Source organism: Candidatus Vicinibacter proximus, assembly GCA_016713905.1.
Lineage (GTDB): Bacteria > Bacteroidota > Bacteroidia > Chitinophagales > Saprospiraceae > Vicinibacter > Vicinibacter proximus.
Genome location: JADJOE010000002.1, coordinates 115,343 through 173,013, shown reverse-complemented (window position 1 = coordinate 173,013; position 57,671 = coordinate 115,343). Strand labels below are relative to the sequence as shown.

36 protein-coding genes (2 of these 36 running past the window's edge) are annotated in these 57,671 nt (G+C 38.6%); 32 read left to right on the top strand and 4 right to left on the bottom strand.

Annotated features, from left to right (window positions below):
- The 9 genes from IPJ83_07135 to IPJ83_07095 all read left to right on the top strand — a co-directional run.
- On the top strand, positions 1–547 hold the end of the coding sequence (locus tag IPJ83_07135) for a hypothetical protein (protein MBK7880315.1). It extends 1,436 nt beyond the left edge of the window; the window shows 547 of its 1,983 coding nt (coding positions 1,437–1,983); the start codon falls outside the window, past its left edge; it ends in the stop codon at positions 545–547.
- A 200-nt stretch (positions 548–747) separates the two neighbouring features.
- Positions 748–7,152, top strand: coding sequence for a DUF11 domain-containing protein (locus IPJ83_07130; GenBank protein MBK7880314.1), 6,405 nt, complete (start codon positions 748–750; stop codon positions 7,150–7,152).
- A 19-nt stretch (positions 7,153–7,171) separates the two neighbouring features.
- Positions 7,172–8,719 (top strand): hypothetical protein, encoded by a 1,548-nt coding sequence (locus IPJ83_07125; GenBank protein ID MBK7880313.1) that lies wholly within the window; start codon positions 7,172–7,174, stop codon positions 8,717–8,719.
- On the top strand, positions 8,659–9,009 hold the full coding sequence (locus IPJ83_07120) for a T9SS type A sorting domain-containing protein (GenBank protein MBK7880312.1): 351 nt from the start codon (positions 8,659–8,661) through the stop codon (positions 9,007–9,009). Before IPJ83_07125 ends, IPJ83_07120 begins: the two co-directional genes overlap by 61 nt.
- A gap of 782 nt (positions 9,010–9,791) precedes the next feature.
- Positions 9,792–10,979 (top strand): hypothetical protein, encoded by a 1,188-nt coding sequence (locus tag IPJ83_07115; GenBank protein ID MBK7880311.1) that lies wholly within the window; start codon positions 9,792–9,794, stop codon positions 10,977–10,979.
- Positions 10,980–10,997: 18 nt separating this feature from the next.
- A complete protein-coding gene (locus IPJ83_07110; GenBank protein ID MBK7880310.1) occupies positions 10,998–11,648 on the top strand; it encodes a hypothetical protein in 651 nt (216 codons plus the stop codon).
- Positions 11,549–18,247, top strand: a complete 6,699-nt coding sequence (locus tag IPJ83_07105) for a DUF11 domain-containing protein (protein MBK7880309.1) — start codon at positions 11,549–11,551, stop codon at positions 18,245–18,247. The genes IPJ83_07110 and IPJ83_07105 overlap by 100 nt, the downstream gene beginning before the upstream one ends.
- Positions 18,192–27,485: a DUF11 domain-containing protein gene (locus tag IPJ83_07100; protein ID MBK7880308.1), complete on the top strand. Its 9,294-nt coding sequence runs from the start codon at positions 18,192–18,194 to the stop codon at positions 27,483–27,485. Before IPJ83_07105 ends, IPJ83_07100 begins: the two co-directional genes overlap by 56 nt.
- A gap of 334 nt (positions 27,486–27,819) precedes the next feature.
- On the top strand, positions 27,820–28,458 hold the full coding sequence (locus IPJ83_07095; GenBank protein MBK7880307.1) for a PorT family protein: 639 nt from the start codon (positions 27,820–27,822) through the stop codon (positions 28,456–28,458).
- A 64-nt stretch (positions 28,459–28,522) separates the two neighbouring features.
- Here the strand turns inward: IPJ83_07095 and mtaB are convergent, their stop codons facing one another.
- Positions 28,523–29,887, bottom strand: coding sequence for a tRNA (N(6)-L-threonylcarbamoyladenosine(37)-C(2))-methylthiotransferase MtaB (mtaB, locus tag IPJ83_07090; protein MBK7880306.1), 1,365 nt, complete (start codon positions 29,885–29,887; stop codon positions 28,523–28,525).
- 220 nt (positions 29,888–30,107) lie between these two features.
- On the opposite strand from mtaB, the gene IPJ83_07085 reads away from it, so the two are divergent.
- The 5 genes from IPJ83_07085 to IPJ83_07065 all read left to right on the top strand — a co-directional run bounded on the left by IPJ83_07085 (position 30,108) and on the right by IPJ83_07065 (position 34,674).
- On the top strand, positions 30,108–30,788 hold the full coding sequence (locus tag IPJ83_07085) for a glutaminyl-peptide cyclotransferase (protein ID MBK7880305.1): 681 nt from the start codon (positions 30,108–30,110) through the stop codon (positions 30,786–30,788).
- Positions 30,728–30,874: a glutaminyl-peptide cyclotransferase gene (locus IPJ83_07080; protein ID MBK7880304.1), complete on the top strand. Its 147-nt coding sequence runs from the start codon at positions 30,728–30,730 to the stop codon at positions 30,872–30,874. Before IPJ83_07085 ends, IPJ83_07080 begins: the two co-directional genes overlap by 61 nt.
- A 343-nt stretch (positions 30,875–31,217) precedes the next feature.
- On the top strand, positions 31,218–32,243 hold the full coding sequence (locus tag IPJ83_07075) for a hypothetical protein (protein ID MBK7880303.1): 1,026 nt from the start codon (positions 31,218–31,220) through the stop codon (positions 32,241–32,243).
- A 122-nt stretch (positions 32,244–32,365) separates the two neighbouring features.
- Complete coding sequence (locus IPJ83_07070; GenBank protein ID MBK7880302.1) at positions 32,366–33,847, top strand: HAMP domain-containing histidine kinase; 1,482 nt, start codon at positions 32,366–32,368, stop codon at positions 33,845–33,847.
- Positions 33,848–33,918: 71 nt separating this feature from the next.
- Positions 33,919–34,674, top strand: coding sequence for a response regulator transcription factor (locus IPJ83_07065; GenBank protein MBK7880301.1), 756 nt, complete (start codon positions 33,919–33,921; stop codon positions 34,672–34,674).
- A gap of 59 nt (positions 34,675–34,733) precedes the next feature.
- Here IPJ83_07065 and IPJ83_07060 read toward each other — a convergent pair whose 3' ends face one another.
- Complete coding sequence (locus IPJ83_07060) at positions 34,734–35,147, bottom strand: OsmC family protein (protein ID MBK7880300.1); 414 nt, start codon at positions 35,145–35,147, stop codon at positions 34,734–34,736.
- A gap of 215 nt (positions 35,148–35,362) precedes the next feature.
- Here IPJ83_07060 and IPJ83_07055 point away from each other — a divergent pair, with 215 nt between their 5' ends.
- From IPJ83_07055 to IPJ83_07025, 7 genes are all read left to right on the top strand, one after another.
- Positions 35,363–36,172, top strand: a complete 810-nt coding sequence (locus tag IPJ83_07055; protein ID MBK7880299.1) for an inositol monophosphatase — start codon at positions 35,363–35,365, stop codon at positions 36,170–36,172.
- A gap of 192 nt (positions 36,173–36,364) precedes the next feature.
- Positions 36,365–36,784 carry a hypothetical protein gene (locus tag IPJ83_07050; GenBank protein ID MBK7880298.1) on the top strand — a complete coding sequence of 140 codons (420 nt, stop codon included), beginning with the start codon at positions 36,365–36,367 and terminating at the stop codon, positions 36,782–36,784.
- A gap of 94 nt (positions 36,785–36,878) precedes the next feature.
- Entirely contained in the window at positions 36,879–38,153 is a 1,275-nt protein-coding gene (locus IPJ83_07045) for a HAMP domain-containing histidine kinase (protein MBK7880297.1), read from the top strand.
- Entirely contained in the window at positions 38,150–38,839 is a 690-nt protein-coding gene (locus IPJ83_07040) for a response regulator transcription factor (protein ID MBK7880296.1), read from the top strand. Before IPJ83_07045 ends, IPJ83_07040 begins: the two co-directional genes overlap by 4 nt.
- Position 38,840: 1 nt before the next feature.
- Complete coding sequence (locus tag IPJ83_07035) at positions 38,841–39,740, top strand: DUF4271 domain-containing protein (protein ID MBK7880295.1); 900 nt, start codon at positions 38,841–38,843, stop codon at positions 39,738–39,740.
- A 26-nt stretch (positions 39,741–39,766) separates the two neighbouring features.
- Positions 39,767–40,555 (top strand): uroporphyrinogen-III synthase, encoded by a 789-nt coding sequence (locus IPJ83_07030; GenBank protein MBK7880294.1) that lies wholly within the window; start codon positions 39,767–39,769, stop codon positions 40,553–40,555.
- Positions 40,556–40,644: 89 nt separating this feature from the next.
- Positions 40,645–41,196: a CoA pyrophosphatase gene (locus IPJ83_07025; protein ID MBK7880293.1), complete on the top strand. Its 552-nt coding sequence runs from the start codon at positions 40,645–40,647 to the stop codon at positions 41,194–41,196.
- A gap of 19 nt (positions 41,197–41,215) precedes the next feature.
- Here IPJ83_07025 and IPJ83_07020 read toward each other — a convergent pair whose 3' ends face one another.
- Positions 41,216–42,100 (bottom strand): inositol phosphorylceramide synthase, encoded by an 885-nt coding sequence (locus tag IPJ83_07020; GenBank protein ID MBK7880292.1) that lies wholly within the window; start codon positions 42,098–42,100, stop codon positions 41,216–41,218.
- A gap of 934 nt (positions 42,101–43,034) precedes the next feature.
- Between IPJ83_07020 and IPJ83_07015 the strand changes: the two genes are divergently transcribed.
- The 7 genes from IPJ83_07015 to IPJ83_06985 all read left to right on the top strand — a co-directional run bounded on the left by IPJ83_07015 (position 43,035) and on the right by IPJ83_06985 (position 51,494).
- A complete protein-coding gene (locus IPJ83_07015) occupies positions 43,035–44,201 on the top strand; it encodes an ATP-binding protein (GenBank protein MBK7880291.1) in 1,167 nt (388 codons plus the stop codon).
- Between the two features lie 71 nt (positions 44,202–44,272).
- The gene (locus IPJ83_07010; protein MBK7880290.1) at positions 44,273–44,905 is read left to right on the top strand and encodes a hypothetical protein; all 633 of its coding nucleotides are present in this window, start codon (positions 44,273–44,275) and stop codon (positions 44,903–44,905) included.
- Between the two features lie 466 nt (positions 44,906–45,371).
- Positions 45,372–46,955: a hypothetical protein gene (locus IPJ83_07005; protein MBK7880289.1), complete on the top strand. Its 1,584-nt coding sequence runs from the start codon at positions 45,372–45,374 to the stop codon at positions 46,953–46,955.
- Complete coding sequence (locus IPJ83_07000; protein MBK7880288.1) at positions 46,934–47,155, top strand: hypothetical protein; 222 nt, start codon at positions 46,934–46,936, stop codon at positions 47,153–47,155. Before IPJ83_07005 ends, IPJ83_07000 begins: the two co-directional genes overlap by 22 nt.
- A gap of 19 nt (positions 47,156–47,174) precedes the next feature.
- Positions 47,175–48,869 (top strand): hypothetical protein, encoded by a 1,695-nt coding sequence (locus tag IPJ83_06995; GenBank protein MBK7880287.1) that lies wholly within the window; start codon positions 47,175–47,177, stop codon positions 48,867–48,869.
- A gap of 113 nt (positions 48,870–48,982) precedes the next feature.
- On the top strand, positions 48,983–50,557 hold the full coding sequence (locus IPJ83_06990) for a hypothetical protein (protein MBK7880286.1): 1,575 nt from the start codon (positions 48,983–48,985) through the stop codon (positions 50,555–50,557).
- Between the two features lie 343 nt (positions 50,558–50,900).
- A complete protein-coding gene (locus tag IPJ83_06985) occupies positions 50,901–51,494 on the top strand; it encodes a DUF3109 family protein (GenBank protein ID MBK7880285.1) in 594 nt (197 codons plus the stop codon).
- Positions 51,495–51,506: 12 nt separating this feature from the next.
- Here the strand turns inward: IPJ83_06985 and IPJ83_06980 are convergent, their stop codons facing one another.
- A complete protein-coding gene (locus IPJ83_06980) occupies positions 51,507–51,908 on the bottom strand; it encodes a VOC family protein (GenBank protein MBK7880284.1) in 402 nt (133 codons plus the stop codon).
- Positions 51,909–52,230: 322 nt separating this feature from the next.
- Between IPJ83_06980 and IPJ83_06975 the strand changes: the two genes are divergently transcribed.
- From IPJ83_06975 to IPJ83_06960, 4 genes are all read left to right on the top strand, one after another.
- Positions 52,231–54,849, top strand: coding sequence for a hypothetical protein (locus IPJ83_06975; protein ID MBK7880283.1), 2,619 nt, complete (start codon positions 52,231–52,233; stop codon positions 54,847–54,849).
- 102 nt (positions 54,850–54,951) lie between these two features.
- Positions 54,952–55,329 carry a BlaI/MecI/CopY family transcriptional regulator gene (locus IPJ83_06970; GenBank protein MBK7880282.1) on the top strand — a complete coding sequence of 126 codons (378 nt, stop codon included), beginning with the start codon at positions 54,952–54,954 and terminating at the stop codon, positions 55,327–55,329.
- A gap of 109 nt (positions 55,330–55,438) precedes the next feature.
- Positions 55,439–56,932 (top strand): M56 family metallopeptidase, encoded by a 1,494-nt coding sequence (locus IPJ83_06965; protein ID MBK7880281.1) that lies wholly within the window; start codon positions 55,439–55,441, stop codon positions 56,930–56,932.
- Positions 56,933–56,957: 25 nt separating this feature from the next.
- Positions 56,958–57,671, top strand: partial view of a PDZ domain-containing protein gene (locus tag IPJ83_06960; protein MBK7880280.1) — the 5' portion only. 417 nt of this gene lie beyond the right edge of the window; the window shows 714 of its 1,131 coding nt (coding positions 1–714); its start codon is at positions 56,958–56,960; the stop codon falls past the right edge of the window.

Here is a 57,671-nt window from a genome sequence, read left to right as displayed (position 1 = left end):
CGGTTTATATAATTTATCCATACTCGATACACCTAATGATTTTAATGATGAAAGGGATGAAGCTTGTGGAGAATTGCCCATTATCAATCATGAAAAGTCTGGTCCGGTGGTCGTTAAACAAGGCCCGAATACTTATGATGTGACTTATACTATAAAGGTTACCAATAGTGGTTTTGCTACAGGTAAATATACTCTGAATGACATACCAGGATTAGAAAATGATTTTGAAGTATTGTCTGCTCAATATACCTCTACCGCACCAGGTAATCCGGCCAATCCAGGACCATTAGGCTTAACTTTATCTGGACCGTGGAATCTTGCAAATGACCAAAATATTATAAAGCAAACGACACACACATACCAAGTTAAATTACAGGTGAAAATTGATTTAGTTGCAACTGCAAGTGTTGGCGACGAGATGTATACGCCTTGTGGGACAAATAATCCAAACGTACCGCAAAGTGGAGAAGGATTATTTAATCGAACGACTCTTGATGTAAATGATGATGGAATTCTGATCAACGGGATACGGTTTGTGCCGATATAAAAATTATAGATTTAGCATTAAGGAAAGTTATACTGAATCCTGCTGGATCTTATAAATACGGTGATAATATCACATTTAGAATAACTGTTTTCAATCAAGGCAATACTGCTGTTGAGAATGTCAAGGTAGCTGATTACTTACCTGCCGGATTAAAATATGAAGGAGGAGATCCTAATTGGACGATAGTTTCCGCCAATGAATTGGAAGGAACATTACCAGGTGTTTTAAATCCTGGTGCATCTAAAACAATAGATTTGACCTTGCGCATCGTTGCAAGTTCGGGTGGAAGTTTTGACTGGATCAATTTTGCTGAAATTAAAAAAGCATTTATAGGTACAGATGAAGTTTCAGACGAGGATATCGACAGTGATCCATATTCTAATTCTACAAAAGAAAATGCGGTTAAACCTGGAAGTCCGGATGATAACGTCATCACAGAAGATGGAAAAAATAATCCAGAGGAAGATGAAGACGACCATGATCCTGCAGGTATTGAAGTATTTGACCTTGCTTTAAAGAAAACAACAACAGCCATTGGTCCATTCCAATACGGTAGCGTGGTACCATTTGTCATCACAGTTTATAATCAAGGTAGTATTCAAGCCCGTGATGTTGTTGTGGTGGATTATATTCCTTCTGGATTTGCATTTGGACCAGGAAACGCTATATGGACCAATGGAATTAGTATGGCGACAACAACCATTCCTAGTATTAATCCAGGATCAAGCGTCAATGTTACCATAAATTTAGTGGTTCAACCAGGCAGTAATCCTTTAGACAGAGCATGGTATAATGAGGCTGAAATAAAAACGGCTAAAGATGATAAAAATATTACCCAAACCGAAGACATTGACAGCAGATTCAACATGAATCCTGATGATGACAATGATGTGGTTATTGATGGTGCCGATGATAATGAAATAAATGAGGATGGAAAAAATGATCCACAACAAGATGAGGATGATAATGATCCAGCAGCTATTAAAATATGGGATCTAGCATTAAAGAAAGTTTTTGTGTCTGGTTCTATTAAATACAATAATCCATTAACTTTTAGAATATGGGTTTATAACCAAGGTAATGAAACAGCCAAGGATGTTAAAATTGCAGATTATATACCAACGGGTTACTCCTTTTCTGCAGGATTGAATCCGGGATGGGGCGGAGCATATCCAAATGTTAATTACACGATAGCTGGACCAATTGTTCCAGGTGACAGTGCCTTTGTAGATATCAAACTTACCTTAGAAAACACTTCAGGAGGGTATCGCAAATGGATTAATTATTCAGAGATAACTTCAAGTAAAGACCTGAGTAATGCAAATCGATCAAATGATGACATTGATAGCCAGGTTGGTAGTGACGGTGCTGGAGAAAGAGCAGTTTTGCCAGGACGTACCAATGATAATAACATTAGCAGTACCAATAAAGGTGGAGAAGAAGATGACCATGATCCTGCAGGACCGGGTATCGAATTTGGAGAATTATTTGACCTTGCTTTAAGGAAAACTGTTATTACACCGGCTCCATATGGATATGGACAAGACATTGATTTTAATATAAGAATATTTAATCAAGGAAACCTTACAGCACAAAATATTAATGTCGTAGATTATGTTCCAGCAGGATTTCAATTTATTGCAGGAGGAGTGAATGCTGCATGGAGCTATGCTGCAGGATTGTCACAGGCATCTAGAATTGTGTCGGGTCCATTAAAACCTGGTGACAGTTTGGACATAACCATTCGATTAAGAACTTTGCCTAATCCAGGTAACAGTAATGCTTACATCAATTTTAGTGAAATCAAATCTGCTCAAGATACCCTAGGAAGCCTTCAGGGAGACATTGACAGTAATCCTGATGATAATCCAATTAATGATATTGGAGGACAACCTGGAGGTCCTACTGATGATTTAGTAAATGACGATGGTACGATTGATGAAGACGATCATGATCCTGCCATGATTAATGTGTATGATCTTGCCCTGATAAAAGTGACAGCAACAGCTGGGCCATATAGTGTTGGTCAAGTAGTTGATTTTAAAATTACAGTATACAATCAGGGAACTCTACCGGTAAAAAATGTAGTAGTCAATGATTATATTCCTATTGGTTATACTTACAATGCAGGGGATAATGCAGGTATATGGAGCGGTTCATATCCATTGGTGACGCACACACATGCTCCTCAATTAAATCCGGGAGATAATTTTGAAGTAATCTTGAAACTAAGATTAGCAGGAACTTCAGGTGGGTACACCAATTGGATAAATTATAGTGAGATTAAAAGTATGCAATCAGTTAATGGAACTGATGTATCTTCTCAAGATGTCGATAGTGATCCAAATGGAAATACTCCTGGGGAGACAGCTGTTACACCAGGAAGTCCAAATGATAATAATATCACAGACATCACCAAAGCAGGTGATCAGGATGATCATGATCCGGCAGGTGTCAATATTTTTGACCTTGCACTACGTAAAACAGTAGTCACTGGTGGACCATATACATACGGACAAGATGTTGATTTTAAAATAACCGTTTTTAATCAAGGAAATTTAACCGCTAAGAATATTTCAGTGGTGGATTATGTCCCTGCAGGGTATCAGTTTATAGCAGGCGGTGTAAATGCAGGATGGACTTACTCAGCTGGAAATAGACAAGCAACCAGAACAATAGCGGGGCCTCTAACGCCTGGACAGAGTATAGATGTAACTATCCGTTTAAGATTAATAGCAAATGCATCTTCTTCTGATGCTTACACAAATTTTGCAGAAATTAAATCTGCCCAGGACTCTACAGGAGCACCTGGGAATGATTACGACAGTGACCCAGATGATGATCCAACCAACGATGATGGTGGAGAACCAGGTGGTCCGACTGACGATGAAGTTACGAAGGCACCTCCTGTAGATGAGGATGATCATGATCCTGCGATCATAAGTATTTTCGACCTTGCCTTGCGTAAGAAATTAGTAACTCCTGCTACAGGACCATACACGTATGGTCAGACACATACTTTTGAAATAACCGTGTACAATCAGGGTAATGTGACTGCTAAGGATATTCAGGTAAAAGATTACATTCCTGCAGGGTATAGTTTCACACCAAACAATGGTTGGAGCGGAGCATTCCCGACAGTCAGCAAGACCATAACAGATACCATCCAACCAGGTGGCAGCAGAACGATGACCTTGAATTTGACCTTTAATATGGTAGCAGTTCCATCGTTGAAATCATGGGCAAACTATGCAGAAATTGCAGGAGCAAATGATTTAAACGGAGTGCCTGGAGATGATGTGGACAGTGACCCTGGATCAAATACAACAAATGAACAAAATATTATCCCTGGTAAACCAGGAGATGATGATATAGCAAGTACATCTGATAGTGGACTTGGCTCACAGGACGATCACGATCCTGCAGGACCATGGGTTTTTGACCTTGCCACGATCATTGAAAACAGTGTAGATAATGTAAGCAGTTATGGCGAGTTGATCAATTTCCCAATCAAGGTTAAGAATCAGGGTAATATCAACAGTGCAGGATACACTTTAAGTGTTCTTGTGCCTACGGGATTTGCTTTTACAGCGGGACCAAACGCAGGATGGAGTTACAACAACATAACCAGAATAGCCACTTATGTAGTACCGGTAACGGATACGATTAAGCCTGGTGAAATGGATATGTACAATTTAGTACTTACCTCTCAGCCATCCAACGGAAAAGATGCTTGGACTGTGGAAATAGAGATCAGTGCCGACAATCCTATTGCAGATGAGGCTGGAATCAATGACATAGACTCCAATCCGGATGCAGTGTATAATAATGATCCGGGTGGATCGCCGATTCCGGACAGTGAAGGTGGAAATTTCCCAGGCAGTGACGATATTCTGAATGGAGCAGGAAATGGCACAGTAGGAGATACAAACGCAGCAGGTGATGAGGATGACAATGATCCGGAATACGTAAAAGTGTTTGACCTTGCGTTACGTAAAAAATTGGTTAATCCTGCAAGTCAGCCGTACACTTACGGTCAGACCCATACCTTTGAAATTACAGTATATAATCAGGGTAATGTGACTGCTAAGGATATTCAGGTAAAAGATTATATACCTGAAGGATATAGTTTCTCACCAAACAATGGCTGGACTGGAGCATTCCCGACAGTCAGCAAGACCATAACAGATACGATACAGCCAGGTGGCAGCAGGACTCTGACCTTGAATTTGACCTTTAATATGGTAGCAGTTCCATCGTTGAAATCATGGGCAAACTATGCAGAAATTGCAGGAGCAAATGATGAAAACGGAGTACCTGGAGATGATGTGGACAGTGATCCGGGATCAAATACAACAAATGAACAAAATGTTATCCCTGGTAAACCTGGAGATGATGATATATCAAGTATATCTGATAGTGGAATTGGCTCACAGGACGATCACGATCCTGCTGGACCATGGGTTTTTGACTTGGCAACTATCATAGAGAATAGTGTTGACAGAATCAGCAGTTATGGCGAGTTGATCAATTTCCCAATCAAGGTTAAGAATCAGGGTAATATCAACAGTGCTGGATACACATTAAGTGTTCTTGTGCCTGCGGGATTTGCTTTTACAGCGGGACCAAATGCAGGATGGAGTTACAACAACATCACCAGAATAGCTACTTATATTGTACCTGTAACGGATACGATAAAGCCTGGTGAAATGGATATGTACAATTTGGTACTTACCTCACAACCAGCAACTGGAAAACATGCATGGACCGTAGAAATAGAGATCAGTGCCGACAATCCTGTTGCAGATGAAGTGGGAATCAATGACATTGACTCTAATCCGGATGCAGTGTACAACAACGATCCGGGCGGATCACCTATTCCGGATAGTGAAGGTGGAAATTTCCCTGGCAGTGATGATATTCTGAATGGAGCAGGAAATGGTACAGTAGGAGATACAAACGCAGCAGGGGATGAGGACGACAATGATCCGGAATATGTTAAGTTGTATGATCTTGCATTAAAGAAAACTGTTGTTACCCCTCAACCATATAGTTATGGACAGAATTTAGTGTTCAGGTTGCGGGTTTACAATCAAGGAAATGAATCCGTAAAAAATGTGAGGATTCAGGATTATATTCCAATTGGATATTCATATGTTGCAAGTCCGGGATGGGCTGTAAATGGACAGGGTGCAGTCTATACTTATGGTGGCACTTTAAATCCTACAGATTCATTTGACATCAACATAACTTTAAAACTTGAACACTCTGTAGGTGGTTATAGAAACTGGATTAATTATGCTGAAATTACAGATGTACAAGATACATTGGGGAATAATGTAAATACATTTGATGTGGATAGTCGTCCGGGATCAAATGGTTCTGCTGAATTAGCAGTCAAACCAGGAGATGCAGCTGATGACAATATCACCAGTATCGATAAAGGAGGAGAAGAAGATGATCATGATCCTGCTGGTGTTTCAATTTTTGACGTTGCACTTAGGAAAAACTATATAGGACCATTGCCAATTAAATACAATCAGGTAATTCCATTTGAAGTTACTGTATTTAATCAGGGAAGTATCAGTGCTCAAAATTTTGAAATAGCAGATTACCTGGCTCCGGGGTATGATTTTGATGTGGCAAGCAATCCTACATGGACTTACAATCCAGTAACCAGAATTGCCACAACAATTTATACACCAAAGGTTATTCCTGGAGATAGTGCCAAGGTGGTTATTAAGCTCAAGGTTAGGCCTACTTTGTTCAACAGAGCTGCCTGGAAAAACTTTGCAGAAATAATTACAGTGACGGATACAACGAATACCCCAGGCGATGACATAGACAGTGATCCGGATGATGATCCAGATAATGACGGGCCTCCTGAAGATGGAGAAATCGATGAAAATCCGCCGATTGATGAAGATGACCATGATCCTGCTGATCCGCCTGTTGTGGATTTTGCCTTGAGAAAATGGATTCCTGGTAAAAAACCATATTATATTCCTGGGGACACAGTGGACTTTATTATTAGTCTCCACAATCAGGGAAATGTTGTTTCATCTTCTATCGGTGTGAATGATTACATTCCAGCAGGCTTCCAATTCCTACCAGCTATAAATGCAGGTTGGAGTGTAAACGGAACCAGATTGGAATATTCATATGGTACCAGATTGTATCCGGAAGACAGTGTACAATTGCATTTGAAATTGAAAGTGATAGTTTCTGCCAACCCTACTCTTTCAGATTGGGAAAACTATGCAGAGATCAGGACGATGAGAGATACATTTAACCTCATAAGAGATAATGATGATGCAGACAGTAAACCAAATACAGACGATGCCTGGGAAAGAGCAGTTCATGATGATGATCCATGGGATGATGTAATTGATGGAAATGGACAAGTAGAAAATGAGGATTCCGATGATCATGACCCAGAAAAGGTAGTCGTAACTGCGTGGATTGGAGATTTTGTGTGGAAGGATCTGGATGGTGATGGTGTTCAGGATGCAGGTGAGCCGGGAGTACCTGGTGTACATGTGTACCTGTACAAGTGTGCAGATGGCAGTATCGTAAAAGAAGGATACAACAGATGCAAATGGTAAGTATGAGTTTGACTTCTTATTGTCTGATAATTACTTCCTTAGATTTGATCCATTGCCTATCAATATGCCGAATTGTGCATTTACTTTTAAAGATAGGGGAGGCAATGATGCTAAAGACAGTGATGTGAGTCCAAGTGGTATTACTGCATGTACATTCTTGCAATGGGGAGAAAGAGACAGTACCTGGGATGCGGGATTGGTTGAGCTGGCAAAATATGGTGATTATGTATGGCATGACCGCGATGCAGATGGTGTGCAGGAAGTTGGCGAAGAAGGAATAAAGGATGTTGTCGTGACACTTTACGATTCGGATACTCGTTTGCCTGTAAAAACAACAACAACCGATGCAACCGGAAAATATCTCTTTGAATATTTGATGCCTGGCAATTACTATGCTAAGTTTGAATGGCATCCTATGTGGAATCAAACTACTTCAAATCAAGGTAGCGATACAAAGGATAGTGATGTAGATGGAAGCAATGGATCACAAACAACTGCAAGTACTTACCTCAGCCCTGGCGAAGATGACAGAACATGGGATCTTGGTTTGTATAAGTGTATCATGATCGGAGGTAGAGTATTCTTTGATAAAGACAAAGATGGAATTTTTGATCCGACAGAAAATGGTTTGAATGGATTAGATGTGTATTTAGTGGATGCAATGAGCGGAGCTGTTGTTTCTAAATTAAAGACTGCTGTCAATCCATCGACACCATCGGATGACGGATATTATAAATTCGCATGCATAAAACCTGGGATGTATCATGTTAAATTTGAAAGACCAGGACATTTAGCAGCATCAGAGCCATTTAAAGGAGGCAATACAGATAAAGACAGCGACATCAGCCATGAATTTGGTGTGAATACGACCAGGAAATTTACAGTATTGAGTGGTGATATGATCTTGAATGTAGGAGCAGGCTTCCAGGATAAAGCGACCTTAGGAGACCGAGTATGGTTGGATCGCAACTTTAATGGAATACAGGATGGAAATGAAGAACCTGTTCAGGGCGTAAAGGTTGCAGCGTATACACCTGGTGGGGTGATGGTAAGTGAGGCTACATCTGGATTTGATGGGACCTACATGTTGGATGGTGTTGCACAGGGAGACTATTATGTGAAATTCACCGCGCCGGTAAGTTTTGGGTTTACCATACCACATACAGGATCTGATAATGTGGACAATGATGTGGATGGAACGAACGGATATGGAACAACAAGAATGTACAGGGTTCAAACCGGAGATGCCTTCCCGACCATAGATGCAGGATTGGTATATCAGGTTCTTCCATTGGAGTGGCTAAGTTTTGAGGCAAATTACAATGGAGAATTTACTGAGCTTGATTGGGCAACCGGAGTGGAAATCAACAATGGCCACTTTGAGGTAGAAAGGCGACATGAAAGTGAAACAGAGTTTAAAGCAATTGGTCAGGTAGACGCATCGATTGAGACAGGAGCATCCAGGCATGATTATGAAATGGATGATTTGAATGTAAACCAATCAGAGTGTATTATTACAGAATCAAGCAAGTGGACAGAGATGGAAAATACAACTATAGCAAAGTGATATCTATCCGAGTTCAGCGAGGAAAAGATTTGAGTATAGAGATCTATCCAAATCCGGTAGACGACTTATTGAAAGTAGAAATAGGATTATCAGAAAATGGATTGCTGGAGTCAAGGGTATTTGACAACCATGGTAAGAGTGTTCTGGTAAATCCATTCGGAGGAAATTATATGAAAGCAGGCAAGTACAGTGAATTAATAAATACATCTGTACTCACCCCTGGTCAATATAATCTTCAAATCAAAACCAATAATGGATTGATCAATAAGAGATTTACTGTATCCAGATAGTTGGATCAATTGAAAACAATTTAATGTTAAAAACCCGGAGGAAATCTATTCCTCCGGGTTTTTAATTTTTAGCCAAATGGGATTTATCGACAAAATTATTGTTCGTTTTATTTTCTATAGCTGTAAAATTTCAGAAACAATTCAATGAGAATTTAAAACTTACTGACTTGATTTGGAAAAAATTTGCTTTTGAAATGTGTATGTAATTATGGATGTTTAATTAATTGCATTTACTTATATAGTTTCATCAATTCATTTAGTAAGTATGTAATTTTCATAATCAGTCTGGAGGTATTTTCAATAGGATCGATAAAATAGGGAGCTGTGCTGAATTGATTAAAAAATAGTTGCCCTTATGAATATCAAATTAGGCTGTGGTAGAGTTACCGAAAGTATTAATTGTTTAAAAATAATAAATTTAAAGTAGATAAATCTCAACAAATATAAATATTTAAAATATTAATAATCAATAAAATATAAATTATAAATAATAAATATATTAAAATATTATAATATATAAATAGAAATAGTTTAATTTTGCTTGCCCTTTTGGTATATCCCTTAAACACTTAGGAGGATTTGATCAAATCCTTTTCTTCTTATGCGATTTTCAGAGTTAAAATTTGTTGATTCAGAAATTGGATCTAAGGTTTGTCGCAGTACAAAATTCATTTTTTACTAAAAAAATGAAATAATAAGTCTGGTGAATTATTCAATGATTTTGATCAATCAAGTAAGCCTTAATAATTATTTAATTAGTCTACTTCCATTTAATATTTTTTATGTATCCGAAAATTTTATTCGATTTTAGAACCAACGAAAATAAATTTTTTCACTATCTTTTAAGATTAGTGAATTGCTTTGTTCTATGCTTTTTTACATTTGGTTTGATTGAATCAGTTGGGGCACAAAAAAATTCAGGGTCATCGGTAACGCTTGAATCCATTGTAAAGCAAACCCTAAAAAAGAATGCCGAGGTTCTTCGATTTATGCAGAATAAGGGTCAGTTAGAGAACGATGACATTTTGTATTACCTCGAAAGCAAACAGGGTACCGTCTTGATTGAAAAAAGCCGTATTCGTTTTGTAGCGAAGGAATATGTTCACCTGGAGGGAAGCACGAATAGTTCGGAGAATAGGCTTACAGGTACACATACATTTACTTTAAATTTCAACAATTACAATCCAAAAGTAAAGGCTGTTTTAGGAAGTACATTTGGAACAAAATACAACTATATTTTAGGTAACGATCCGAATCAATATACTTCCGGAGTTATTGCAGCTAAAGACGTAACATTAGAAGATGTTTTTACAGGGATCGATATCAGAATATACAGTAATGATGATGGGTCTTTAGAGTTTGACTGGATTTTAGATCCGGGAGCTGATTATCGAAATATTGATTTATTGTTTGAAGGACAAGATAAACTTTCTGTTGATAAAGATGGAAATCTGGATATTGGTTTGAGATTCACAAAAGTAAAATTTAATGTACCTGAATCCTATCAAATTACAGAAAATGGAAAGAAACCGGTTAAATTTTCATTTGATATAAAAGGCGGAAAATCTGTGGGTTTTAAAACCAATCATAAAGTTGATCCAAATCTTCCATTAATTATTGATCCGATATTAAGCTGGGGGACATTTATGGATGGAAACACAATCGATTTTGATCAATATCTATTTGCCATTCAGGTTGACCCTGCAGATGGCATGGTATATTGTGCCGGAGGAAGTAATCAAAGCATTGTAACCAATGCCGCACCCTATGACGCCAATGGTTATTTGAATACTGTTGGAGGGCTTAGTTCGACAGGAACTCCTCGTGTTGCCATATTATATAGAATCAATAGTTCAGGAACGGACTTAGTGGATTTGACCTTATATGGACCTAACACGGTTGGATTTTTGGATCAGGTCGTAGCCTATGGTTTAAGTCTGGCACCAAGTCGTGTATACATTTGCGGATAAACCAATGTCAATGTGCCCATGGCCGGTACCTCATTTGATGCCACACGGAATAGTGGAGATGGTTTTGTAGCAGCATTTTCCAGAGATTTGGGCACTTTGGATTATGCTACTTATATTGGTGGAACTGCGGATGAATTTCCAGCCGCCACTTCAATCAGAGCTCTGGATGATAATTCCTTTATTGTTGGATTTACTGCAGAAGCTGCCTTACCTGCTGCCTATATTTCTGCCGGATCCGCACAGACTACATTTGGTGGAGGAGCAGACATGTGGTTAGGAAAATTTACAAATTTAAATTCATTGAATTGGGGAACATATGTTGGAGGAAGTTCGGCGGAGACATTTAATGATCTGGAGGTTTTTTCAGATGGCAGAGTTGCATTTTGTGGTTTTGGAGTTGGATCATTAACTGAAGTGGCAAGTGCTGCAGGCAGATCTACTGGGACGGATGAAGATGGTATAATTGGTATTTTGAAAGCGGATGGATCAGCTTTTAATTATTTAGATGAAATAGGCGGTACAGGTGGGGACCGAATTAATGATTTTGAAATAGTAAATAATTTAGTTTATTGGACTGGTGTTGGGGCAAATGGATTTCCAGTATCCGGTTCCGGTGTTTACCAATCGACTTATTATGGCGGAATCTCAGACGTAGTGTTAGGAAAGTAGGAGATACAGGTGGAAGTGGAAATTACAGTGCAACATTTTATGGTACTGCCTTAAAAGACATAGGAAGTGGCATTCAATTGGTGTCACAAACTGATTGTGCCGGAAACAGTGAATCCATCATTTTAATATTCGGTTCAACGAATTCAAGTGGTTTACCTACTGTAAATATTAACGGAGAAAGTTTTTATAACTCAACTTTTAGTGCCGGAATTGATCTTTTTTTTGCTGGATTTAATGGAGTATTAGATAGCTTGATTTTCGGATCATACATTGGTGGAAGTCGGGATGATTATTTAGGGGATACCGGAGATCCAAGAGGAGCCAATCATCTAAATGTAAACGGTGCGGATGTTTATTGCGGGACGACAACGCATAGTTCATCGCATACGCCGACACTAGCTTCCGGAGGTTTTGATACCGGTAAGAGTAATACCACAGATGATGCGCATATTTTGTTTTCCATTCAGTTTACTTCTTTATTAAAAAGTGACTATGGGGATGCACCATCAACTTACGGAACCCCTTCTCATATTCTGGATTGTGCCAATCTCCGAATTGACGGATTGTTGGACGATGAAATGAGTACACAAAATTCAACCAATGCCGATGGTGATGATGCCAATGGTTCAGATGATGAAGATGGTGTTGTTTCTTTTCCAACTTTAACGACCGGTGGTCCCCAAAACATAAGCGTTCAAGTGGTGAATGTGATGAATACCACGGGAAAGGTTGCTAATCTTTATGCTTGGATTGATTTGGATGGAGATGGAAATTTTTCGTCTAGTGAAATTCAATCAACCACTGTTGCAAATGGATTTTCCGGAAATAAAACATTGACATGGACAGGTGCTATGGTGAGTGGTTCGGTGGATGCTCACTATCTTAGGTTGCGTTTGACGACTACTAATTTAAATGACAATGCAGGGACTTCATTAGTGGATGAAAGGTCCACAGCAAGTGCTGCTAATGGGGAGGTGGAAGATTATCGGTTGGTTACACTGAATTGTCCTGTTGCACAAGTAGAAGTAGCTTGCCAAACCCAGACCTCTATTAATTCTAAATTTGCAACCTGGTTAACAAGTGTAACAGCTGGAGGTGGATGTAATGGTACGCTTTCCAACAACAATTCCGGAAATCCTTCAGCATGTGGAGCAGCCAAGACTGTCACTTTTACCTGGACCAGTAGCTGTGCACCCACAAGGACTTCATGTTCTTCAACTTTTACAGTAACAGCTGCCTCACAGGTTGTACTGAATTGTGCCTCTAACATTACCGAAGCAGCCTGTCAAACACAAACTGACATCAATTCAAAATATGCAACATGGTTGGCTACTACCACAAAAAGTGGAGGATGCAATGCCGTGTTAACCAACAACAGTACTGGTGCGCCTTTGGCCTGCGGAGGAAGTAAGACAGTAACATTTACAGTGACCAGTGATTGTGAAGCAGTAAAAACCTGCACTGCAAGTTTTACTGTTACTACAGCCCCTGCTGTTGTGTTAAATTGTGCCTCAAACGTTACAGAAGCAGCCTGTCAAACACAAACTGACATCAATTCAAAATATGCCACATGGTTGGCAACTACCACAAAAAGTGGAGGATGCAATGCCGTGTTAACCAATAATAGTACCGGAGCACCATTGGCATGTGGAGGAAGTAAGACAGTAATATTTACAGTGACCAGTGATTGTGAAGCAGTAAAAACCTGCACTGCAAGTTTTACTGTTACTACAGCCCCTGCTGTTGTGTTAAATTGTGCCTCAAACGTTACAGAAGCAGCCTGTCAAACACAAACTGACATCAATTCAAAATATGCCACATGGTTGGCAACTACCACAAAAAGTGGAGGATGCAATGCAGTATTAACCAATAATAGTACCGGAGCACCATTAGCATGTGGAGGAAGTAAGACAGTAACATTTACTGTTACTAGTGATTGCGAAGCAGTAAAAACCTGCACAGCAAGTTTTACCGTTACAACCGCCCCTGCTGTTGTTTTAAATTGTGTCTCTAACGTTACCGAAGCAGCATGTCAAACACAAACTGACATCAATTCAAAATATGCCACATGGTTGGCAACTACCACAAAAACTGGACTATGCACTGCAGTATTAACCAATAATAGTACCGGAGCACCATTGGCATGTGGAGGAAGTAAGACAGTAACATTTACTGTTACTAGTGATTGCGAAGCAGTAAAAACCTGCACAGCAAGTTTTACCGTTACAACCGCCCCTGCTGTTGTTTTAAATTGTGTCTCTAACGTTACCGAAGCAGCATGTCAAACACAAACTGACATCAATTCAAAATATGCAACATGGTTGACGACTGTAACAAAAAGCGGAGGATGCAATGCAGTATTAACCAACAACAGTACAGGTGCACCATTGGCATGCGGAGGAAGTAAGACGGTAATATTTACAGTGACCAGTGATTGTGAAGCAGTAAAAACCTGTACAGCAAGTTTTACCGTTACAACCGCCCCTGCTATTGTTTTAAATTGTGCCTCTAACGTTACCGAAGCAGCCTGTCAAACACAAACCGAAATCAATTCAAAATACGCCACATGGTTGGCAACTACCACAAAAAGCGGAGGATGCAATGCCGTGTTAACCAATAATAGTACCGGAGCACCATTGGCGTGCGGAGGAAGTAAGACAGTAATATTTACAGTGACCAGTGATTGCGAAGCAGTAAAAACCTGTACAGCTACATTTTCTGTTACAAACCCAGATAATGTAGTATTAAATTGTCCAAATTCAATTGTTGAAGTGGCTTGTCAAGGGCAAACCATGATTGATTCAAAATTTGCAACCTGGCTGGCCACAGCAAATGCATCTGGAGGATGTAATGGAGTTTTAACTAACAATAATTCTGGCGCACCGGATCATTGTTTAGGTGGCACAGCAATGGTTACATTTAATTATTCAAATTCATGTAGTCCGAGTCAAACCTGTAGTTCGACTTTTACCGTAATACAGGGTGTTCCCAGTTGGACTTTGATAAAGTCTAGCACAACAATTCCAAATAGCTATAATGAAGTAGGCGATTCGCTGACATACTCAATAACATTAGACAATACAGGTAACTTGTCTATCAGTAGCATTTTGGTCTCTGATCCGCAGGCCGATCCTGGAAGTATAATTTATGTTTCAGGTGACTTAAATAATAATTCAATATTAGAATCAAACGAAACCTGGATGTATACCGCCTCACACACGGTTACTCAAGCAGACTTAGATGCAGGTTCAATAATTAATACCGCAACATCAAATGGAACACCACAAGGAGGAACTCTTGTTCCTGCAAAAGATACAGCCTATATTCCGGCAATACAAACAATTACCATTGGATTGGTTAAAACCGGAACTCTTAATGCTAATGTCGTTGCACCAAACGGAATAGCAAATCCAGGAGATAAAATCAACTATGCTTTCAAAGTTACCAATACAGGCAATGTGACACTTTCCAATGTAATTGTCACAGATCCAATTATTACAGTAACAGGTGGACCAATCACTTTGGCTCCGGGAGCCATGGACAATACAACATTTACAGGTTCCTATACTTTGACACAAGTTGATATTGACGCTGGAAAGAAGGACAATACTGCTACAACAACAGGTGAAGGTCCGCAGAATCAAATTGCAACCAATTCAGATGATGAAACCGTAAACCTACCAAAATCAGCGAGCATAGACATTGTAAAAACAGGTGTGTGGAATGATGTCAATACAGATGGTAATGCAGATGCAGGAGAGACTGTAAGCTATACATTTAAAGTAACGAATACAGGTAATGTTACCTTGACAAATATTGTAGTAACAGATCCATTGTTTACCGTTACCGGAGGTCCTATTAGTTTAGCTCCCGGACAAATGGATAACACAACATTCACCGGAACCTACACCTTGTTACAAAGTGATGTGGATGCAGGTGTGCGATTAAATACGGCAACTGTAAATGGAAAAGATCCGCAAGACATTACGATAACCGACAGTGATGATGAAACAGTGAATCTGCCAAAATCTGCGAGCATAGATATTGTAAAAACCGGTGTGTGGAATGATGTCAATGCAGATGGTAATGCAGATGCAGGAGAGACAGTAAGCTATACATTTAAAGTAACGAATACAGGTAATGTTACCTTGACAAATATTGTAGTAACAGATCCATTGTTTGCTGTAAGTGGAGGACCGATTACGCTTGCTCCCGGACAAATGGACAACACAACATTCAACGGAACATACACTTTGTTGCAAAGTGATGTGGATGCAGGTGTGCGATTAAATACGGCAACTGTAAATGGAAAAGATCCGCAAGACATTACGATAACCGACAGTGATGATGAAACAGTGAATCTGCCAAAATCAGCAAGTATAGACATTGTAAAAACAGGGGTGTGGAATGATGTCAATGCAGATGGTAATGCAGATGCAGGAGAGACGGTAAGCTATACATTTAAAGTAACGAATACAGGAAACGTTACCTTGAACAATATTGTGGTAACAGATCCATTGTTTGCTGTAAGTGGAGGACCGATTACGCTTGCTCCCGGACAAATGGACAACACAACATTCACCGGAACATACACCTTGTTACAAAGTGATGTAAACGCAGGAGTTAGATTAAATACGGCAACAGTAAATGGTAAAGATCCGCAAGACATTACGATAACCGACAGTGATGATGAAACTGTAAACTTGCCAAAATCTGCGAGCATAGATATTGTAAAAATCGGTGTGTGGAATGATGGAAATGCAGATGGTAATGCAGATGCAGGAGAGACGGTAAGCTATACATTTAAAGTAACGAATACAGGTAATGTTACCTTGACAAATATTTTGGTAACAGATCCATTGTTTGCTGTAAGTGGAGGACCAATTAGTTTAGCTCCCGGACAAATGGACAACACAACATTCACCGGAACATACACCTTGTTACAAAGTGATGTGGATGCCGGAGTTAGATTAAATACGGCAACTGTAAAAGGAAAAGATCCGCAAGACATTACGATAACCGATAATGATGATGAGACTGTTAACTTACCAAAAGCAGCGAGTATAGATATTGTAAAAACTGGTGTATGGAATGATGCAAATATGGATGGCAATGCAGATGCAGGAGAGACCGTAAGCTATACATTTAAAGTAACGAATACAGGTAATGTTACCTTGACAAATATTGTGGTAACAGATCCATTGTTTGCTGTAAGTGGAGGACCAATTACGCTTGCACCTGGACAAATGGACAACACGACTTTCACCGGAACTTATGTATTGTTACAATCGGATGTAGATGCAGGTGTGCGATTAAATACGGCAACCGTAAATGGAAAAGATCCGCAAGACATTACGATAACCGACAGTGATGATGAAACTGTAACCTTACCAAAATCTGCGAGCATAGATATTGTAAAAACAGGTGTGTGGAATGATGTCAATGCAGATGGTAATGCAGATGCAGGAGAGACAGTAAGCTATACATTTAAAGTAACGAATACGGGGAATGTTACCTTGACAAATATTGTAGTAACAGATCCATTGTTTGCTGTAAGTGGAGGACCAATTACGCTTGCACCCGGACAAATGGACAACACGACATTCACCGGAACATACACCTTGTTACAAAGTGATGTAGATGCTGGTGTGCGATTAAATACCGCAACCGTAAATGGAAAAGATCCGCAGGACATTACGATAACCGATAGTGATGATGAAACAGTCAATCTGCCAAAATCTGCGAGCATAGATATTGTAAAAACCGGTGTGTGGAATGATGTCAATGCAGATGGTAATGCAGATGCAGGAGAGACAGTAAGCTATACATTTAAAGTAACGAATACAGGTAATGTTACCTTGACAAATATTTTAGTAACAGATCCATTGTTTGCTGTAAGTGGAGGACCGTTTACGCTTGCTCCCGGACAAATGGATAACACAACATTCACCGGAACATACACCTTGTTACAAAGTGATGTGGATGCCGGTGTTCGATTAAATACGGCAACTGTAAATGGAAAAGATCCGCAAGACATTACGATAACCGATAATGATGATGAAACAGTGAACTTACCAAAATCAGCGAGCATAGATATTGTAAAAACCGGTGTGTGGAATGATGGAAATGCAGATGGTAATGCAGATGCAGGAGAGACAGTAAGCTATACATTTAAAGTAACGAATACAGGTAATGTTTCCTTGACAAATATTGTGGTAACAGATCCATTGTTTGCTGTAAGTGGAGGACCAATTACGCTTGCTCCCGGACAAATGGACAACACAACATTCACCGGAACCTACACCTTGTTACAAAGTGATGTAGATGCCGGTGTGCGATTAAATTCCGCAACGGTAAATGGAAAAGATCCGCAAGACATTACGATAACCGATAATGATGATGAAACAGTGAATCTGCCAAAATCTGCGAGCATAGATATTGTAAAAACAGGTGTGTGGAATGATGTGAACGCAGATGGTAATGCAGATGCAGGAGAGACAGTAAGCTATACATTTAAAGTAACGAATACAGGAAACGTAACGCTTGACCAATATTGTAGTAACAGATCCATTGTTTACCGTTACCGGAGGTCCTATTAGTTTAGCTCCCGGACAAATGGACAACACAACATTCACCGGAACCTACACTTTGTTACAAAGTGATGTGGATGCAGGTGTGCGATTAAATACGGCAACTGTAAATGGAAAAGATCCGCAAGACATTACGATAACCGATAATGATGATGAAACTGTAACCTTACCAAAATCTGGGAGCATAGATATTGTAAAAACCGGTGTGTGGAATGATGTCAATACAGATGGTAATGCAGATGCAGGAGAGACAGTAAGCTATACATTTAAAGTAACGAATACAGGTAATGTTACCTTGACAAATATTGTGGTAACAGATCCATTGTTCACTGTAAGTGGAGGACCAATTACGCTTGCTCCCGGACAAATGGACAACACAACATTCACCGGAACATACACCTTGTTACAAAGTGATGTAGATGCCGGTGTTCGATTAAATACGGCAACTGTAAATGGAAAAGATCCACAGAATGTAACCATAAGTGATACAGATGATGAAACCGTAAACCTACCAAAATCAGCAAGTATAGACATTGTAAAAACCGGTGTGTGGAATGATGTGAACGCAGATGGTAATGCAGATGCAGGAGAGACAGTAAGCTATACATTTAAAGTGACGAATACAGGAAATGTTACCTTGACAAATATTGTAGTAACAGATCCATTGTTTGCTGTAAGTGGAGGACCGATTACGCTTGCTCCAGGACAAATGGACAACACAACTTTCACCGGAACCTACACCTTGTTACAAAGTGATGTGGATGCAGGTGTGCGATTAAATACGGCAACAGTAAATGGAAAAGATCCGCAAGACATTACGATAACCGATAGTGATGATGAAACTGTAAACTTGCCAAAATCTGCGAGCATAGATATTGTAAAAACAGGTGTGTGGAATGATGTCAATGCAGATGGTAATGCAGATGCAGGAGAGACAGTAAGCTATACATTTAAAGTAACGAATACAGGTAATGTTACCTTGACAAATATTGTAGTAACAGATCCATTGTTTGCTGTAAGTGGAGGACCAATTACGCTTGCTCCCGGACAAATGGACAACACTACATTCACCGGAACATACACCTTGTTACAAAGTGATGTGGATGCAGGTGTGCGATTAAATACGGCAACTGTAAAAGGAAAAGATCCGCAAAATGTAAACGTCAGTGATACGGATGATGAAACTGTAAACTTGCCAAAATCTGCGAGCATAGATATTGTAAAAACCGGTGTGTGGAATGATGTCAATGCAGATGGTAATGCAGATGCAGGAGAGACAGTAAGCTATACATTTAAAGTAACGAATACAGGTAATGTTACCTTGACAAATATTGTAGTAACAGATCCATTGTTTGCTGTAAGTGGAGGACCAATTACGCTTGCACCCGGACAAATGGACAACACAACATTCACCGGAACCTACACCTTGTTACAAAGTGATGTAAACGCAGGAGTAAGATTAAATACAGCAACCGTAAATGGAAAAGATCCGCAAGACATTACGATAACCGACAGTGATGATGAAACTGTAAACTTGCCAAAATCTGCGAGCATAGATATTGTAAAAACAGGTGTGTGGAATGATGTCAATGCAGATGGTAATGCAGATGCAGGAGAGACGGTAAGCTATACATTTAAAGTGACGAATACGGGGAATGTTACCTTGACAAGTATTGTGGTAACAGATCCATTGTTTGCTGTAAGTGGAGGTCCTATTAGTTTAGCTCCCGGACAAATGGATAACACAACATTCACCGGAACATACACCTTGTTACAAAGTGATGTGGATGCAGGTGTGCGATTAAATACGGCAACTGTAAATGGAAAAGATCCGCAAGACATTACGATAACCGATAATGATGATGAAACAGTGAATCTGCCAAAATCAGCGAGCATAGATATTTTAAAAACAGGTGTATGGAATGATGGAAATGCAGATGGTAATGCCGATGCAGGAGAGACGGTAAGCTATACATTTAAAGTAACGAATACAGGTAATGTTACCTTGACAAATATTTTGGTAACAGATCCATTGTTCACTGTAAGTGGAGGACCAATTACGCTTGCTCCCGGACAAATGGACAACACTACATTCACCGGAACATACACCTGGTTACAAAGTGATGTGGATGCAGGTGTGCGATTAAATACGGCAACTGTAAAAGGAAAAGATCCGCAAAATGTAAACGTCAGTGATACGGATGATGAAACTGTAAACTTGCCAAAATCTGCGAGCATAGATATTGTAAAAACCGGTGTGTGGAATGATGTCAATGCAGATGGTAATGCAGATGCAGGAGAGACAGTAAGCTATACATTTAAAGTAACGAATACAGGTAATGTTACCTTGACAAATATTGTAGTAACAGATCCATTGTTTGCTGTAAGTGGAGGACCAATTACGCTTGCACCCGGACAAATGGACAACACAACATTCACCGGAACCTACACTTTGTTACAAAGTGATGTAAACGCAGGAGTAAGATTAAATACGGCAACCGTAAATGGAAAAGATCCGCAAGACATTACGATAACCGACAGTGATGATGAAACTGTAAACTTGCCAAAATCTGCGAGCATAGATATTGTAAAAACAGGTGTGTGGAATGATGTCAATGCAGATGGTAATGCAGATGCAGGAGAGACGGTAAGCTATACATTTAAAGTGACGAATACGGGGAATGTTACCTTGACAAGTATTGTGGTAACAGATCCATTGTTTGCTGTAAGTGGAGGTCCTATTAGTTTAGCTCCCGGACAAATGGATAACACAACATTCACCGGAACATACACCTTGTTACAAAGTGATGTGGATGCAGGTGTGCGATTAAATACGGCAACTGTAAATGGAAAAGATCCGCAAGACATTACGATAACCGATAATGATGATGAAACAGTGAATCTGCCAAAATCAGCGAGCATAGATATTTTAAAAACAGGTGTATGGAATGATGGAAATGCAGATGGTAATGCCGATGCAGGAGAGACGGTAAGCTATACATTTAAAGTAACGAATACAGGTAATGTTACCTTGACAAATATTGTGGTAACAGATCCATTGTTCACTGTAAGTGGAGGACCAATTACGCTTGCTCCCGGACAAATGGACAACACAACATTCACCGGAACATACACCTTGTTACAAAGTGATGTAGATGCTGGTGTTCGATTAAATACCGCAACCGTAAATGGAAAAGATCCGCAAGACATTACGATAACCGACAGTGATGATGAAACCATCAACTTACCAAAATCTGCAAGCATAGATATTGTAAAAACCGGTGTGTGGAATGATGGAAATGCAGATGGTAATGCAGATGCAGGAGAGACGGTAAGCTATACATTTAAAGTAACGAATACAGGTAATGTTACCTTGACAAATATTGTAGTAACAGATCCATTGTTCACTGTAAGTGGAGGACCAATTACGCTTGCTCCCGGACAAATGGACAACACAACATTCACAGGAACCTACACCTTGTTACAAAGTGATGTAGATGCCGGTGTTCGATTAAATACGGCAACTGTAAAAGGAAAAGATCCGCAAGACATTACGATAACCGACAGTGATGATGAAACAGTGAATTTGCCAAAATCAGCAAGTATAGACATTGTAAAAACCGGTGTGTGGAATGATGTCAATGCAGATGGTAATGCAGATGCAGGAGAGACAGTAAGCTATACATTTAAAGTAACGAATACAGGAAATGTTACCTTGACAAATATTGTAGTAACAGATCCATTGTTTGCTGTAAGTGGAGGACCAATTACCCTTGCTCCCGGACAAATGGACAACACAACATTCACAGGAACCTACACCTTGTTACAAAGTGATGTGGATGCCGGTGTGCGATTAAATACGGCAACTGTAAATGGAAAAGATCCGCAAGACATTACGATAACCGACAGTGATGATGAAACAGTGAATCTGCCAAAATCAGCAAGTATAGACATTGTAAAAACAGGTGTGTGGAATGATGGAAATGCAGATGGTAATGCCGATGCAGGAGAGACTGTAAGCTATACATTTAAAGTAACGAATACAGGTAATGTTACCTTGACAAATATTGTGGTAACAGATCCATTGTTTGCTGTAAGTGGAGGACCAATTACGCTTGCTCCCGGACAAATGGACAACACAACATTCACCGGAACATACACCTTGTTACAAAGTGATGTAGATGCAGGTGTTAGATTAAATACGGCAACTGTAAAAGGAAAAGATCCGCAAAATGTAAACGTCAGTGATACGGATGATGAAACAGTAAACTTGCCAAAATCAGCGAGCATAGATATTGTAAAAACCGGTGTGTGGAATGATGTCAATGCAGATGGTAATGCCGATGCAGGAGAGACTGTAAGCTATACATTTAAAGTAACGAATACAGGTAATGTTACCTTGACAAATATTGTGGTAACAGATCCATTGTTTGCTGTAAGTGGAGGACCGATTACGCTTGCTCCCGGACAAATGGACAACACTACATTCACCGGAACATACACCTTGTTACAAAGTGATGTAGATGCAGGTGTGCGATTAAATACGGCAACTGTAAATGGAAAAGATCCACAGAATGTAACCATAAGTGATACAGATGATGAAACCGTAAACCTACCAAAAGCAGCGAGCATAGACCTTATAAAAACAGGTGTATGGAATGATGTGAACGCAGATGGTAATGCAGATGCAGGAGAGACTGTAAGCTATACATTTAAAGTAACGAATACGGGGAATGTTACCTTGACAAATATTTTGGTAACAGATCCATTGTTTGCTGTAAGTGGAGGTCCTATTAGTTTAGCTCCCGGACAAATGGACAACACAACATTCACCGGAACATACACCTTGTTACAAAGTGATGTGGATGCAGGTGTTCGATTAAATACGGCAACTGTAAAAGGAAAAGATCCGCAAGACATTACGATAACCGACAGTGATGATGAAACTGTAAACTTGCCCAAATCTGCGAGTATAGACCTTATAAAAACCGGTGTGTGGAATGATGTCAATGCAGATGGTAATGCAGATGCAGGAGAGACAGTAAGCTATACATTTAAAGTGACGAATACAGGTAATGTTACCTTGACAAATATTGTGGTAACAGATCCATTGTTTGCTGTAAATGGAGGACCTATTACGCTTGCACCCGGACAAATGGTTAACACAACATTCACCGGAACATACACCTTGTTACAAAGTGATGTGGATGCAGGTGTTCGATTAAATACGGCAACCGTAAGAGGAAAAGATCCGCAAGACATTACGATAACCGACAGTGATGATGAAACAGTAAACTTGCCAAAATCAGCGAGCATAGATATTGTAAAAACCGGTGTGTGGAATGATGGAAATGCAGATGGCAATGCAGATGCAGGAGAGACAGTAAGCTATACATTTAAAGTAACAAATACGGGGAATGTTACCTTGACAAATATTGTAGTAACAGATCCATTGTTTGTTGTAAGTGGAGGACCAATTACGCTTACACCCGGACAAATGGACAACACAACATTTACCGGAACATACACCTTGTTACAAAGTGATGTAGATGCCGGTGTTCGATTAAATACGGCAACTGTAAATGGAAAAGATCCGCAAGACATTACGATAACCGATAATGATGATGAAACAGTGAATCTGCCAAAATCAGCGAGCATAGATATTTTAAAAACAGGTGTATGGAATGATGGAAATGCAGATGGTAATGCAGATGCAGGAGAGACAGTAAGCTATACATTTAAAGTAACGAATACAGGAAATGTTACCTTGACAAGTATTGTGGTAACAGATCCATTGTTTACTGTAAGTGGAGGACCAATTACGCTTGCACCCGGACAAATGGATAACACAACATTCACCGGAACATACACCTTGTTGCAAAGTGATGTGGATGCAGGTGTTCGATTAAATACGGCAACCGTAAATGGAAAAGATCCGCAAGACATTACGATAACCGATAGTGATGATGAAACTGTAACCTTACCAAAATCTGCGAGCATAGATATTGTAAAAACCGGTGTGTGGAATGATGTCAATGCAGATGGTAATGCAGATGCAGGAGAGACGGTAAGCTATACATTTAAAGTAACGAATACGGGGAATGTTACCTTGACAAATATTGTAGTAACAGATCCATTGTTTGCTGTTAGTGGAGGACCGATTACGCTTGCTCCCGGACAAATGGACAACACAACATTCACCGGAACATACACCTTGTTACAAAGTGATGTGGATGCCGGTGTTCGATTAAATACGGCAACTGTAAAAGGAAAAGATCCGCAAGACATTACGATAACCGACAGTGATGATGAAACAGTGAATCTGCCAAAATCTGCGAGCATAGATATTGTAAAAACCGGTGTGTGGAATGATGTCAATGCAGATGGCAATGCAGATGCAGGAGAGACATTAAGCTATACATTTAAAGTAACGAATACAGGAAATGTTACCTTGACAAATATTTTGGTAACAGATCCATTGTTTGCTGTAAGTGGAGGACCTATTACGCTTGCACCCGGACAAATGGTTAACACAACATTCACCGGAACATACACCTTGTTACAAAGTGATGTAGATGCCGGTGTGCGATTAAATACCGCAACCGTAAATGGAAAAGATCCGCAAGACATTACGATAACCGACAGTGATGATGAAACTGTGAATCTGCCACAATACCCAAAGATTGGATTATCAAAAAAGCTGATTTCTGCAGTGAACAATTTGGACGGAACATTTACGGCAAAATTTGAATTGAACATTTTGAATATTGGCAATGTCACTCTAGGAGACATTCAACTCACAGATAATATTACTTCGGAATTTGGGAATTATGTGAATCTATCTCCATCAATTCCTGGTCAATATACCATAAGTAATTTTGCAATTATTTCTAATTCTATAAACCCATTGACATTGAATTATGCATTTGATGGAATGACAAATCAAAATATTTTCAATACTGGTTTAGGTGGTACTTTAGTTGTGGGAGAAAACATGAAAGTAGGCTTAAGTATTTTATTCAGACCCAACAAGTACAAATACATTAATCAAGCAACGGTTTTTGGTGATAAGCCTTTCAATGACGATCCTATTGGAGTTCCTGATGATGATCCTGAAGATACCAGGGATGATTCTGACACCGGTGGTAACAGTACAAATGATCCAAGTCAGGGAGGAATAAATCCGGAAGAGCCGGGCGATATGGGAACAGTAGATGATCCTACCTTAATCAAAATTCCTGCAAGCCAATTAAGCGGACAAGCCTGGAATGATTTGAATGGGAATGGAATTCAAGAACCTGGAGAGCCTGGGTTAATTGGCATAGAAACGTGGTTGTACAAATGTGATGGTACATTGGTTAGAAAGGATACTACCGATAACTTAGGTAATTATTTATTTGATTTCATTCCATCTCCCGTGGATTATTATGTAGTTTTTAAACCGGGAATTTACCTACCAGACTATGGATTTACTACTCAGAATGTGGGTATGGATGACCAAATAGATAGTGATGTAAATCCAGGAGGAAAAGGCCCTTGCGTTACCCTGAATCTATTTGATATGGTAGATAACTACGACGCCGGATTAGTAAATCTTTCGACTTATGGTGATTTCGTTTGGCACGATAAGAATGGAAATGGAATTCAAGATATAGGAGAGAATGGAGTTTATGGGGTTAAAGTTACCTTGTTTGATGCTTCAACTAATCTTCCTTCCCGAACCACCACTACGGATGTCAACGGTATTTATTTATTCGATAAGTTGTTGCCAAAAAGTTATTATGCCCAATATGACCCACCTTCAGGATGGAACATAAGCCAAGCCAATGTTGGCAATGATGTCAGGGATAGTGACGTGGATAACAGCAACGGATTGAGAACAAACGCTACAACATATATCAGTCCTGGAGAAATAGACAGGACTTGGGATCTTGGATTATACAATTGTGCAATGATTAGTGGACGTACTTTCTTTGACGTTAACAAAAATGGTGTATTCGATATTCAGGAGAATGGTTTAAATGGGCTTAAAGTTCAGTTGATTGATGCGATGAATGGGAGTGTAATCGAGACTGTGACTACATCGTTTAATCCATCGACACCATCGGATGACGGATATTATAAATTCGCATGCATAAAACCTGGGATGTATCATGTTAAATTTGAAAGACCAGGACATTTAGCAGCATCAGAGCCATTTAAAGGAGGCAATACAGATAAAGACAGCGACATCAGCCATGAATTTGGTGTGAATACGACCAGGAAATTTACAGTATTGAGTGGTGATATGATCTTGAATGTAGGAGCAGGCTTTCAGGATAAAGCGACCTTAGGAGACCGAGTATGGTTGGATCGCAACTTTAATGGAATACAGGATGGAAATGAAGAACCTGTTCAGGGCGTAAAGGTTGCTGCGTATACACCTGGCGGGGTGATGGTAAGTGAGGCTACATCTGGATTTGATGGGACCTACATGTTGGATGGTGTTGCACAGGGAGACTATTATGTGAAATTTACCGCGCCGGTAAGTTTTGGGTTTACCATACCACATACAGGATCTGATAATGTGGACAATGATGTGGATGGAACCAACGGATATGGAACAACAAGAGTGTACAGGGTTCAAACAGGAGATGCATTTCCTACCATAGATGCGGGATTGGTGTATCAGGTTCTGCCATTGGAGTGGCTAAGTTTTGAGGCAAATTACAATGGAGAATTTACTGAGCTTGATTGGGCAACCGGAGTGGAAATCAACAATGGCCACTTTGAGGTAGAAAGGCGACATGAAAGTGAAACAGAGTTTAAAGCAATTGGTCAGGTAGACGCATCGATTGAGACGGGAGCATCCAGGCATGATTATGAAATGGATGATTTGAATGTAAACCAATCCGGATTGTATTATTACAGAATCAAGCAAGTGGACAGAGATGGAAAATACAACTATAGCAAAGTGATATCTATCCGAGTTCAGCGAGGAAAAGATTTGAGTATAGAGATCTATCCAAATCCGGTAGACGACTTATTGAAAGTAGAAATAGGATTATCAGAAAATGGATTGCTGGAGTCAAGGGTATTTGACAACCATGGTAAGAGTGTTCTGGTAAATCCATTCGGAGGAAATTATATAAAAGCAGGCAAGTACAGTGAATTAATAAATACATCTGTACTCACTCCTGGTCAATATAATCTTCAAATCAAAACCAATAATGGATTGATTAATAAGAGATTTACTGTTTCCAGATAACTTTTACAGGATAGTAACTAAAGTGAAAGCAATTTAACCCAGTGGAATTTTCTGCCGGGTTTTTTATTTTGTTTCTTAGGATTAAAAAAAGTTAAGTTGAATCATCCAGGATTGGATTATAATCTTTGCTTTCCATAATTCCAAAAATAGCTTATTAAATTTTCATTTAACCTTGGTTAAGAGACTACTGAATCTATTTCTCTAATTTTTTTAACACTTTCCTAATATTATTTTAACGCTACATTATTAATCCAAAGCGGAGAATTTTCGTCAAAGTAATAAATTCAAAAAATGAAAAAGAAGATTTTCTCTATGTTGGCTTTTGCTTTTTTTTATGCAAAGTTTGTTTGCTCAATTTCAAATGGGGATAGAAGTTGGACCATCAGTAAGTAATATGAGCATAAAAGGCACCGGTAGTTTGATCAATGACCCAGATCCCTTTTTGGGAATTAAAGCAGGTGTTTCTGCCAGTTTTGCACCGATAGACGCTTTTAGCATAAAATCCGGATTGTATTACCACAAAACCGGTTTTATCGCAAGTCAATCTTTGGGTTTTGAAATTTTTGATGTAGACATTCCGGCAAATCTTAAGGCAATTACACAATTACATTTTATAGAAATGCCGGTTCTTGATCAATGTAATTTTGGGAAAGGTGCAGTGCAAGGTTATATAGAAGCAGGTCCGCAGATGAGTCTTGCTGTGGATGGGGACATTCGGACCCGTGCAAGTTTATTGGTAGACTTCAATTTGGGTACTTATGACATCAATATGCGAAATTCAAATTTCAGACAATTTGAATGGGGCGGTGTAATAGGTGCTGGGATAAAATGGAAACTGAATGAATCTTTGGGAATGTCCTTAGGGACTCAATATTTGAAGGGATTCACCGATCTAACCAATGAGCCAATCCTGGACATCAGAACTTCAAGAAATGCATTGAGCGCACAACTTGGATTACAATATAAATTCTAGTACTACCTATCTTTTAAATGATCAAGACTTTCTGGTTAAACACAGGAAGTCTTTTTTTATTGTATCAAACCATTAATCTTGCAGGACAAGTAACAAGCTTACCTAATAGATCACCAGTAACATCAAATCCTTCTATAATAATTTCCTGCAAAGTGTTGATCATATCAATAGATGCATCCGGCAAATTTACCCTAAGATAATTGTCCGTAAATCCGGAAAGTCCTTCCATTTGCTCAACTTGTTTTTGCTCCAGTAAAACTGTTTGTCGGGTATTTAAAAATTGATGATAAAAATTATTTTTTTTCTTGATGGACAGATTTCTTAATTGCTGACTGCGCTGATGTCTTATGGATGGATCAATCTTTCCTTCCATCTCATTGGCTATTGTGTTGGGTCTTTCTGAATAAGTGAAAACATGAAGATAACTTACATCAATACCGTGGATAAAATCAAAGCTGTTTTGAAAATGATCATTGGTTTCACCGGGAAAACCAACAATTACATCCACACCAATACATGCATGTGGCATAACTTGTTTAATGTATTCCACCCGCTCTGCGTATAATTCTCTGCGATATCTGCGTTTCATCAGACTCAATATCTCGTTGTCACCAGATTGCAAAGGCATGTGAAAATGCGGCATAAATCTTTTCGATGCAGCAACAAAATCAATAACTTCTTTGGTGCACAAATTTGGCTCAATGGAGGATATCCTGAATCTGTCTATTTCATCCAACTCGTCCAGCGCTTTTATCAGATCGATAAACAAGGCTTCTTTTTTTGGTCGCTGACCTTCAATCACCTCCGTTCCATTTCCAAAGTCTCCAAGATTTACCCCAGTTAATACGATCTCTTTAACTCCCTTTTTTCCAATTTCACGGGCCATGGCAACAATGCTGTCCACTTCACCGGAACGTGATCTTCCCCGTGCCAAAGGAATGGTACAAAAGCTACATTTGTAATCACATCCATCCTGGACTTTCAGAAAAGTTCTGGTGCGATCTTCAATAGAATAGGATGGCATAAATTGGTTAACATCCCGGATATCTCCTGCGTAAATTTGACCAAGAGGATTCATCGGTTCCAGGTGTTGTAAATGCTCCAGGATATTAAATTTTTCAGCAGCACCCAAAACCATACTGACGCCCGGAATATTGGCTATTTCTGCCGGTTTTAGTTGGGCATAACAACCAATGACCAATACCTTTGCGGTGGAATTTTTTCTTAAAGCAGAACGAACAGCTTTACGACATTTTTTATCTGCCTGATCAGTAACTGAACAGGTATTGAGGATGTAAATGTCAGCCGCTTCTTCAAATGCTACTTCCTCATACCCCGCCTTACGGAATTGTTGGCTAATACCGGATGTTTCTGCAAAATTGAGTTTGCAGCCCAGGGTATGAAAGGAAACTGTGCGTCCTGTTGACAATTGTTGGATTTGAGCACAAAAATAGACTTATCTTGTTGAATCCACAAAAAGTAATCCGCAAAGAAGTAGGTATCACCTGATATTCTAATTATTTGGTTGGAATTCTATGTTTCAAGGATATCTTATTTTTAAAGTGTACCATTCCCCAAAGCTTGTTTATTTTTGCCTTCGAAACAATCATTATTTTCAACAATAAAATGTTTTTCCATAAAAATTACTTATGAATAAATATATTCTTTACTTACTGTTCATTTTTATTGTCATTGATCTATTTTCCTGCAAAAGCGATAAAAGAGTAGAAGTATTAAAATATTCTGTGTTGAATGAGTATCCTCATGATGGGAATAGCTTTACGCAAGGACTTGCATGGGAGAATGGTCAGTTATATGAAGGAACCGGACTTGAGGGAAAGTCAAAATTGCTAAGCGTAGAGTTAAGTTCAGGAAAGGTCATTAAATCCATTAGTCTTGCACCAGAATATTTTGGTGAAGGAATTTGTATTTTGAAAGATAAAATTTTTCAATTGACCTGGCAAAACAAAAAAGTTTTTGTTTACGACAAATCCACATTTAATTTGTTGCATACCTTTACCATTGCTACTGAAGGCTGGGGCATTTGTACAGATGGTCAAAATTTGATCGTCAGCGACGGAACCAATAAATTGAGTTTTTATGATCCGGACAAATTCCAATTGATCAAGGAATTATTCATCAAGGAAAAGAATGCGAACATTTACCATCTTAATGAATTGGAATATATTGACGGCAATGTATTTGCAAATAAATGGAACAGCGATCTGGTATATAGAATTGATCCTGTTTCCGGTACTGTAAACGGTAAATTAAATTTATCCGCTTTGACCAAAAAGCACAGGCAGCTCATCCTGATGCAGATGTACTGAATGGAATTGCTTTTAATCCACAAACCGGAAATATTTATGTTACAGGTAAAAGATGGTTGAGCCTTTTTGAAATTAGGCTGGATTAACTTTTTATATTTAGATGGAGTGCCTGTTAAAGGAAATTGTTTCTTAAAAATGGACAGATTAATTATTGTTGTGCGAAATCCCTGAATATAATTTAATGCGGCATAATGGGAAGAATGGTTACAATTTTTCATTTTAAATCAGAAAATGGAGATATTTCTCTTTCACAGTGCTAGAAATTATTTTAACGCTTACCATTGTGCATTAAGTTTTCAATAATTTATAGCCAAGACATCATAATAAACCAATGTAATTTATGAAATGGAAAAATTTCTTAATTTAGAGCTTGGTAAGTCAACTTAGATGTTTCTTAAAATATTTTTTTCAATACTGTTTATTTGTGCTGTGGCAATTCTATTTTGGAACTCTACTGTACAAGATAGCGCAAAGTTGAATCATGAAATTCGGGATAACCGGGTTTCTTCGGTATATCCAAGAATCAAGGGAATATCTTTAGTTGCTCCACCGAAACCATTTAAAGAAAATCCTGCACACAGCATAAGGAGCGTTAACGCAGAATGGATTGCCGTGATTCCTTATGCCTACACTCCCTTAAACAAACCCGAAGTTAAATATGGCGACAACAGCTGGCAATGGTGGGGGGAGACAGAGCAAGGTGCCAGAAAAACCATAGTGATTGCAAAAGAAAACAAACTTAAGGTAATGCTTAAACCCCAGGTTTATATCCATAAAGGTTGGACAGGATCTTTGGATTTTGCGAATCCATTAGATTGGGAGCAGTGGGAATCTCAGTACTCCGGTTACCTGCTCAGAATGGCATCGCTTGCAGAAGAACTTAAGGTTGAATTATTTTGTATTGGTACTGAATTTAATCTATCTGCACAGAAGAGACCTGCATTCTGGTTTGATTTGGTTGCTCAGGTGAAGAAGATATATAAAGGGAAGATTTGTTATTCTGCCAATTGGGATGATTATGCTCAGGTGCCATTTTGGGATGAATTGGATTATATTGGGATCAGTGCCTACTTTCCATTAAGCAACGAATCTGAACCGGACACTGCCACACTAAAATCAGCCTGGGCGCCTTATCTGGAAAGTTTGGCGCAATTTGCCGACAAGCACCACAAACAAATATTATTTACGGAATATGGATATCTGACTGTCAGTGGATGTGCAGGCAAGACCTGGGAACTGGAAAAAAATATAAGAACCTTATCCCTAAATGAGGAGGCACAGGCAGTGGCGTATCATGCATTATTCAGTAGTTGGTGGGATAAAGATTTTTGGGCAGGAGGTTTTGTCTGGAAATGGTTTCCGGATGGTGAAGGCCATGAGGGTTATCCTGAAAAGGACTATACACCTCAGGGAAAAAAAGCGGAAGAGGTACTCAGGACCTGGTACGCCAGGTAATTTTTACAGGTAAATTGATGCACCAATTTTCATCAGAAAGGATTGGTTAAACCTTGGTTAAAGAATTTTAATCTGGAATTGTTTGAACCAAAATATCTTTCGGTTGTCCCATCTTTGCTAGAATGAATAAAAAAGCAATTTGGCTGGTTATTGGATTGATGGGTGTTGCCCTTCTGGGTACCGTCATTCTGCAGTTTTATTGGATCAACTGGTCGGTTAAGCTCAATGAAAAACAATTTGATGACCACATCATCACAGCTTTAAAAAGAGTTGCCGACAAACTGGAAAAGGAAAAGGAAAATTGGGAGCTTTCGCAAATTGAAAAATGGATACAAGAAGGGAACAGGCCATTGGAAGATCAAAAACGTCTTTTGGAATATGCCACCTTGCTGATGAGCAATCAAATTTCAGCAATCATGGACTCCAGTAGTTTCAGTACACTGGATCCTGAATACAGCTGGGATAAGAAGAAAGAGATTGTGGAAATGATAGATCGTGAGTTGCGGATACATCCCGCTGGTTTGGAGCAACGCATCAATCCCCAAAAACTCTCAGCCTTACTAAAACACGAATTCGACGAACTCAATCTCAATTTAAAATATTCCTTTGGTGTCTATGACAATGCTCATAAGAGTTTAGTCATTTTGAATGAAAATTATGTGGTAGATCTGGCAACTAATACAAATGCTTCCCGCTCGGACATTGAGGATGATAAAGTATTGACAGAAACTTCCTACAGGGTGGCTTTGTTTTCTACAGCAAGCGGTTCCCCCGGTATTTTAAAAGTGGTTTTTCCAACCAAGCAGTCATGGTTGTGGAAATCCGTTTTGCCAATAGTTTTCTTATCCTTGTTGCTTACGGGTTTGATTTTGGGTTGTTTTATTTATGTGATTTATGTGATTTTTCGACAGAAAAAATTATCCGAAATCAAAAATGATTTTGTCAACAACATGACCCATGAATTTAAAACACCAATAGCTACTATATCCCTGGCTTCAGATTCTATTCTTTCTCCAATGATCATCCAGTCTCCGGACAAGATCAGGAGGTTCATGGATATCATCAAGCAAGAGAACCGCAGAATGTTAAGCCAGGTGGAAAAAGTTTTGCAAATGGCATTGCTCGATAAGCATGATTTCCAACTTAACCTCAAGTCATTGGACATTCATGAAATTATTCGGGAAGCGGTCAGGAACATCAGTTTGCAGGTGAACCAAAAGAACGGACAGATACATGAAGAACTGGGCGCTTCTAATGCCATTCTGAGAGCAGATCAAACGCACATGACCAACATAATCTACAATCTGCTGGACAATGCCAACAAATATTCCATGGAATCCCCATCTATCCGGATTATTACCGAAAATGCGAAGAAAGGAATTCAAATCAAAGTAATAGATACCGGAATAGGAATGACCAAAGATGCACAAAAAATGATCTTTGAAAAATTCTATCGGGTACCTACAGGCAATTTACATGATGTAAAGGGTTTTGGACTTGGCTTAAGCTATGTTAAAGCCATGGTGCAAGCCCACAATGGCACTATTGAGGTAAGCTCCGAACCCGGTAAGGGATCTACTTTTACACTTTATTTTCCCAATTAATCCAAATTTTTAATGGGACAGTATATATTTTTCAATTTTAAACGTTAGTAACTGAGTATAATTCTCACTTTATGATTGCAGCAAATACCGAAAACAAACCGAATACAAAAATTCTATTGGTTGAAGATGACCGTAATTTCGGTGATGTTCTTAAGTCTTATCTTGAAATGCATGGTTACGATGTAGACCTTGCTGTGGATGGTATAGATGGATTTGAACATTACAGAAGGGGTACCTATGACCTTTGTATTCTGGACGTCATGATGCCCAGGAAGGATGGTTTTACCCTTGCGAAAGACATCCGTACCAAAAGTGCAGAGGTCCCTATCATTTTTCTAACCGCAAGGACCCTCAAAGAGGATATTGTAGAAGGATTCCGAATTGGTGCTGACGATTATGTTACCAAGCCTTTTAACTCTGAGGAATTGCTTTACAGAGTACAGGCAATTCTTAAAAGGGCCCAAAAGAACAAGAACAATCCTTCAGAGGAAGTGAACGACTACCAAATAGGTAAGTATCATTTTAATTTTCCGCTTAGGGTTCTATACCTCAAGGAAAATGAAGAAATACACGATAAAGTAAAGCTAAGTCCTAAAGAAGCTCAGTTGTTAAAAATGTTCTGTGAGCACCGAAACAATATTCTTGCAAGATCGGAAGCCTTATCTAAGATTTGGGGTGAGGACAACTATTTCACTGCCAGAAGTATGGATGTGTTTGTGACCAAACTCAGAAAATACCTGGCCAATGATTCAAATATTGAAATCAGCAACATACATGGAAATGGATTCAGAATGATCATCCATGGAGAAGAAGGTTCGGAATTGTAAACCTTCCCAAACGTTGCTAAGTCAAGCGGTAATCAGCCTAGAGAGAATTCTCGTGAAATCTATATATTCAGACTGTATTCTACAGAAATAGCAGTGTTCAGCAATTTAGAGATTGGACAGTTCTTTTCTGCATTGTGCACACATTCTGCGAAAACCTCTTCTGATATCCCATCTACTTTTGCTTTTAAGACCAAATGTGAAGAAACAATACTTCCATTTTCAAACTTAATCCTGCATTGGGTCTCCAAAAGTTCGGGTTTGAATCCGGCTTCACCTAAAACAAAACTTAATTTCATACTGAAACAACCTGCATGGGCTGCTGCAACCAATTCTTCCGGATTGGTTCCGATTCCCTGTTCGAATCTGGACAGAAATGAATATTGCGTGTGATTAAGTATTCCACTTTGTGTGCTGAGGTTGCCACTTCCTTCCTTACCTGATCCTTGCCATTGAGCGTCTGCTGTTCTAATCATATTTCTTTTTTTATACTGAAATGAAAGAACAAAACACCACGATAATGGTTTGGTTCATGGCGGTCGGGTCCGGAATTTTTTTTAATTAAGCCGATCCTCCTCTAGAAATAAAGTTAAGGGTTTCATATTAAGTAATTTTATTCGTCAGGATAGGTAATTACTACAAAAATGAATAAACTTGATTTTATACTTTTAAATATTAGCATGATTAAAAAATGGAAAAAAATCAATTGCAAGATCTCTGCGACAAATTAATATCCGTAGCTAAAGAAGCCGGATGTTTTATTCGTGGAGAATTGGAACGAGTTACCTCGGAACACATTGAAGTTAAGGAAAAACACAGTCTTGTAACCTACGTGGACAAAGAGACAGAGAAAATGATTGTGACCCAACTGAAAGAAATCTTTCCGGATGCTGCATTCCTTACAGAAGAAGGCACCACTGAGCAGCTGACGGGTAAGGAATATACTTGGGTTATAGATCCGTTGGATGGCACGACTAATTTTCTTCAACATATTCCGGTCTTTTGTGTAAGTATTGCGCTCGTAAAAAATGGAAGACCTATTCTCGGTGCCATTTATGATCCCATGCAAAATGAAAGCTTTTATGCCTGGAAAGGAGGAGGAGCCTGGATGAATGGAAAGAAAATTCAGGTGAGCAAGACTCCGCTGTTATCTGATGCAGTCATCGCTACCGGATTCCCTTATGCTCGAAAGAATATATCCTCTCTTATTGTGCTTCTAAGGTTAATTTTGGAAGAAGCCAGGGGGCTTCGCAGACTTGGATCAGCCGCATTAGATCTGGCTTATACAGCATGCGGCAGATTTGATGGGTATTATGAAGCCCTGATCAATCCATGGGATGTCGCAGCCGGAATATTATTGGTGGAAGAAGCGGGTGGTCTGGTTACGGATATGGATGGGCAGCTGAACCCACTTTACAGTCCTCATATATTGGCCGGAAATCCTTTTATCCATGAAGTGCTCCTGAATCATTCAAAAGAAGTAAATGCGCATCAGACTTAGATATGGTTGTGTGTTGGGATAGTATTCCTGTAAATTCATAAGTATGCCACATTTATTTCCTAAGCTTTCTCAAAGGTATATTGTGAATACAATGGACTTAAAGAACCTGCGTTCAAAGCTAAGAATTGATTTATCCAAAAGGACTGCCGGGGAAGTTGTATTTATATTAAGTTTACATCAAATTTCAAAAGCATGAAAAAATGGGCTGTTATTATCATCCTGGCACTGGGAGTTGGTGCTTACATTGGTTATAAAATGTACAACAAACCTTTTGATGTCATGAAAGACATGAAGGAAGACTTCAGTCTTACTGCAGAGGATTTGTACAATCAGTTTGATGCCAATGAAGACGAAGCCAATAAAAAGTATCTCAATAAAATAATTTTGGTCAGCGGGAAAGTGCAAGGCACTGTAGTTAATGATACAGGCATGACCGGATTGTCTTTGGAGACCGGTTCTCCAATGGGTGGCATTATCTGTGAGTTTGATACCAAGACAGATCCTGTTAAACAAAAATACGAACCGGGTACAGAACTGCAATTGAAAGGAATTTGTACCGGAAAATTGATGGATGTCGTACTGAGCCGCTGCATCGTTGTACCTAAAAAGTGATTTTTTAAAAGCCTAATATTTGATTTGTATCATGGTTTTGAATGAAGCAATCATTTAAATTTTGTGCCCTGCCTAATTAATTTTTTCGACCAAAATGTCCTCATTTAAAATACGAGTTCTTGTTTTTTTGGGTGCCTTGACCATCATTGGGATTTTCGTAATGCAGGGCGTTTATATTTACAAAAATTACAACAAGGAGGAAGGAGAATTTCACAGAGCAGTAAATATTGCTTTGCGAAACACTGCTGTGGAAATCGCCAAATACAATGGCGTGAAGTTGCCTGAAAAGGGATTGATTAAAATGGAGTCCTCAAACATTTACGAAGTCAATGTAAATTCTCCAATTGACCAGACAATTTTGCAGACTTTTCTGGAGACAGAATTGGACAAGCAGGGAATAACTACATTGTTTGAATATGGAATTTATAATTGCAATACCAACGAACTTGTTTTTAGTGAATGTTGTCTGGTCGCAAAGGCAGATAAAAAAGTTACCGTAAAAAAGAACAGAGGAAAGAAAAAACCGGAGAATTATTATTTTGTGGTACGTTTTCCGGAGAAAAAATCTTTCTTGTGGGTGGAGATGAAATCCATTTGGTTTTCAACGATTTTATTGTTTATTGCTTGTGCCATATTCAGCGCAGCCATCATTGTTATTTTACGACAAAAAAGATACTCTGAGTTGATGAGGGATTTTGTAAACAACATGACCCATGAATTTAAAACCCCCATTTCCTCTATTAAAATATCTGCCGATGTGCTTTTGCATCATCCACTCGTTGAAGAGGATAAACGTTTGACTCAATATGCTCAGATCATTCGCGATCAAAATCAGCGACTGAATGATCAGGTTGAAAAGGTATTGCAGATTGCCAAGATGGAATCATCTTCTTTTTCGCTTAACAAAGAGGAATTGGATTTACACGAACTGATCAAACAATGCAGTAGTCAATATGCATTCCGACTCGGTGATGGTGGAGGAAGTCTGCAGATGAGACTGGATGCCTATAAATTCAGAATCAGAGCGGATCGTTTTCACATGACCAACGTCATATCCAACTTGCTGGACAATGCAGTGAAATACAGCAGGAACAATCCTGAAATCACCATCCGGACTTCCAATGACAAAGACAAACTGATTATTGAAGTAGAAGATAGAGGTATTGGAATACAAGCCCATGACTTGGATAAGTTATTTCAGAAGTTCTACCGTGTCCCAACCGGAGATGTCCATAATGTCAAAGGATTTGGCATTGGACTTTACTATGTAAAAAGAATTTGCGATGCTCACGAATTTGAACTTAATTTGCAGAGTGTTTATGGAGAGGGAACTACGGTGACGATCACATGTAAAAACAGTTTTGAATGAAAAAAGCCAGATTACTTTATGCAGAAGATGATGAAACCCTAAGTTTCATCACCAAAGACCACCTGGAACTTCAGGGTTATGAAGTAGTACATTGCGTAAACGGTGCCATTGCATTCGAGGTTTTCAAAAATGAAAAATTCGATTTGTGCATTTTTGATGTGATGTTACCGGAGATGGATGGATTTACGCTTGCCGAGAATGTGCGAAAGAAAGATCAGCAGATACCCATCCTCTTTCTTACGGCTAAATCCCTTAAAGAAGATAGGATTCATGGCTTGAGACTGGGCGGGGACGATTATCTTACCAAACCATTCAGCATCGAAGAACTCATTCTGAAAATAGAGATTTTCCTGCGACGCAGCAGGGTTTTTGAAGCACCTACACAGGAACAGGAATTGGTTGTAGGAATGTACAAATACCTTCCGCTTGAATACCAATTGATCAAAGATACCAATGTGCGCATCCTGACGCAAAGAGAAAGTGAGCTGCTGGACTTCTTGCTTAAAAATAAAAACAAAGTGATCAAACGTTCTGTAATCCTGGAGAGTCTCTGGGGCGAGGATGATTATTTTATGGGCCGTAGCCTGGATGTTTTTATTTCCAGATTACGCAAATACCTCAGTGAAGATCCGGCCATAAAAATCGACAACATACATGGTATAGGTTTTAAGTTTCTTTGCCCTTAGAATGTTAGCCGGTAAGAGATCCCTGATTATTTTACTTTGTCTATGCCTTTATGGGCTTAAGGCACAGAATGTCAATCCTTTTGAATTGCAGCGACCCGCCGGCAATAACACCCCTGATTCTGCCAAAATTACTAAGGACAGCTCCGCACTTCAGATAAACCCTTTTGAGCTTCGTCCTGCAGCTGTCAAAACAAACTTTGCTGTTGAGCCGGACTATTTTAAAGTAGTCTTTAACCACTGGATGTCCGTAAGACAAGATCCAACGGAAATTCGAAGTATCCTCTTTTGGCTTTTGCTCTTTCTTACGTTTATGATGTCCATCGCGCTGAACCTCAACCGGAATTTTTTGATCAAACTTTACCGGAGTAATGTAAACCTAAATTTCATGAATTTACTGTACAGGGAGAGTAAAGAGGAGAACAGGTTGATCTTTCCCATCCTGTACGGACTATACTTTGCAGGCATGAGCATATTCATCTATTTGGGTCTTATTTTGTGGAAAGGCAGCCTCCATCCATTGATCCTACTGTACATCAGTCTTGGCGTAAGTGGAATTTATTTGATTCGTCATCTTTCTCTACGGGCCTTAGGATGGGTCTTTGGTGTAGTGAAAGAGACAGATAGATACCTCTTTAACATAGTCAGCTATGGCAGCATGCTGAGCGTTTTATTGATTCCAATTGACTTTATTTTGGCCTTTTCCAATCCCGACTGGTCACGAAAGCTTATGTGGTGGTTTTTGGCTTTCCTCTTTCTAAGTTACGTATTCCGGCAGTTGAAAGAAATATTATTGGCTACCAACCTATGGCGAAACTCAATATTTCATTTTTTGTTGTACCTTTGCACCTTCGAAATCGCTCCCTTGGCTTTGCTTTATGAGTTTTTTCATAGGTCGGTCTAGGAGGCACAGCAAAAATGCCGCAGTAAATGCCGACGAAAACGACGACCATTGCGACCACACCAGCCGACAGACTGAAAAAGGTGAAAACCATTTTGGTCTCACAGCCTAAACCCGAACGATCCCCCTATTTCGAGATAGAGAACAAGTATAATGTCCAGGTAGACTGGCGTTCTTTTATCCAGGTGGACGGACTTACCGAGAAGGAATTCCGCAAACAAAGAATTCGTCATGACGAATTCCCTTGTGTGATCTTCACCAGTAAGAATGCTGTGGACCATTTTTTCAGATTGGCGGAAGAGTCCAGAGTCAAGATCTCCGAAATGTGCAAATATTTTTGCACCACCGAGACCATTGCCAATTACCTTCAGAAATTTATCATTTTCAGAAAGCGTAAGGTGTTTCATGGGACTAAGAATATCTCCGAACTTGCGACTGCATTTAACAAACATAAAGATGCAGGAACCTTCCTCCTCCCTTGTTCAGACACCGGTAGCAGTGAAGTTTCCGATTTTCTTAAATCTACCAAAATAAAATTCCAGGAGGCGGTCATGTATCGCACCGTAAGTGCCGACCTGTCCGACCTCAAGGACATTAAATACGACATTTTGGTGTTTTTCAGCCAACTGGATATAAAATCACTTTTTGAAAATTTTCCGGATTTTGAACAAGGGGCCACACGGTTAGCTGCTTTTGGGAACGCAACGGCAAAGGCTGTGCTCGATGCTAAGCTCATTCTAGACATCCAGGCACCTTCTCCACAGACGCCATCGATGACCATGGCTCTGGATGAGTATCTCAAGAAATCCAACAAATAATCAACCAGCATTCCATGCGTCCGGGCTTCATATCAGATCTTGCAGACCGGCTGAGCCGGTCACTACCAGGTAGAAATGCCCATGCCCGCATGTCTCCTTTACCCCATAGACTCGACGAACTTCCTGCTGAAGACCATACAAGGGCATCCGTGATGGTCTTACTCATGGGGGATGAGCAAGAGATGTATTTTCCATTGATCAAGAGAAATCCGGTGAGTGCTCATGATCCACACAAGGGTCAGGTGAGTTTACCCGGAGGAAGAAGAGAGGAAAGCGATTACAACATGCTCTTTACCGCGCTGAGAGAGACTCAGGAGGAAATTGGCGTTCCGGCTTCTGACATCAAGATAGTGGGTGCCCTCTCCGAATTATACATTCCTGTCAGCAACAACCTGGTATATCCTTACATCGGCTGGTACGAGGGCGACCTCGATTTTGTCCTTCAGGAATCCGAGGTCTTCGACATACTGCGTTGTCCGGTGCGGCATTTGATTAAGGAAGATCTTTATACAAGGAGAAAGCTGAAGACCAGTTATGCAAGTTCAATTGAAGTTCCGGGCTTCGAACTGGAAGATGCCTGGGTCTGGGGCGCAACGGCCATGATTCTGGAAGAATTAAGAGAGCTGATCCATACCATTTAGAAATGATAAAGGCCTGGGTTTAGGCCAATGCACCCTGTTGTTCAAATTTTGGAAAATAGATGAAGGCCAAAGCAGCCAGCAACCAGCCTGCAAAAACATCAATCATGTAATGATGGCCCAGATAAACGGTTGCCACCATTAAGGAGGCAGCAAAAGGCAACATCAGATAAAATATTTTTCGTTCAAATTTAAAGGCAAAACTCATCACGAGGATTGTGATGGCATTGTGTAAACTAGGAAAAGCATCCCGCCTTACACCTTCACTGATGTGAAAAAACTGGTACATGTTTTCTTCTACCTTCCAGTTCAACAAGGCAGGGTTGTGAAACAATTCTTTGAAATAATGTTTGGGACCCACCGCAGGAAAAATTACATACAAGAAATAACCGGTAAAAAAAGTAAGCATGATGGTGACCAGAAATTCCCGGTATTCCTTTTTTTTATTTTTCAGATACAATATCAATCCAAGAGTGACGGGATAATAGAAGAAAAGAGAATAGTTGATTTCAAGCCATTTGATCAGCCATACAGGTCGATATTTTAAAGCTTCTACCGACAGTTGGTAGCCGATCAGTTTCTGGTCGATGGCAATGAGCCGGTCGTCAATATTGGTAGGATGCAGAAAATAAACCAGATCATGCAGGTTGGTATAAATGGCAATGCAAAAGAAAAAAGGGGCAATGTCCCGGAACACCTGCACAGGTTTTCGATCCTGATATTTTAACTGGACGTAGGCATAGATGATCATCAGGCCAAAGGTGATGAAGAATCTTTCCCGTGCGCCATTGGGGTAACCCTTTTCACCTACAAAATAGAAAGTCAGAAAACTCATGGGCAAGAAAAACCAAAGTGCCAGTTTTTCTTCAGTTCGCAACAAGGAATAAATTTGTTTTATCCGGTTCATTTTGATTTCAACACTTTTTAAACCATCCATTCTAATAGATACAGTATCCGAATAAATTGAACTTTCACTGTGACTAAAGAATGGCCTATTGAATTTAAAACCTATTGGTATAAAACATTCAGGACGGCGAAATTAAGAAAATATCTCTTGTGTGTTCAATTTTAATTCCAGCCTGTAGTTTTGATCCTGACATGGTGCCCTTTCACCAGATCTATGCAAAAGTTTTTGGACAGTGTATAAGAATGTTTTGAAACCTATAAAACGGAATAGGATTTTAGTCTGTTAAGTGGCTGACAAATTTGTTGAAGAAAGTGCAAAGTCCTATTAGCAAATTTGAAAATGAGTGGAATTGGAAATGACTTATTTTATTCGCTACATTTTATTAGTGAGGTCGTTTTTTGAATGTGCTATTATGAATGATTCACACCTTTTAGCAGATTATCTGATTTGGATGAATTAGGTTGTAAACGGGTTAAAAGATTTTTATGCACCGCATTTACAAACGGCGGGTAGGTCGCAATCCATCGAATTAAGATCAAGGATTTAGAGATCAAGAACAGATTGCCGGATATGGATATTGAAGTTCAGCTGCTTTTTGATAATAAGTTTAATTACAACGAATGCTGGAATCTGTTTTTAAATTTCCAGAATTCTCATTGGTTTAGAAGGGCTTAATAGTTAGGAAAAAGATACTTACTTATCTGCTAAATTATTTACGGAAACTTAAAAATAAGTTGTTTAAAGTACAAATATGGGTAATCGTACAAAATGATTTAATTCAGCTTGGTAGAATTAGATTTCAGCGGATTAAATTCAGAACCCACTGGATGGACTGTAATTATTCATCTTTTTGTACAAATTCAGGGTATATAAATTTAACCTTTTTATGCAAAGATAAAAATCAATTTTATATTTGCATAAAATGTCGTCTCAAATGGTTATCAAACGCAATATTGAGGATAGGATTAGAGAGATGTCCCGAAAATTTCCTGTTGTATCTTTGACTGGACCACGCCAGTCTGGAAAAACAACCCTTTTAAGATCGATGTTTCCGGAATACCAATACGTTTCATTGGAAAATCCGGATATTCAGGATTTTGCTTTACAAGACCCTCGGAGATTTTTGGAAAATTATAATCGTTATGTGATTCTGGATGAAGTCCAGAGAGTTCCCCACTTATTTAATTATCTCCAGCAAAAAGTCGATGATGATGGCATTCCTGGGCAGTATCTGTTGAGTGGATCACAAAATTTTCAACTTATGGAAAGCATCACCCAGAGTTTGGCTGGTAGGGTTGCTTTGTTTAAGTTGTTTCCTTTTTCTTTTAGTGAATTAAAAAATGCTGGTTGGATGTCAACTACCATGGAAGAAACCATTTACAAAGGTTTTTATCCCCGAATTTTTAGTTCTGAAATATCTCCTTTAGATTATTATCCAAACTACTTTGAGACTTATCTACAACGTGATGTCAGGCAGTTGACCGCTGTCCAGGATTTGGTGATTTTCCGAAATTTTGTGCGTCTTTGCGCAGGTAGAATAAGTCAGCCCCTGAATTACCAATCCCTCTCCAGTGACGCGGGTATTTCACCACCAACGGCCAAAGCCTGGATGGGTGTTTTGCAAGCAAGTCATATTTGCTATTTACTGCCTCCATATTTTCAGAATTATTCCAAGCGTTTGGCCAAATCTCCAAAACTGTATTTTACGGATGTAGGACTAGTAGCAAATCTATTAGGCATTTCCTCACCAAGAGATCTTCAAACTCATTTTTCTCGGGGTCATCTGTTTGAAAATTTGATAGTATCTGAAATCATGAAACAGGGATTCGAAAAGGAATGGAATCCCCAATTTTATTATTGGAGAGAAAGCAATGGACATGAAATCGATTTGTTGTCAGAGACAAAAAACGGTTACACCATAGCAGAAATTAAATCTGCATCTACCATTAATAACTCATTTTTTCGAAATCTTCAATTTTTTCAAAAACATTCAAATGCTGATTTGCAACTCAGGTCATGGCTGATTTATGGCGGGAGTGAATCACAGCAAAGAGGCTTTGCTACAATAAGGCCTTGGAATGATTTGGAAGGAATTTTTTAACAAATGGATCGCACTCAAAAATCCCAGATCTATATTAATTTGACCAATGGATGAGCTAAATGTACCAAAACATGTTTGTAATATTTATTTTGCTTCTACTAACAGGTTGTCAAAAATCTGCCACCACAATTTTTGTAAATGAACACAGCCAATTAATTTTTCAAAAGAAAGACAGTTTATTTATTACTAATGAACCCTTAGCTTTTATAAAAATAAATAAATTTTCAAATTCTAAAAACATAATGGTTTATTCAACAGAATTAGGTTGTGATTCAATTGGCAATGAATACAACATTGAAATGACAATATCAAAGTTGAATAATTCATTTTTACTGAAATTTAATGATACCTGTGCTGAAAATTCGAACTATTCAGGAAAGTATACTCAATTAATTTTAGATCCGATTCAATGGGATTCACTTAAAATTCATTTTGCACACAGTGAGGAATATGATGTAATTGTCCATCGTCATAAAACAAAGGATTTATTTAAGAATAGCCATTTGTTGGATTTTGATTCAGAAATTTTACTTTTTTTTCATGATAAGTTTAATAATGATAATCGTTATACTCGATCAATTGAAGTTCCGGAAATTATAATGTTCCATAAGGGTTTAGTTATTAAAAAAAAGAGACGAGGATATTTACCCAACTATTTAATCAATATTAAAAAAATAAGTTATTCTAAATTTAATTATTGGTAATCATACTAAATGATTTACTTGAGCTGGTTAGGATTAAATTACTGTTGATTTATTTTTGAAATCACCTGAATCAAAGCAATTATTCTTATTTTTGAACCGACACAGAGCGAACCAATTAAATGAGGACATCTCTCAGGCACTCATTATTTACCCCTTTCATTCGTTATGCTTATGAATGCATCCCGGATTAGTTTATGATACTTAAAGTACAGCTGCAGATGAAAAAACCTATACTAAGCATATTTAATGGATTCAGGAAAGGTCTTCATTCCGACCCCAAATTTATCTATTACGCTTTTACATGCTGGCACTTTGTCCATACTATATCTCTGCCATATGTAAGAAATATACAGGAATTTGAAAATAATTTCGAAGAATGTGGGTTATATTTTAACATTGATTAGTCTTATGAAAGGGATGTAAATAAAGTAAATGCTCAAGGCAAAAATTGGTTAAAATAATTATAATGGGAAAAATATTGTTTCTAATTTTATTAAATCTTTTGGCAAGTTATTTATTAGTAGCTCAGAGTAAACGAGATTCAATTTCGCAAACAATTAATTATTTAAAAAATGATTCTAATTTTATTAATTTCGAAGAAAATTATTATTTATTAGACAGTGCTTTAGATGGATTAGTAAAAGAAATATTTGCATCCAGATTTACTAGTGACACTTTATTAATTAGGACCATTGATAGTGTAAAATATTTAATCGCGATGTATGATACATTAATTCGCACAGATTTTAAATTTAGATGGATTTCGAAAAATAATTTTGAAGTATCTTCTGAATATAATGGATTTTTAAAATCATTATTATACTCAAATATTTATGGAATTGAAAGAGTAGATAGCATTGTAAGTAATGAATGCATAGATTTGTATTGGGACGTTTTTAGATTCGTTAATTATGAATATTTGGATAGTACATTCAATAAATTAAATGATTGTGAAAGGGAAGGATATTTCATGAGTTCCTTAAGTTTTGCAGATTTTAACAAGTTTTTATCCCTAATTTCAAACAACATAGCTAAAATTAGAAGATGTGACAAAAACTATTTGTTAGTTTTTGAAGAAATTAAACAAAATAAAGATACAGGTTCTATTTTATTCTTTAAACAAGAAGCAAATTATTTTAATACACATTTGGATACAAGTAATTTTGTTAAAAAGTACATCTATCACAAAGTAATAAGAGATGAACCTACCGAAGATGAATTAAGGAGGAAGGAATTGAATGACAAAGATTATGCTGAGCAGCGAATTAAATTGGATGAGATTGACAGAAAGGCAATGGAGGAAAGGGAAAAGCCCATTGTAATTGATTTTAATACACTAAGTGATCAAGACAAATTGTATTATATGGTTTACTCTGACACAACGCTTTGGGAAAATGGATATCCTACAATCAACAATGGTGATGATGCAATGAGATTTGACACTTTTTCCAATGCTTATTTAATCAATTTAATTCGAAATTCTAATTATTCAGAGGTTTATGATAGTCTCCGCAGTTCTGAAGATTTTAGCAGAAACACAAGCGTTGTCCATCTTCGTAAAATCTTTCAGATTCTAGGCGATCGCAATACCTTCGGGTCTTACACCCCGAGTCCGCAGGATACCGGCATCCTTTATGCCTGGGTGGATAAATATTATGATGAGGTACTGCACAGCAACTATCCGGCCATGCGTAACGAGGCAGCAAAACAAATTTTACGACTCTGGCGTCTGGTGTATCCGCGATGGGTGGGGTGGTTAAAAAATGAAAACCTAATGGCTCGAGGTCTTATTAAACAGCGGATCATTTATATGCTGAATGAAGAGTTGATACTGGATCTGATCGCCAGAGGAGATGCCGTATATACTCCTGAATCACCCAAGGAAGCGCATATTCTGGCGGATCCATTGCTAGATGTGTTTTATGGAGTAGTGATTCCAGAGCATTTGAAATCCACAAGAAGGCCATCGTGGTCAGCGGTGGAAGCACAACGCTGGGTGGATGACTACATCGTTCCCGCGCTGAAACGGTGGAAGTATTTTGGCTTTTAAACTTAATTCACCATGAAGAATACCTTTTATATAATAACGTTTTTCTGCTTACTTATTCAAACGTTACGATTTATGAAGAATTAAAAGAAAAAGTTGGAAAAATGAATCTTTCAGGTAACTACAAAGTGCTTACAAAATATGGCTCATTTGATTGGAGTTATGATAGAGAAAACAAGTATCAAGGTAAAAATTGGAAATAATATCATTTATTGAATTTATATGAAGATAAATAAAAAAGTACTTCTATTAATATTTTACTTTATAAATATTGAATTTCAGATTTCAGGTCAATCCTCGAAAGTTGATTCTATTATAGGTATTGTTGAATTGATAAAATCTAAGGGTAGTTATCTTGAAAATAATAATAAAAGAGATTTAGATAATTATTGGTGTAAAGCAGCTTTGTTACTGGATTCAATGTTATTCAATTATGACAGTATTTTAATAGAATATATAAATCAAAATGAAGAGTTTATAAAAACTTATAAAGATTCATCTGTTGTTTTTGTTTCAAGTGGATCAAATGGATCCTCAACATTTGAAAGAAGTTATTGGTTTTACAAAGAGTCATTAAAATATATTGGCATTGATAGTATTTCTCTAATTACCCAATTTCTTAGGGATAACAACCATGTGTTTGTCTATAAATTTCTTCAAAATTATGATACAGCTAATGTGTATTTTCTTTACGAACAGCTTGATTTTATATCAAGAATAAAACTATTGGAAAATATGTCTTCCATCTTAAAGTTAAAAGATAAATTTAATATTTTCTTTTCATTCATTAAGTTCAAAAACATAATTAAAAATGATTCATCACTCTACGTAAAATATTTGTATAATTTAAACAGATCAGAAACATCCAAAATGAGAGAGTCTATTTTGGGTAATGAATTGTATGAGTATTTTACTTTAAGAAATTCAAATTGGAACTTAGACAGTTTTTTGATTAAATTTAGCATTGGAATTGACTGTAATATAGCTTCAATAAAATTGGATGAACAAGAAAACATCGGTCCATCATCTTGGCCATTAAAAATGCAGAGGTATTATGAAAAGCAAGATAGTCTTTTAGGTAAAATTGATTTTACAAAAGTTGATTCTAATATAATTAAATTAATTTTTGATAGGTATAACGATATTTCAATGGTTGAATCTGATCGAGACGTTGTGGAGTTTGTCGATGTAGCCCAATTGCCTCCAGAGGATCGAAGGATTTATGAATTGTCAAATGATACCACTCTGTGGGATGCAAGTATCTATCAATATAGACCTGATTCAGCTGATAGTGGATTTAGAGCAGACACCTTGACAAATGCTGAGCTAATTGGAGAGTTGTATCAATTGAACTTTCATAGTATTAATGATTCAATTGGAGTATTTGGTTACGAATTTCCAAATCAATTGATAATTAGACTTCGTAAAATATTTCAAATACTCGGCGATCGCAATACCTTCGGGTCTTACACCCCGAGTCCACAGGATACCGGCATCCTTTATGCTTGGGTGGACAAATATTATGATGCGGTACTGCACAGCAGCTATCCGGCCATGCAAGATGAGGCAGCCGATCAGATTCTAAGACTATGGCGTCTGGTGTATCCAAGATGGGTGGGTTGGTTAAAAAATGAAAACCTAATGACTCGAGGTCTTATTAAACAGCGGATCATTTATATGCTGAATGAGGAGTTGATACTGGATCTGATCGCCAGAGGAGATGCCGTATATACTCCTGAATCACCGAAGGAAGCGCATATTCTGGCGGATCCATTGCTGGATGTATTTTATGGAGTAGTGATCCCGGAGCATTTGAAATCAACAAGAAGGCCATCGTGGTCAGCGGTGGAAGCACAACGCTGGGTAGATGACTACATCGTTCCCGCGCTGAAACGATGGAAGTATTTTGGCTTTTAAACTTAATTCACCATTAAGAATACCTTTCTCATAATTACGTTTTTCTACTTACTAACTGCCTAGCTTTATGATTAGAAGAAGATTGATTAGATTGTAAACAGTATTAATATAAAATGCGAAAAATAATTATTTTTATCATTTATATATATAGTGGAGATTGTAAAGGGCAATCTTCCGTTTCCACTTTTATTCAGACATTATTAGATACAGTGTATGCTAATTATTACGATCATCCAATTGAAGATGAAGTAAGAATTTATTTTGCAGATTCGGCACTCAAACATAATTTTTTTATAAAGGATTCTGTTTTGCTAGTTCTGTGCCGGAATTATTATCAGTTCAGATATGATCTGGTTGATACCATAAATTTTTCTGGGTATATTCCTTCTAGTCCGCTAGAGTTGGATTTTTATTACAGGGTCCAGGGTTATATTAGAATATTTGACTTAATTGGACAGCCATTAGATCAAATAGAGTCAGATTTAATTCTAACAAGTGATTTTTATGTGTTGAAATATTTACCAATGGGGACTGACACCAATTATTATAAATTAAAAATTTTAAATTCATCAAACTTAGATTTGCAAGTCTATTGTCTTGAAGAATTAGTGCAATTATTGGACTCTAGTCAATTCCTGAATTTTTACAAGAGCAATCGTAATTTTATCTTTTCGTTCCCAAATTTATTTTTATTTTCATTATATCATTTAAAAAAGAATTTTGGATATAATATATTTGATAGTATAGACATCAATCAATTCAACTTAAATTTTGACACTACTTTTTATTTTACAAAGTCTGAGTTCAATTATTTTTTTAATAAAGGTGAATATCCTGTAGATTCTATCAGCATGTTGATGATGCACAAATTTGATTCTTTAGGAGAGATAGACTATGACCTGAGGCACAGAAATGAATTATTTGAATTGGACAGTGATTTAAGAAAAATGTCCAATTCTGTTGATACATCATTACTGAGTTCGGACGAATTGCGAAAGTATTATATTAGTCTTGACACCACTTTTGCTTTTGATGGTAATCAACCCTTTCATTCTTGGGATGATGGGGTCCGATATGATACGTTTTCAAATATTGAACTTATTGAGTTTATAATGGAATTAGATTTTAATGAAGTATATGATTCATTTTCGGTTAACATGCCCTATGAGAGAGGTTTGGCAGTAATTCGGCTTGAAAAAATCTTTCAGATTCTCGGCGATCGCAATACCTTCGGGTCTTACACCCCGAGTCCGCAGGATACCGGCATCCTTTATGCATGGGTGGATAAATATTATGATGCGGTACTGCACAGCAGCTATCCGGCCATGCAAGATGAGGCAGCTGATCAAATTCTAAGACTATGGCGTTTGGTGTATCCAAGATGGGTGGGTTGGTTAAAAAATGAAAACTTAATGGAACGAGCACTCATTAAACAGCGAATCATTTATATGCTGAATGAGGAGTTGATACTGGATCTGATCGCCAGAGGAGATGCTGTATATACTCCTGAATCACCCAAGGAAGCGCATATTCTGGCGGATCCATTGCTGGATGTATTTTATGGAGTAGTGATCCCGGATCATTTAAAATCAACAAGAAGGCCATCGTGGTCAGCGGTGGAAGCACAACGCTGGGTAAATGACTACATCGTTCCCGCGCTGAAACGATGGAAGTATTTTGGCTTTTAAACTTAATTCACCATGAAGAATACCTTTCTTGTAATTACGTTTTTCTGGTTACTCACTGCCTGCCTTTATGATTAGAAGAAACTTGATTAGATTGTATTAATATAAAATGCAAATAATAATTTTTTTATCATTTAAATTTATAATGGAGAATCTAAAGGGCTGGCAGGAAGGAATTTATTTTTTGGAATTAAACGCGGAGGGTCCGATATACTCAAAAAATAGTTAAAGTGAATTGAGGCTCACTTAATGTACTTCGGGACTATGTCGGATGTCCATTTCATGAAACTTAAGATTTACCATTGCAACAGCGGTCCATTCGTCTCCTAAAGGCTATCTTTACACCATGATTGCAATCCAGGACAAACTGATCAGTGATGAAGTCGTACAAGCTTTCTTTGCATGCGAACTCAGTATTTGTAAAGGGGCCTGTTGCGTGGATGGTGATTACGGTGCCCCGCTGGAGGAAGAAGAATGTAAATCTCTGGAAGACATCATTCCCGCGCTTAAACCTTATCTTCCGGAAGCTTCCTATGAGAAAATACTAAAAGACGGTGGATACGTCTTTTATGAAGATGTGCAAACTTTTGGAACGCAATTGATGCCGGAGGGACCTTGCGTATTTATGAACTATGATGAACATGGAATAGCCATCTGCGGAATCGAAAAAGCCTGGAAGGAAGGCGCCGTCAATTTTCGAAAACCCATCTCCTGCCACCTCTATCCCATCCGGGTCAAACACAATCCTGATCAGGGTTTCACTGCACTGAATTACGATCGCTGGCACATCTGCCGGCCCGCCTGCGCCAATGGACTCAACAACAAAATTCCTTTATACAAATTCCTTAAAGAAGCACTCATTCGTAAATTTGGAGAAGCCTTCTATGAAGAATTGGAAGCAGCTGCGGAAGAACTTGGGAAGAAGGAGTTAATTAGCTAATGAGTTAATGTGCTAATTTGTTAATTCTGGAGGAGCATCAGAGGAATTTTGCACATCGATTTCTTTTCCGAATTGCAAGATGTATCCATTAATATCCAGGATTCCAAATTCACGCATGCCAAATTCAAAATCATCAATGGGATAATAAATATGTACCTCATCCTTTAATTGCGACCACAGCGTATCTACATCGTCCACCTGAAAATAGAAACTCCCGGAAAAATAGCAACCCTCAAAAGGAGTATGCTCATTGGGGCTTGCCAGCATTAGATAGGCCTCATCCTTGTGTAGGGAGGCCCATTTCCAGTCCGGATTGTACTCATCACAAGAGAAGCCAAGCAACTCCGTATAAAACTTAATGGATTCTTCTAATTTGTCCGTCCAAATCATCGGACGCAGTGAATGAAACTTCATAAATATTTTTATTAAATCCTAGCTAACAATCAACAAAGAAACTGAAGAAAACCAATTTCGCAAAACAAAATTAGAACGGCAGGACGCTTCCATAATCAACCTTGAGGCAGGGGATGATATGGTCAGAAGTCTTGAGGAATAAATAAAAGAATATAGAAATTCACTAAATGGCCCTTACCAAATAGTATTGGACAATCCCCAAACATCTCTGGAGGACAAATTCAAATTTATATTCTCCATCATCAACCCATAGGCCCAATGTATGACAACAGGATTTCATTTTAGGCTTATTTCAATCTATATTTGTAAAAAAATAAAGAGAATGAAAATCCTTGCTTTTGCCTTGTTAAGTATTTTTTGTTTGAATTGGACCTCCGCGCAGAACTGGTCACTAAAAGCTTCTGTGTTGCTTTCCACCACTCTGGACGAAGCTAAGCGTTCGATCACTATAAAATGGAACAAAGAACCTTTGTCCACTAGGTATATGGTTTTTAGAAAGACAAAAGAAGCCAAGGCCTGGGGTGTTGCCATCGGAAATTTACCCGGGGATGCAGAGTTTTTTACAGATACTTCCATTCAGATTGGGCAAGCTTATGAATACCGTGTGAGCCGGTCTGCCTCAGATATTGGTGCAAATGGCTACATATACGGTGGAATTAAAGTTCCTTCCGTTGAACCAAAGAAAACTATTTTACTGCTTGTAGACAACCGGGTGAAAGACAGCCTTACTGCCGAAATCAGTCGTTTGAAATCTGCCTTGGAAAACGAATCCTGGCATGTCTTACAATCCAACATCCCTGCAACCATGACGGTCCCCGAGGTAAAGAATGTGATAAAAAGTCAAAGAACTGCCTACCCGTCTTTGACGACTGTTTTCATTCTTGGACATGTGCCGGTGCCTTACTCCGGAAACTTTGCCTGGGATGGACATACAGATCACGCCGGTGCCTGGCCATCCGACACTTACTATGCAGACATGGATGGCGGCTGGACGGATGCCAGCATCAACAACACTACAGGTTCCAGGGCAGAGACAAAAAATATACCGGGGGATGGAAAATTTGATCAGAGCCAGATTCCTAACGATGTAGAGCTGGAGGTAGGTCGTGTAGATTTCTACAACATGCCGGATATTCAAAAGTCCGAAATTACCCTGCTACGTAATTACCTCAATAAAAATTTCCTCTTCAGAACCGGTAAGATCAAGGCCAACAGAAGAGCCGTGGTACAGGATAATTTCAATTTTATGGGGGAATATTTTGGATCTACAGGATACCGCAATGCTTCTGCTTTCTTCGGGCCGGACAGTGTGATTTCCGGAAGTTATCGGGATCTGATGCTTACTGGATCTTACTTATGGTCCTATGGGGCCGGTGGTGGAAGCTATACTTCAGCCGGAGGCATCAGCAATACTAGCTTAATGGGGACAGATTCACTCCGGGGTATTTTTACGGTATTGTTTGGCTCCTATTTTGGCGATTGGGACAGCCCGAATAATTTTCTGAGGTCTGCTTTGGCCAGTGGCAGCATGCTTACCTGCGTCTGGGCAGGAAGACCAGGCTGGCAATTTCACTACATGGCCATGGGCGAACACATTGGATACAGTCACCGGCTGAGTACCAATAACAATGGTTCGCTCTATAATGTCAGCCCCACAGCGCTCAGAGGAACCCATATGGGACTCATGGGTGACCCAAGTCTGAACATGTATCCTATGCAGGCACCTACCGGTTTGGTGGTGAAGGAAAATAAAGAAAATATCGAATTGAACTGGCAGGCTTCAGCGGATGCTTCGGCAGGTTATACCATCCTGCGTAAATTTAAATCAGAGACACAATATAAAATTGTCGCTAGAAATCTGAATGCCCTGACCTATACCGAAAAATGTCTGACCAAGGATTCTACTTATGAATATCTCGTCTGCGCAAGTAAATTGGAAACCAATGCAAGTGGATCATTTTATATGTTGTCACCCGGCGTCAAAGGAAGTGTCACCATAAAAGACAACCATGTGGCAAAAGCAGATTTTCAATATGTAAGTGATTATGAATTTTTCAGCGCAAAAGCGACTAGCCTGAATGCTTTGGGAAATACCTGGATTGCAGATGGAAAAACATTTAATAGAGACAGTTTGAATCTTGTATTGGATTGCAAAACCAATCCACTTAATCTTACACTTATTTCCAATTCAGCATGTAATGTAGATACCGTAAAACGCCTGATCAGCTACGTATGCAGTGTTCCGGAAGTAATCAAAACCAGAATCACTCCGGATATAAAATGCTTTGGTGAGGTAACCAATATTTATCTGGACAGCATCAGAGGAGCGGCACCATTTACTTTTGCCTGGAGTAATGGCAGTACAAAATCTTCTGCTGAAGCCGTCTCCGGGAAGATAACTGTGATCATTAAATCAGCAAAAGCGACAACGGATACTTTAACTTTTAATTTGCCGCAATTCGCCGAATTGATCATCGACAGTATTTATGTCAAGGGTGTAAATCCAGGGTATAATAAAGGTAAGATTTTGAATGTCGCCATACAAGGCGGTACACCACCATATATTCAGGAAATCGTTGGAAATTTCGATCCGGATTTTCTGGAACCTGGCGAATACACTTTAAAAGTCATTGACGACAATGGATGCGTGACGGTTAAAAGATTTATCATTAAATTAAATGTAGGACAATACGGTCCGGGCAATAACAACACATTTATTTATCCTACACCGGCCAAGGATTATGTGCTCATCCAATTTTCGGATGCAGAAAACGTACCAAGAGATTGCAGAATAGCAGATGTACACGGAAGATTTGTCAAACACCAGGCTTCTGCACTTTCCGGTGATATTTTAAGGTTTGATTTGCATGGAATACCTCCCGGCTTGTATCAAATCCTGAGTCCTTCTACCGGGCTTAGATGGAGTTTTATGAAGATTTAATGTTAAAGTAGTCTTAAAATACGAATTACTTCGTAGAAATAAATCTTCTTTATTATATTTGCTATACGAAACTATTCGTACAAGCGTATGGCAAAGACAGGAATAAGACCCACAGAAGCGGAACTGGACATTCTCCAGATATTATGGAAGCATGGTCCTTCGACCGTAAAACAAGTAAATGAACTGATCAACGAGAGGAGGGAATCCGGTTATACCACCACTTTAAAGATCATGCAGATCATGGCAGAAAAAAACTATTGCAGCCGGGAGATGGATGGGAAAACCCACATTTACAGTGCACTGGTAAAAGAGCATCATGTTAAGAAAAGTGCAGTAAAGGAATTGGTTGATGAGGTATTCGAAGGTGCGGCCATGGAATTGGTGATCCAGACACTGGGGCATTATAAAGCAACAGATAAAGAATTGAAAGAACTCAAGCATCTGATCAGAGAACTTGAGAAAACACAGCAATCAAAATAATCATCCTGAATTTAAATATTTGACTAAATAAATTCAACGATAATTAAATAAATGTGGACGATGAATTTTTTAAACGTATAGGATATTTTTCATTCATAAAATCTAAATGATGGGTAGTGGTCAAGTACAGTTCTGGTCAGATTTGCAAAGTTCCTTCGCATGGATGTTGGTTCATTCGCTTTGGCAGGGGACTGTACTTGTTTTTCTTGTCCTCGTGGCGGAGAAATTTTTAGAATCCAGAAAGCCTCAGGTAATTAATGCTATTTACCGATACAGCCTGATTGCGTTTCTCTTGACTACTTTTTCTACATTTCTTTATCACTTTTTTGTCGGACAGGAAATCATTAAATTTCCTCAGGTTTGGCTGTCCGATTTATCTGATAATTGGGTACTTTGGGTAAATCGTTCCTGGGTTATTGGAGGGGTGGTTCTATTGGTGCGATATCTTTTCTCCTATTATTTTTTGGAACGGATACGTTGGCAATCTGGATCCGTTTTTCCGGAAGAATGGAATCGTATTTTTAACCAACTAAAACAAAATTTACAAATACCCCAAACCATAATTTTTATTCATTCGGAAAAAATCAGTTCTGCATTTGTAACCGGATTTTTTAAGCCAATGTTGGTTCTTCCTACTTCCTGGGTGAACAACCTGTCTTATGAAGAAGCTGAATGTGTCATTGCACACGAACTTGCACACATCCTGGCTAAGGACCACTTATATAATGTCATTTGCAATTTTTGCGAGTTGATCTTTTTCTTTAATCCGGCTGCGCATTTTCTGATCAAAAGAATCAGATTCCAAAGAGAGATTTGTGCAGATTGGCTGACCCTCCGAATGATTCCAAAAACTTTGGAATATGCATCCCTGATTCTTAAGCTGGGAGAAAATCCAACCTTCATTCCTGAATCCGACCAGATTGGTTTCAGTTCGGAAAAAAATCAACTGTGCAGAAGAGTTAAACACATTCTGAACATAAATTATACCAAAGAAAAAAATTACACAACATGGATCAACATGTTTTTTACGCTTGGCGTGACCTTGTTGTTGGGTTTCTTTGTTGCAGAAAAAGACCATACTAATTCGTTAGACAATATAGGTAGAATGGATTGGGCTTGTCTGGTGGAAAATGATGACTTTCCGTCCAACGAAAAGAAGATAGTCAGTAAAATCATCCCTACAAAAACAAAATCACCTTCAGCACCTAAACTAAAACAAACCAACCCTATAAAATCCTCTTTGGCTAAACATCATCCATCTTCTGGAGTTACCAAAAAAGAGGACTTGCTCATTGAGGACGAAGGGTATAATCTGGATGAAGAGACCATGGTAGAAACAGATGTGTGGGAAGTAAGTGATGCAGAAGAATCCACTCAGGAACGTGAAGTGCGCATGTCTGAATTGCATGAGTTGGCCAAAGCATTTAAAAAGGATGCTTCCGAGGCAAAAAGCAAGGTATTTAAGGCAATGTCACAAGTGATTAAAGCTGCAGGTCAAAAGGAACAAAACTATAAAATCATCATTTACCAGAATCAGGGAGATTTTAAAATCAACGTCAGTGATTTTAACAATCTAAAGGATTCCGGATCAGAAGTTAATTAATTTTTTTTAAATAAATTTAGTGGTTATGAAAAAAATAAGTTTATCTATTTTAACGCTGTTGTTCTGCACAGCATGGCTTAGTGCTCAGGGTTCAGATAACAATGGAGTGACTAAAGAATCTGAAGTTAAGAAAGAGAAAAAAGTAATTGTTAAAAAAGTGATTCGTTCCGGATCTCCTACGGCAGATGAGGCACAGATTGAGGTTATTGTAGATTCTGTACTTGGTGAATTAAAGGGAAATGAGGATGGGCGCAAAGTAAAAGTTTTCATCCATAAGGACGGCAAGACAAAAGAAATCAATGGAAACAATGTGGAAGTAATTGTAGAAGAAAGCGATGATGAGGAGGCACCGATGATGTTCCATTGGAATGAAGACGGTGGATCCAACATGGCAAAATGTGATGCACCCAATAAGGCTGTTTTGGGCGTGCAACTCAGAGATGCGGGTGGAGATAACGGAGCTGCCATTGATCAGGTTTATGAAGGAAGTGGTGCAGAAAAAGCAGGACTTCAGGAAGGGGACATGATCATGAAAATCGATGGCAAAAGAGTTACCGGTTTTGAAAGTGTGGTAGAACTGATGTCTGATAAAAAAGTAGGCGATAAAGTAAAGCTGGTTTACTTAAGAAATGGCGAAGAACACAAAACTACAGTTACGCTCGGCAAATGCAGTCCGGAAATGTGTCAGCCAAAATGCAAAGCCGGAAATATGAAAAATTTTCATTGGAATGAGAAATTA

Excerpts from the sequence above, each read along its gene's own strand:
- IPJ83_07025 (MBK7880293.1), top strand. The coding sequence starts at position 40,645 with ATGTCTCCTTTACCCCATAGACTCGACGAACTTCCTGCTGAAGACCAT.
- IPJ83_07050 (MBK7880298.1), top strand. The coding sequence starts at position 36,365 with ATGAAAAAATGGGCTGTTATTATCATCCTGGCACTGGGAGTTGGTGCT.
- IPJ83_07085 (MBK7880305.1), top strand. The coding sequence starts at position 30,108 with ATGAATAAATATATTCTTTACTTACTGTTCATTTTTATTGTCATTGAT.
- IPJ83_07030 (MBK7880294.1), top strand. The coding sequence starts at position 39,767 with ATGCCGACGAAAACGACGACCATTGCGACCACACCAGCCGACAGACTG.
- IPJ83_06985 (MBK7880285.1), top strand. The coding sequence starts at position 50,901 with ATGATTGCAATCCAGGACAAACTGATCAGTGATGAAGTCGTACAAGCT.
- IPJ83_07005 (MBK7880289.1), top strand. The coding sequence starts at position 45,372 with ATGGGAAAAATATTGTTTCTAATTTTATTAAATCTTTTGGCAAGTTAT.
- IPJ83_07095 (MBK7880307.1), top strand. The coding sequence starts at position 27,820 with ATGCAAAGTTTGTTTGCTCAATTTCAAATGGGGATAGAAGTTGGACCA.
- IPJ83_06965 (MBK7880281.1), top strand. The coding sequence starts at position 55,439 with ATGGGTAGTGGTCAAGTACAGTTCTGGTCAGATTTGCAAAGTTCCTTC.
- IPJ83_07015 (MBK7880291.1), top strand. The coding sequence starts at position 43,035 with ATGGTTATCAAACGCAATATTGAGGATAGGATTAGAGAGATGTCCCGA.
- IPJ83_07020 (MBK7880292.1), bottom strand. The coding sequence starts at position 42,100 with ATGAACCGGATAAAACAAATTTATTCCTTGTTGCGAACTGAAGAAAAA.
- IPJ83_07070 (MBK7880302.1), top strand. The coding sequence starts at position 32,366 with ATGAATAAAAAAGCAATTTGGCTGGTTATTGGATTGATGGGTGTTGCC.
- IPJ83_07060 (MBK7880300.1), bottom strand. The coding sequence starts at position 35,147 with ATGATTAGAACAGCAGACGCTCAATGGCAAGGATCAGGTAAGGAAGGA.
- IPJ83_07035 (MBK7880295.1), top strand. The coding sequence starts at position 38,841 with ATGTTAGCCGGTAAGAGATCCCTGATTATTTTACTTTGTCTATGCCTT.
- IPJ83_06980 (MBK7880284.1), bottom strand. The coding sequence starts at position 51,908 with ATGAAGTTTCATTCACTGCGTCCGATGATTTGGACGGACAAATTAGAA.
- IPJ83_07040 (MBK7880296.1), top strand. The coding sequence starts at position 38,150 with ATGAAAAAAGCCAGATTACTTTATGCAGAAGATGATGAAACCCTAAGT.
- IPJ83_06990 (MBK7880286.1), top strand. The coding sequence starts at position 48,983 with ATGCGAAAAATAATTATTTTTATCATTTATATATATAGTGGAGATTGT.
- IPJ83_06975 (MBK7880283.1), top strand. The coding sequence starts at position 52,231 with ATGAAAATCCTTGCTTTTGCCTTGTTAAGTATTTTTTGTTTGAATTGG.
- IPJ83_07065 (MBK7880301.1), top strand. The coding sequence starts at position 33,919 with ATGATTGCAGCAAATACCGAAAACAAACCGAATACAAAAATTCTATTG.
- IPJ83_06995 (MBK7880287.1), top strand. The coding sequence starts at position 47,175 with ATGAAGATAAATAAAAAAGTACTTCTATTAATATTTTACTTTATAAAT.
- IPJ83_07110 (MBK7880310.1), top strand. The coding sequence starts at position 10,998 with ATGGCCGGTACCTCATTTGATGCCACACGGAATAGTGGAGATGGTTTT.
- IPJ83_07045 (MBK7880297.1), top strand. The coding sequence starts at position 36,879 with ATGTCCTCATTTAAAATACGAGTTCTTGTTTTTTTGGGTGCCTTGACC.
- IPJ83_07010 (MBK7880290.1), top strand. The coding sequence starts at position 44,273 with ATGTTTGTAATATTTATTTTGCTTCTACTAACAGGTTGTCAAAAATCT.
- IPJ83_07115 (MBK7880311.1), top strand. The coding sequence starts at position 9,792 with ATGTATCCGAAAATTTTATTCGATTTTAGAACCAACGAAAATAAATTT.
- IPJ83_07055 (MBK7880299.1), top strand. The coding sequence starts at position 35,363 with ATGGAAAAAAATCAATTGCAAGATCTCTGCGACAAATTAATATCCGTA.